Annotated in this window: 51 protein-coding genes (2 of these 51 cut by a window edge); 35 read left to right on the forward strand and 16 right to left on the reverse strand. The window is 72.7% G+C overall.

The genetic code is table 11. The features are described from left to right. The 5 genes from ABEB12_RS30340 to ABEB12_RS30360 all read left to right on the forward strand — a co-directional run. Window positions 1-399, forward strand: partial view of a cell division protein SepF gene (locus ABEB12_RS30340; protein ID WP_185065340.1) — the 3' portion only. The gene continues 351 nt to the left of window position 1, outside the view; 399 of the gene's 750 nt are visible here — the last part of the coding sequence; the start codon falls outside the window, past its left edge; its stop codon occupies window positions 397-399. A 237-nt stretch (window positions 400-636) separates the two neighbouring features. Beyond that, entirely contained in the window at window positions 637-1,503 is an 867-nt protein-coding gene (wag31, locus tag ABEB12_RS30345; RefSeq protein WP_185065341.1) for a DivIVA-like cell division protein Wag31, read from the forward strand. 507 nt (window positions 1,504-2,010) lie between these two features. Then, window positions 2,011-3,018 carry a hypothetical protein gene (locus ABEB12_RS30350; RefSeq protein WP_185065342.1) on the forward strand — a complete coding sequence of 336 codons (1,008 nt, stop codon included), beginning with the start codon at window positions 2,011-2,013 and terminating at the stop codon, window positions 3,016-3,018. A 266-nt stretch (window positions 3,019-3,284) separates the two neighbouring features. After that, the gene (gene ileS, locus ABEB12_RS30355; RefSeq protein WP_185065343.1) at window positions 3,285-6,443 is read left to right on the forward strand and encodes an isoleucine--tRNA ligase; all 3,159 of its coding nucleotides are present in this window, start codon (window positions 3,285-3,287) and stop codon (window positions 6,441-6,443) included. A gap of 110 nt (window positions 6,444-6,553) precedes the next feature. After that, window positions 6,554-6,832, forward strand: a complete 279-nt coding sequence (locus tag ABEB12_RS30360; RefSeq protein WP_185065344.1) for a DUF167 family protein — start codon at window positions 6,554-6,556, stop codon at window positions 6,830-6,832. Between the two features lie 3 nt (window positions 6,833-6,835). On the opposite strand, the gene ABEB12_RS30365 is transcribed toward ABEB12_RS30360, so the two are convergent. After that, window positions 6,836-7,264: a VOC family protein gene (locus ABEB12_RS30365; protein ID WP_185065345.1), complete on the reverse strand. Its 429-nt coding sequence runs from the start codon at window positions 7,262-7,264 to the stop codon at window positions 6,836-6,838. A gap of 71 nt (window positions 7,265-7,335) precedes the next feature. On the opposite strand from ABEB12_RS30365, the gene ABEB12_RS30370 reads away from it, so the two are divergent. From ABEB12_RS30370 to ABEB12_RS30380, 3 genes are all read left to right on the forward strand, one after another. Further along, on the forward strand, window positions 7,336-8,310 hold the full coding sequence (locus ABEB12_RS30370; protein ID WP_185065346.1) for a helix-turn-helix domain-containing protein: 975 nt from the start codon (window positions 7,336-7,338) through the stop codon (window positions 8,308-8,310). 114 nt (window positions 8,311-8,424) lie between these two features. Further along, window positions 8,425-9,750: an MFS transporter gene (locus ABEB12_RS30375; protein WP_185065347.1), complete on the forward strand. Its 1,326-nt coding sequence runs from the start codon at window positions 8,425-8,427 to the stop codon at window positions 9,748-9,750. Continuing rightward, window positions 9,734-10,978 (forward strand): helix-turn-helix domain-containing protein, encoded by a 1,245-nt coding sequence (locus tag ABEB12_RS30380; protein WP_185065348.1) that lies wholly within the window; start codon window positions 9,734-9,736, stop codon window positions 10,976-10,978. The genes ABEB12_RS30375 and ABEB12_RS30380 overlap by 17 nt, the downstream gene beginning before the upstream one ends. On the opposite strand, the gene ABEB12_RS30385 is transcribed toward ABEB12_RS30380, so the two are convergent. Genes ABEB12_RS30385 through ABEB12_RS30390 form a run of 3 tightly spaced genes read right to left on the reverse strand, consistent with a single transcriptional unit; the run spans window position 10,979 to window position 14,181 of the window. Then, complete coding sequence (locus ABEB12_RS30385; protein ID WP_345703272.1) at window positions 10,979-12,286, reverse strand: NAD(P)/FAD-dependent oxidoreductase; 1,308 nt, start codon at window positions 12,284-12,286, stop codon at window positions 10,979-10,981. A 33-nt stretch (window positions 12,287-12,319) separates the two neighbouring features. Then, window positions 12,320-12,976: a 2'-5' RNA ligase family protein gene (locus ABEB12_RS42270; RefSeq protein ID WP_425572287.1), complete on the reverse strand. Its 657-nt coding sequence runs from the start codon at window positions 12,974-12,976 to the stop codon at window positions 12,320-12,322. Next, entirely contained in the window at window positions 12,973-14,181 is a 1,209-nt protein-coding gene (locus ABEB12_RS30390) for a helix-turn-helix domain-containing protein (protein ID WP_185065350.1), read from the reverse strand. Before ABEB12_RS30390 ends, ABEB12_RS42270 begins: the two co-directional genes overlap by 4 nt. Before the next feature lie 288 nt (window positions 14,182-14,469). Here ABEB12_RS30390 and ABEB12_RS30395 point away from each other — a divergent pair, with 288 nt between their 5' ends. Then, window positions 14,470-14,730 carry a hypothetical protein gene (locus tag ABEB12_RS30395; protein ID WP_185065351.1) on the forward strand — a complete coding sequence of 87 codons (261 nt, stop codon included), beginning with the start codon at window positions 14,470-14,472 and terminating at the stop codon, window positions 14,728-14,730. Window positions 14,731-14,953: 223 nt separating this feature from the next. On the opposite strand, the gene ABEB12_RS30400 is transcribed toward ABEB12_RS30395, so the two are convergent. Next, window positions 14,954-15,820, reverse strand: coding sequence for an imine reductase family protein (locus ABEB12_RS30400; RefSeq protein WP_185065352.1), 867 nt, complete (start codon window positions 15,818-15,820; stop codon window positions 14,954-14,956). A 114-nt stretch (window positions 15,821-15,934) separates the two neighbouring features. On the opposite strand from ABEB12_RS30400, the gene ABEB12_RS30405 reads away from it, so the two are divergent. The 5 genes from ABEB12_RS30405 (at window position 15,935) to ABEB12_RS30425 (ending at window position 22,067) form a co-directional block, all read left to right on the forward strand. Then, window positions 15,935-19,081, forward strand: a complete 3,147-nt coding sequence (locus ABEB12_RS30405) for a BTAD domain-containing putative transcriptional regulator (RefSeq protein WP_185065353.1) — start codon at window positions 15,935-15,937, stop codon at window positions 19,079-19,081. Further along, window positions 19,078-19,836 (forward strand): methyltransferase domain-containing protein, encoded by a 759-nt coding sequence (locus tag ABEB12_RS30410; protein ID WP_185065354.1) that lies wholly within the window; start codon window positions 19,078-19,080, stop codon window positions 19,834-19,836. The genes ABEB12_RS30405 and ABEB12_RS30410 overlap by 4 nt, the downstream gene beginning before the upstream one ends. 62 nt (window positions 19,837-19,898) lie before the next feature. Further along, window positions 19,899-20,489, forward strand: coding sequence for a helix-turn-helix domain-containing protein (locus ABEB12_RS30415; protein WP_185066145.1), 591 nt, complete (start codon window positions 19,899-19,901; stop codon window positions 20,487-20,489). Between the two features lie 2 nt (window positions 20,490-20,491). Next, on the forward strand, window positions 20,492-21,241 hold the full coding sequence (locus ABEB12_RS30420; RefSeq protein ID WP_185065355.1) for an SRPBCC domain-containing protein: 750 nt from the start codon (window positions 20,492-20,494) through the stop codon (window positions 21,239-21,241). A gap of 64 nt (window positions 21,242-21,305) precedes the next feature. Beyond that, window positions 21,306-22,067, forward strand: coding sequence for a class I SAM-dependent methyltransferase (locus ABEB12_RS30425; protein WP_185065356.1), 762 nt, complete (start codon window positions 21,306-21,308; stop codon window positions 22,065-22,067). Here ABEB12_RS30425 and ABEB12_RS30430 read toward each other — a convergent pair. After that, window positions 22,064-22,564 carry an SRPBCC family protein gene (locus ABEB12_RS30430; protein ID WP_185065357.1) on the reverse strand — a complete coding sequence of 167 codons (501 nt, stop codon included), beginning with the start codon at window positions 22,562-22,564 and terminating at the stop codon, window positions 22,064-22,066. The genes ABEB12_RS30425 and ABEB12_RS30430 overlap by 4 nt on opposite strands. A gap of 53 nt (window positions 22,565-22,617) precedes the next feature. Between ABEB12_RS30430 and ABEB12_RS30435 the strand changes: the two genes are divergently transcribed. From ABEB12_RS30435 to ABEB12_RS30455, 5 genes are all read left to right on the forward strand, one after another. Then, window positions 22,618-23,190, forward strand: coding sequence for a TetR family transcriptional regulator (locus ABEB12_RS30435; RefSeq protein WP_185065358.1), 573 nt, complete (start codon window positions 22,618-22,620; stop codon window positions 23,188-23,190). Between the two features lie 99 nt (window positions 23,191-23,289). Then, window positions 23,290-24,759 (forward strand): potassium/proton antiporter, encoded by a 1,470-nt coding sequence (locus ABEB12_RS30440; protein WP_185066146.1) that lies wholly within the window; start codon window positions 23,290-23,292, stop codon window positions 24,757-24,759. A gap of 94 nt (window positions 24,760-24,853) precedes the next feature. Beyond that, the gene (gene lspA, locus ABEB12_RS30445; protein WP_185065359.1) at window positions 24,854-25,507 is read left to right on the forward strand and encodes a signal peptidase II; all 654 of its coding nucleotides are present in this window, start codon (window positions 24,854-24,856) and stop codon (window positions 25,505-25,507) included. Then, entirely contained in the window at window positions 25,500-26,435 is a 936-nt protein-coding gene (locus ABEB12_RS30450) for an RluA family pseudouridine synthase (RefSeq protein WP_185065360.1), read from the forward strand. The genes lspA and ABEB12_RS30450 overlap by 8 nt, the downstream gene beginning before the upstream one ends. Continuing rightward, entirely contained in the window at window positions 26,425-27,219 is a 795-nt protein-coding gene (locus ABEB12_RS30455) for a hypothetical protein (RefSeq protein ID WP_185065361.1), read from the forward strand. Before ABEB12_RS30450 ends, ABEB12_RS30455 begins: the two co-directional genes overlap by 11 nt. 101 nt (window positions 27,220-27,320) lie before the next feature. Here the strand turns inward: ABEB12_RS30455 and ABEB12_RS30460 are convergent, their stop codons facing one another. The 4 genes from ABEB12_RS30460 to ABEB12_RS30475 all read right to left on the reverse strand — a co-directional run bounded on the left by ABEB12_RS30460 (window position 27,321) and on the right by ABEB12_RS30475 (window position 30,232). Continuing rightward, a complete protein-coding gene (locus ABEB12_RS30460) occupies window positions 27,321-28,172 on the reverse strand; it encodes an alpha/beta hydrolase (protein ID WP_345703292.1) in 852 nt (283 codons plus the stop codon). A 124-nt stretch (window positions 28,173-28,296) separates the two neighbouring features. Further along, on the reverse strand, window positions 28,297-28,980 hold the full coding sequence (locus ABEB12_RS30465; protein ID WP_185066147.1) for a response regulator: 684 nt from the start codon (window positions 28,978-28,980) through the stop codon (window positions 28,297-28,299). Continuing rightward, window positions 28,977-29,864, reverse strand: coding sequence for a histidine kinase (locus ABEB12_RS30470; RefSeq protein ID WP_185065363.1), 888 nt, complete (start codon window positions 29,862-29,864; stop codon window positions 28,977-28,979). The genes ABEB12_RS30465 and ABEB12_RS30470 overlap by 4 nt, the downstream gene beginning before the upstream one ends. Further along, on the reverse strand, window positions 29,765-30,232 hold the full coding sequence (locus tag ABEB12_RS30475) for a hypothetical protein (protein WP_185065364.1): 468 nt from the start codon (window positions 30,230-30,232) through the stop codon (window positions 29,765-29,767). The genes ABEB12_RS30470 and ABEB12_RS30475 overlap by 100 nt, the downstream gene beginning before the upstream one ends. Window positions 30,233-30,586: 354 nt before the next feature. On the opposite strand from ABEB12_RS30475, the gene dnaE reads away from it, so the two are divergent. Then, a complete protein-coding gene (gene dnaE / locus ABEB12_RS30480) occupies window positions 30,587-34,150 on the forward strand; it encodes a DNA polymerase III subunit alpha (protein ID WP_185065365.1) in 3,564 nt (1,187 codons plus the stop codon). 405 nt (window positions 34,151-34,555) lie between these two features. On the opposite strand, the gene ABEB12_RS30485 is transcribed toward dnaE, so the two are convergent. Beyond that, window positions 34,556-35,017 (reverse strand): GNAT family N-acetyltransferase, encoded by a 462-nt coding sequence (locus ABEB12_RS30485; RefSeq protein ID WP_345703273.1) that lies wholly within the window; start codon window positions 35,015-35,017, stop codon window positions 34,556-34,558. Further along, the gene (locus ABEB12_RS30490; protein WP_185065366.1) at window positions 35,018-36,844 is read right to left on the reverse strand and encodes a tetratricopeptide repeat protein; all 1,827 of its coding nucleotides are present in this window, start codon (window positions 36,842-36,844) and stop codon (window positions 35,018-35,020) included. Between the two features lie 294 nt (window positions 36,845-37,138). On the opposite strand from ABEB12_RS30490, the gene ABEB12_RS30495 reads away from it, so the two are divergent. After that, complete coding sequence (locus ABEB12_RS30495; protein WP_345703274.1) at window positions 37,139-37,972, forward strand: amidohydrolase family protein; 834 nt, start codon at window positions 37,139-37,141, stop codon at window positions 37,970-37,972. A gap of 276 nt (window positions 37,973-38,248) precedes the next feature. Here the strand turns inward: ABEB12_RS30495 and ABEB12_RS30500 are convergent, their stop codons facing one another. Beyond that, the gene (locus ABEB12_RS30500) at window positions 38,249-39,121 is read right to left on the reverse strand and encodes a PaaX family transcriptional regulator C-terminal domain-containing protein (protein ID WP_185065368.1); all 873 of its coding nucleotides are present in this window, start codon (window positions 39,119-39,121) and stop codon (window positions 38,249-38,251) included. A 46-nt stretch (window positions 39,122-39,167) separates the two neighbouring features. Here ABEB12_RS30500 and ABEB12_RS30505 point away from each other — a divergent pair, with 46 nt between their 5' ends. The 6 genes from ABEB12_RS30505 (at window position 39,168) to bsaP (ending at window position 45,669) form a co-directional block, all read left to right on the forward strand. Then, a complete protein-coding gene (locus tag ABEB12_RS30505) occupies window positions 39,168-40,457 on the forward strand; it encodes an adenosylmethionine--8-amino-7-oxononanoate transaminase (RefSeq protein ID WP_185065369.1) in 1,290 nt (429 codons plus the stop codon). A gap of 399 nt (window positions 40,458-40,856) precedes the next feature. After that, window positions 40,857-42,503 (forward strand): SulP family inorganic anion transporter, encoded by a 1,647-nt coding sequence (locus tag ABEB12_RS30510; RefSeq protein ID WP_345703275.1) that lies wholly within the window; start codon window positions 40,857-40,859, stop codon window positions 42,501-42,503. 91 nt (window positions 42,504-42,594) lie between these two features. Continuing rightward, complete coding sequence (locus tag ABEB12_RS30515; RefSeq protein WP_185065370.1) at window positions 42,595-43,749, forward strand: aminotransferase class I/II-fold pyridoxal phosphate-dependent enzyme; 1,155 nt, start codon at window positions 42,595-42,597, stop codon at window positions 43,747-43,749. Beyond that, entirely contained in the window at window positions 43,746-44,435 is a 690-nt protein-coding gene (gene bioD, locus ABEB12_RS30520; protein WP_185065371.1) for a dethiobiotin synthase, read from the forward strand. Before ABEB12_RS30515 ends, bioD begins: the two co-directional genes overlap by 4 nt. A gap of 44 nt (window positions 44,436-44,479) precedes the next feature. Continuing rightward, window positions 44,480-45,475, forward strand: coding sequence for a biotin synthase BioB (bioB, locus tag ABEB12_RS30525; protein ID WP_185065372.1), 996 nt, complete (start codon window positions 44,480-44,482; stop codon window positions 45,473-45,475). Continuing rightward, the gene (bsaP, locus tag ABEB12_RS30530) at window positions 45,472-45,669 is read left to right on the forward strand and encodes a biotin synthase auxiliary protein BsaP (RefSeq protein ID WP_185065373.1); all 198 of its coding nucleotides are present in this window, start codon (window positions 45,472-45,474) and stop codon (window positions 45,667-45,669) included. Before bioB ends, bsaP begins: the two co-directional genes overlap by 4 nt. A 111-nt stretch (window positions 45,670-45,780) precedes the next feature. Here the strand turns inward: bsaP and ABEB12_RS30535 are convergent, their stop codons facing one another. Further along, window positions 45,781-46,776, reverse strand: coding sequence for an adenylate/guanylate cyclase domain-containing protein (locus ABEB12_RS30535; protein WP_185065374.1), 996 nt, complete (start codon window positions 46,774-46,776; stop codon window positions 45,781-45,783). Window positions 46,777-46,877: 101 nt separating this feature from the next. Between ABEB12_RS30535 and ABEB12_RS30540 the strand changes: the two genes are divergently transcribed. Continuing rightward, complete coding sequence (locus ABEB12_RS30540) at window positions 46,878-47,372, forward strand: SRPBCC family protein (protein WP_221498766.1); 495 nt, start codon at window positions 46,878-46,880, stop codon at window positions 47,370-47,372. 40 nt (window positions 47,373-47,412) lie between these two features. Here the strand turns inward: ABEB12_RS30540 and ABEB12_RS30545 are convergent, their stop codons facing one another. Together ABEB12_RS30545 and ABEB12_RS30550 are read right to left on the reverse strand one after the other, a co-directional pair. Beyond that, window positions 47,413-48,093 carry an LON peptidase substrate-binding domain-containing protein gene (locus ABEB12_RS30545; protein ID WP_185065375.1) on the reverse strand — a complete coding sequence of 227 codons (681 nt, stop codon included), beginning with the start codon at window positions 48,091-48,093 and terminating at the stop codon, window positions 47,413-47,415. 85 nt (window positions 48,094-48,178) lie between these two features. Then, complete coding sequence (locus ABEB12_RS30550) at window positions 48,179-48,880, reverse strand: NrtR DNA-binding winged helix domain-containing protein (protein WP_185065376.1); 702 nt, start codon at window positions 48,878-48,880, stop codon at window positions 48,179-48,181. Between the two features lie 76 nt (window positions 48,881-48,956). Between ABEB12_RS30550 and nadA the strand changes: the two genes are divergently transcribed. The 7 genes from nadA to ABEB12_RS30585 all read left to right on the forward strand — a co-directional run. Then, a complete protein-coding gene (nadA, locus tag ABEB12_RS30555) occupies window positions 48,957-49,949 on the forward strand; it encodes a quinolinate synthase NadA (protein ID WP_185065377.1) in 993 nt (330 codons plus the stop codon). Beyond that, a complete protein-coding gene (locus ABEB12_RS30560) occupies window positions 49,946-51,595 on the forward strand; it encodes an L-aspartate oxidase (protein ID WP_185065378.1) in 1,650 nt (549 codons plus the stop codon). Before nadA ends, ABEB12_RS30560 begins: the two co-directional genes overlap by 4 nt. Beyond that, entirely contained in the window at window positions 51,592-52,470 is an 879-nt protein-coding gene (gene nadC / locus ABEB12_RS30565; protein ID WP_185065379.1) for a carboxylating nicotinate-nucleotide diphosphorylase, read from the forward strand. The genes ABEB12_RS30560 and nadC overlap by 4 nt, the downstream gene beginning before the upstream one ends. A gap of 204 nt (window positions 52,471-52,674) precedes the next feature. Next, complete coding sequence (locus ABEB12_RS30570) at window positions 52,675-54,279, forward strand: ABC transporter substrate-binding protein (protein WP_185065380.1); 1,605 nt, start codon at window positions 52,675-52,677, stop codon at window positions 54,277-54,279. Continuing rightward, window positions 54,276-55,259: an ABC transporter permease subunit gene (locus ABEB12_RS30575; RefSeq protein WP_185065381.1), complete on the forward strand. Its 984-nt coding sequence runs from the start codon at window positions 54,276-54,278 to the stop codon at window positions 55,257-55,259. Before ABEB12_RS30570 ends, ABEB12_RS30575 begins: the two co-directional genes overlap by 4 nt. Then, window positions 55,252-56,178, forward strand: coding sequence for an ABC transporter permease subunit (locus tag ABEB12_RS30580; RefSeq protein ID WP_185065382.1), 927 nt, complete (start codon window positions 55,252-55,254; stop codon window positions 56,176-56,178). Before ABEB12_RS30575 ends, ABEB12_RS30580 begins: the two co-directional genes overlap by 8 nt. After that, window positions 56,175-56,849 carry the 5' portion of an oligopeptide/dipeptide ABC transporter ATP-binding protein gene (locus ABEB12_RS30585; protein ID WP_185065383.1) on the forward strand. Its footprint extends 279 nt past the window's final position, so the window shows 675 of its 954 coding nt (coding positions 1-675); its start codon is at window positions 56,175-56,177; its stop codon lies off the right edge, out of view. Before ABEB12_RS30580 ends, ABEB12_RS30585 begins: the two co-directional genes overlap by 4 nt.

Genomic DNA, 56,849 nt, shown 5'->3' on the forward strand with positions numbered 1-56,849 from the left:
GGCGCGTTGGCGATCGAGCCGATGGTCGCCAGCAAGCCGAACCTGGCCGAGGTGCCCCGGCGGGCGCCGTCCGTCGCGGACGCGGAGCCGCTGACCAGCGCCGGTGGCAAGCAGGTGCCGCTGTCGCGCATCACCACCGTGCACCCGCGCAGCTACGACGAGGCACGCACCATCGGCGAGCGGTACCGGGACGGCATTCCGGTGATCATCAACCTGACCGAGCTGGACGACGCGGCGGCGAAGCGGCTGGTGGATTTCGCCGCTGGCCTGGCGTTTGCCCTGCGCGGCTCCATCGACAAGATCACCAGCAGGGTCTTCCTGCTGTCCCCGGTCGGGGTCGAGGTATCCGCCGAAGATCGACGGCGACTTGCGGAACGCGGCTTTTTCGGCCAGGTTTAGCGGTGCCATGAATGTTATAACCGACCGCTTACCCCTCTCCACGCCGGTTACGCAACGTGAGATTTGCCGCGCGGATCTTGGAGACAGGGCTGGACGTGTCGATTATGGTTCTGGTGCTGGTCGCGCTCATACTGATGAAGTTGGTCTGGCACGACCTGATGGACGACCCGTTCGACCCGAGGTTGCTATGAGACGTGAAAAGGGCCTCGGTAGCCCAGGACTGCATGAGGTGATCCGATGCCGCTGACCCCCGCCGACGTGCATAACGTCGCGTTCAGCAAGCCCCCGATCGGCAAGCGGGGCTACAACGAGGACGAGGTGGACGCATTCCTCGACCTCGTCGAGACCGAGCTTGCCAAGCTCATCGAGGAAAACACCGAGCTGCGCGATCAGGTGAACGCCCTGGAGCAGCAGCTGAGCAACGCGCAGAGTGACCTATCCGAGGCCCGCGCCCAGGCCTCCCGTGCTCCCCAGCAACGCCACCCGGTGGACGAGCCCCGGCAGACCGTCACCATGGCGGCCGTGCCGGTGCACACGCCCCCCCCGCCGCCGGTCGGTACGCAGGCCATGCTCGACCCCACCGCGATGGGCGGGGACCACCACGTCCAGGCGGCGAAGGTGCTCGGCCTGGCCCAGGAAATGGCCGACCGGCTGACCGCCGAGGCCAAGACCGAGGCCGACGGCATGCTGAGCGACGCCCGGACCCGCTCCGAGCAGCTGCTCTCCGAGGCCCGGACCAAGTCCGACGGCCTGGTGAACGAGGCGCGGGTGCGCGCCGAGACGATGCTCAACGACGCCCGCACCAGGGCGGAGACGATGGAACGTCAGTCCCGTGAGAAGGCGGCTGCGCTGGTCGGGGAAGCCGAGCGCAAGCACTCCGAGATCATGGGCAGCATCCAGCGCGAGAAGTCCGTGCTCGACAAAAAGATCGACGAGCTGCGTACCTTTGAGCGCGAGTACCGGACCAGGCTCAAGACCTACCTGGAGTCTCAGCTGCGTGATCTCGCAGGTCGGGGCTCCGCCGCTCCTTCGGATGGCCGCACCAGCTCTACCCAGGGCTATGCGCCGACCGGGTATGGGTCTCGGGCTGACGCCGGTAGCTGACGTCTGAGTACCATCGATCTCGGTGGTCGGGTGCCCGACCATGGCACCGCCACTTCGGAGTGAACTGTGTTGCTGCTGGTCCTGATTCTGGTGCTCGCCGCTTTCGGGCTGCTCCTGGTCGCGTTGCTGACCGGGACGGCCGCCTGGGCGTGGATCTCCGTCGTGGTGAGTGTCGCCGCGGCCGGTGCGTTGATCTACGACTGGGCGCAACGGAAATCGGCGGTCAAGAGTGCTGGCCGTGAGCGTGCGGTCAGCGGGCCGATTCCTGGGCCGACCGGCATGGTTGAGCCACCCACTGCCGCCATTCCGGTGATGGGTGGCGCCATGGCGGAGCCGGCGACGGAGGTTTTCCCTGCCATGCGGCCGAACCTCCGTGGCCGACCGCCCGCCGTGGAGAGCCACGAGACCGTGGCGCTCTCTCCGGTGCCGATGCCGCCCGGCTCCGCCGGTCGACCGCCCAGCGCTGAGCCAGATGGGGGCCGTCGAGGCGGTGATTGGTCACCCAGTGTGACGCACGGTCAGCGGGATCACTCGGATTCCATCGATTCGCCGACCACTGCGCTATCGGGTGATGGCACGCCGAATTGGGGCGCCCCCCGACCGGATGACCAGGCGACCACCGCGCTTCGCCCGGTTGGTGACCAGTCGGCCTGGCAGCCCGAGCGCTCGGAGCAGCCGGAGCGGCCGGAGGCCGAGGCGAAATCCGAACGGCCGGAGGCCGAGGCGAAACCTGAGCGCCCCGAGGAGCCCGAGGCGGAGAAGGCGGCCGAGAAACCGGCCGAGCAGCCCGCCGCCGAGGCGTCGGAGGAAGACGACTCCGCGTTCGGCTCGGGTGCCGGCGTGGCCGCCGCCGGAGTCGCCGGGGCCGTTGCCGCCGGTGCCGCGGCGGCGGCGAAGAAACCCGGGGCCGACCAGCCGGAGGACCGGGCCGAGGACGCCGGGGACGACGAGCGGCCCGCCGCTGCTCGGGCGGACGCCGCGGCCGAGGCGCCGCCGGCCAAGGACGCTCCGCCGGCCAAGGAAGCTCCGGTGCCCAAGGAGGCGCCGGCGGCGGCCAGGTCCGAGGAGGCCGAGGACGCCACCTCGGCTCCGGAGCCGGCCAGCGACCCGACCGCGGAACCGGCCCAGGCGCGCGGCGCCGAGCCCCCGGCGGCCGAGCCGCCCGCCGTCCCGGTGCTGGACAGCGCCCCGGACGCGGACAACGCCCGCACCACGGCGATTCCGATCGGCAAGACCCGTCCGCCGGCCGGCGCGGCTCGCCAGCAGCCGCCCGCCGGGCCGCCGCCGGAGCCGGGCGAGGAGCGCCCCGACCCGTCCGCCGCCGCGATCGTCGCCGAGCTGAACGACGACGTCCTGGTGGTGGACGAGCAGCCGCGCTACCACCTGTCTGGCTGCCGGGCACTGGGCGGCAGGGAGACCATCGCGCTGCCGGCCAAGGAGGCCGTCGAGTACGGGTTCACGCCCTGCTCGGTCTGCTCGCCGGTCCGCACGCTGGCCGCCCGAGCCCGCACCTGAACGGCACCGCCGCCCGGAACCTGGTTGGCGGGCGGCGGTATCCTGTGACTACCAGGCGTTGATCCGGCCATCACCGGGGAGCTTCCGGAAGAACGGGCCCTCGGGGCCTCAGTAGAACCGGACGGGTTCGGCCCGTCACCGCCGAGGCACCAATGAGTGGTCGCCGGCATCGCCGGCGGCAAGCGGGGTGGTACCGCGGCCGGGGCAGGCGCCCTGGTTCGTCCCCGTGCGGAGGATGACCAACGCTGCACGAGGAGCACCGCGAGATGGCTTACCCCAGGGTCGACCTGACCGGCTCGGGAGTCCCGGCCCAGCCGTCCTTTCCCGAGCTCGAGCGCAAGGTCCTGTCCTACTGGGAGCGGGACAAGACCTTCCCGGCGTCCGTCGACGCCCGCCCGGCCGGGGAGAACGGCTCCAACGAGTTCGTCTTCTACGACGGACCGCCGTTCGCCAACGGCCTGCCGCACTACGGGCACCTGCTCACCGGTTACGTGAAGGACGTGGTGCCGCGCTACCAGACCATGCGCGGCAAGCACGTGGAGCGCCGCTTCGGCTGGGATACCCACGGCCTGCCCGCCGAGGTGGAGACCGAGCACCAGCTGGGCATCAAGCACAAGTCCGAGATCGAGGAGATGGGCGTCGCGGCGTTCAACGACGCCTGCCGCGCCTCGGTGCTGCGCTACACGCAGGAGTGGCGGGACTACGTCACCCGGCAGGCCCGCTGGGTGGACTTCGACAACGACTACAAGACGCTCGACCTGCCCTACATGGAGAGCGTCATGTGGGCGTTCAAGCGGCTGTGGGACAAGGGCCTGGTCTACTCCGGGTTCCGGGTGCTCTGGTACTGCTGGCGCTGCGAGACCCCGCTGGCCGCCACCGAGACCAAGATGGACGACGTCTACACCGACCGGCAGGACCCGGCGGTCACCGTCGGGTTGAAGCTCACCGCACCGGGCGGTGAGCTGGACGGGGCGCGGATCCTGGTGTGGACCACCACGCCGTGGACGCTGCCGTCCAACCTGGCCGTGGCGGTGCACCCGGACGTGGACTACGCGCTGGTGGAGACCGAGGCCGGAGACCGTTACCTGCTGGCCGAGGCCCGGGTGGCCGCGTACGCCCGCGAGCTGGGCGACGACCCGATCCTGGTCCGCCGGTTCAAGGGTTCCGAGCTGCTCGGACTGTCCTACACCCCGCCGTTCGACTTCTTCCTGGGTAGGGAGAACGCCCACCAGATCCTCGCCGCCGACTACGTGACCACCGAGGACGGCACCGGGGCGGTGCACATCGCGCCGGCCTTCGGTGAGGAGGACAAGGTGGTCACCGACGCCGCCGGCATCGAGGTCGTGGTGCCGGTGGACGCCAAGGGCGAGTTCACCGAGGAGGTGCCGCCCTACGCCGGGGAGCTGGTGTTCGACGCCAACCAGCAGATCATCCGGGACCTGCGCGCCGGGACCCAGCCGTACGTCCTGGGCACCCTGCTGCGCCACGAGACCTACGACCATCCGTACCCGCACTGCTGGCGCTGCGGGAACCCGCTGATCCAGCGCGCGGTGGACGCCTGGTTCGTCCGGGTCACCGAGTTCCGGGACCGGATGGTGGAGCTGAACAAGCAGATCACCTGGGTGCCCGAGCACGTGCGGGACGGCCAGTTCGGCAAGTGGCTGGAGGGCGCGCGGGACTGGAACATCTCCCGCAACCGGTTCTGGGGCAGCCCGATCCCGGTCTGGGTGTCCGACGACCCCCGGTACCCGAGGACGGACGTGTACGGCTCGCTGGACGAGCTGGAGCGCGACTTCGGCGTGCGGCCGACCGACCTGCACCGGCCGGCCATCGACGAGCTGACCAGGCCGAACCCGGACGACCCCACCGGCGGGTCCACCATGCGCCGGGTGCCCGAGGTGCTGGACTGCTGGTTCGAGTCCGGCTCGATGCCGTTTGCCCAGGTGCACTACCCGTTCGAGAACGCGGACTGGTTCGAGCACCACTACCCGGGCGACTTCATCGTCGAGTACAACGGGCAGACCCGAGGCTGGTTCTACACGCTGCACGTGCTGGCCACCGCGCTGTTCGACCGGCCGGCGTTCGACTCGTGCATCGCGCACGGCATCGTGCTCGGGGACGACGGGCTGAAGATGTCCAAGTCCAAGGGTAACTACCCGGACGTCAACGAGGTGTTCGACCGGGACGGCAGCGACGCCATGCGCTGGTTCCTGATGGCCTCGCCCGTGCTGCGCGGCGGCAACCTGATGGTCACCGAGCAGGGCATCCGGGAGGGGGTCCGGCAGGCCATCCTGCCGCTGTGGAACACCTGGTACTTCCTCGCGCTGTACGCCAACGCGGCCGGTGTCACCGGGCGGTGGCGCACCGACTCCACGCACGTGCTGGACCGGTACGTGCTGGCCAAGACCGCCGAGCTGGTGGACGCGGTGACCGGTGTGCAGGACCGGTACGCCATCGCGGACGCCTGCCAGGCGGTGCGCGACCACGCCGAGGTGCTCACCAACTGGTACGTCCGCCGCTCCCGCGAGCGGTTCTGGGCCGGTGACCAGGACGCCATCGACACCCTGCACACGGTGCTCGAGGTGACCTGCCGGGTGGCGGCGCCGCTGCTGCCGCTGACCACCGAGGAGATCTGGCGGGGGCTCACCGGCGAGCGTTCGGTGCACCTGACCGACTGGCCCGCGCCGGGTGAGCTGCCGCACGACGCCGAGCTGGTGGCCGGGATGGACCGGGTGCGCCAGGTGGCGTCGGCGGCGCTGTCCCTGCGCAAGGCGCGCAAGCTGCGGGTGCGCCTGCCGCTGGCCAGCCTGACGGTGGCGGCCACCGACGTGGCGGTGCTGGAGCCGTTCACCGACATCCTGGCCGACGAGGTGAACGTGAAGGACGTGGCGCTGTCCACCGACGTGGCCCGCTACGGCCGGTTCGAGCTCACCGTGAACGCCCGGGTCTGCGGTCCCCGGCTGGGGGGCGACACGCAGAAGGTGATCCGCGCGGTGAAGGCGGGGGAGTGGTCGCAGGAGGCCGACGGCACCGTGTTGGCCGGCGGCATCGAGCTGCTGCCCGGCGAGTTCAGCGAGCGCCTGGTGGCCGCCGACCCGGCCGAGACGGCGGCGCTGCCCGGCAACACCGGCCTGGTGGTGCTGGACACCCGGGTCACTCCGGAGCTGGCCGCCGAGGGCCTGGCCAAGGACGTGGTCCGGCTGGTGCAGCAGGCCCGCCGGGACGCCGGGCTGGACGTGTCCGACCGGATCACTCTGACCCTGGACGCCCCACCCGAGGTCGTGGAGGCGGTCCGCACACACCAGGCCTACCTGGCCGCCGAGGTCCTGGCCAACGAGGTCACCCACGCCCCGGTCACCACCCCCACCTTGGCCGGCACCGTCACCGACGGCGCCCAAGTCCTCATCCACCTAACCCGAGCCTGACCCCCACCCCACCCACCGGCGAGTCGGGGATCCAGGTACGGCGAGTCGGGGATTCGGGTACGGCGAGTCGGGGATCGGGGTACGGCGAGTCGGGGATCGGGGTACGGCGGGTGAAGATCGCGGTGCGGGTCCGTCCCGGCGCCAAGGCCGACAGGGTCGGCGGGCGCTGGGACGGACCGCGTGGCGGCGCGCTGCTGGTCAGCGTGCGGGCCCGCGCGGTGGACGGTCGGGCCAACGACGCCGTGGTCGGCTCGCTGGCCGGCGCCTTCGAGTTGCGCCGGTCCGACGTCGCCATCGTGTCCGGGCACCGGGGCCGGGACAAGGTCGTCGAGCTGGACGGAGACCCCGAGGCCCTGCGCACTCGTCTGGAGCTGTTGCTCGCGTCATGACCACTAGGGCAGCGGGGCGGTCAGCTCGAGGTGCACGCCGTCCGGGTCGCTGAACGACAGGATGGCGATGCCGAACGCGGCCAGTTCGATGATCTCGCCGTGTTCGACCCCGGCCGCGCCGAGCCGCTTCTGGGCGTCCCGCAGGTCGTCCACCGACGGCACGGTGAAGCTCAGGTGGTCCAGCCCGACCCGTTCGGAGTCGAACCGGTCGCCGGGGGCGGCCACCGGCCGCAGGCCGAACAGCATGCCGTTGGTCTGGAACACCACGCCGCCGTAGAGCTGTGCCGGGTCGCTCCGGACGGCCGGGTCGGCGGGATCGCCGGGGGACTCGGCGGCGATCTCGAAGCCCAGTACATCCCGGTAGAAGGCGCGTGACCGGGTCAGGTCGGTCACCGTCAGCCGCACGTGGTGCAGTCCCGTTGTCGCGATCATGCGGATGACCGTACGGAGGAAAGCGGCGCGCTCCCAGCGTCGCATCCGACACGTTTGGTACTGTTCCCGACATGGACGTCGGCGTGTTCGTGGTGGACGGGGTGGCTGACTTCGGGCTGGCCGCCGTCCGCGAGGTGCTGAACACGGCGAACTCGCTGCGCGCCGAGCTGGAGTGCCCGCCGCGCCCCTGGCACGTACGAACCGTGGCCATCGGGGACAGCGCGCTCACCGGGTCGGGCTGCATCGTGCCGGCCACCCCGGTGACCGAGCTCGAGGGTCATTTCGACCTGCTGCTGGTGCCGGCGGTGAACGTGGTGGCGGCGGACGCGCTGGTCGAGCTGGTCAGCTCGCCCAAGCACCGGGCGGCGCTCGAGCTGATCGCCGCCGAGGCGGGCAACGGCATGTACCTCGCCGCCGCGTGCACGGCGACCTTCTTCCTGGCCGAGTCGGGCGTGCTGGACGGCGGCACGGCGACCACCAGCTGGTGGCTGGGTCCGGCGTTCCGGCGCCGGTATCCGGGGGTCGAGCTGCGGATCGACCAGACGCTGTGCCGCAGCGGCCGGGTCACCACCGCCGGCGCCGTGCTGTCCCACCTGGACCTGGCGCTGTCCCTGGTCAATGCGCGCAGCCCGGCGCTGGCCGACCTGGTGGCCCGCTACATGCTGATCGGCAACCGCGTCTCGCAGCTGAACTTTCTGCTGCCCGAGGTGATCGCCCGGGGAGACCCGCTGGTGGTGGCCTTCGACCGGTGGGTACGCGACCACCTGGCCGACTCGTTCCGGATCTCGGCGGCGGCCCGCGACCTCGGCGTCACCGAGCGAACGCTGCAGCGGGCCACCGCCGCCGAGCTGGGCATGGCGCCGAGGGACTTCGTGAACGCGATCCGGCTGGAGCAGGCCGCCGGGTTGCTGCGCGACACCACGCTGACCGTGGACGCGGTGGCCGCCCGGGTGGGCTATCTGAACGGGGCAACTCTGCGCGGGTTGGTCCGCCGCCAGGGGATGGCGATCGCGGACCTCCGGTCCGCCCGGCCGGCCTGGCGCTGACCGTCCGCATCGTCCGTTGCGCCGTGGGGCCAGCACGTTCGTCATCGGGAGCTGTTTCGCGCCACCGCGGCGCCGCCACCATGGGGGTGGGTTGGCGACGGCGAGGGAGCCGGTATGCGGGCAACGGGGACGTCGAGTGGATCCGCCATCGACGAGGCGGGGTTCTCCCGCTTCCACCTGAAGGTGACCGCGTACAGCGCGGGCGGGATGTTCTGCGACGGCTACATGCTGGGCATCGTGGCGCCGGCGCTGGCCGCGTACGGGCGCCAGCACGAGGTGAGTGCGCTGTGGTCGGGCCTGATCGGGGCGTCCGCGCTGATCGGGCTGTTCCTGGGCAGCATCGCGTTCGGCTGGCTCACCGACCGGGTCGGCCGGCAGACCATGTACCTGGCCGACCTGCTGATCTTCGTGGTCGGCTCGCTGGCCCAGGCACTGGTCACCGACGTGGCCTGGCTGTTCGCCCTGCGGCTGCTGCTCGGCGTGGCGATCGGTGCCGACTATGCGATCTCCCCGACGCTGCTCGCCGAGTTCGCCCCGCGCCGGCACCGGGGCTGGATGATGTCCAGCCTGAACGTGGTGTGGACGGTGGGCTACGTCGCCTCCTTCGGCGTGGGTTACCTGCTCAGCGGGTTGGGGTCGGACGCGTGGCGGTGGATGCTGGCCAGCAGTGCGCTGCCCGCGCTGGTGGTTGCGCTGCTCCGGCTGGGCACCCCGGAGTCGCCGCGCTGGCTGGTCCGCCAGGGCCGGGCGGAGGAGGCGCTGCGGGTGCTGCGCACCCACGTGGACCCGCATGCCACCCCGGCCGACCTGGTGGCCGACGCGGAGGAGCGCGCGGACTACCGGTCGCTGTTCCGCGCGGGGCTGCGCCGGCGGGTGATCTTCGGCGGGCTGTTCTGGTTCTGCCAGGTGGTGCCGTACTTCGCCCTCTTCACGTTCCTGCCCGATGTGCTGGCGGCGCTGCGGATCGAGGGCGACCTGGCCCAGTCGGTGCTGGTCAACGTGTTCCTGCTGGCCGGTGCGGTGGTGGGGATGGTGCTGGTGAACCGGGTGAACCGGCGGCCGTTCGTGCTGTGGTCGTTCGGGCTGCTGGCCGCCGTGACCGCCGTGCTCGGGCTGTGGACCGGTGCGCCGCCGCTGGCGGTGGTCGCGCTGTTCGGTTCCTTCGCGTTCGTCGTCTCGGCGGCGCAGTCGCTGGCGCTGGTGTACCCGAGCGAGCTGTTCCCCACCGGGGTGCGGGCCTCCGGGGTCGGCGTGGTGACCGCGTTCAGCCGGATCGGCGCGGCGATCGGCACCTTCCTGTTGCCCCTGGCGGTGGCCGGTCTCGGGGTACATTCGACCACGTTGATCGCCGCCGGGGTACTGCTGCTCGGGCTGCTCGCCTCGGCGGCGTGGGCACCGGAGACCAGGATGCTGACCCTGGGGGATGCCGGCCGGGGGTGACGTGCACGGCGAGGAAGTGCAACCGATCGTGGACGCCCTGGCCGCCCGGCTGGGGCGCTCGGTCGCGGTGGACGACCCGGCGATCCGGCTGATCGCGGCCAGCCGGCACTTCGGTGACGAGGACGCCGTCCGGGTCCGCTCGGTGCTGGACCGGCGGGTGCCGGCCACCATCGTGCGCTGGATCAACCGCCAGGGCGTGGCCGGTTGGACCGTGCCGGGCCGGCTGCCGGAGAACCCCGAGCTGGGCATGCGGCCCCGGATCTGCGCCCCGGTCCGCTGCAACGGCATGCACCTGGGCTATCTGTGGCTGCTCGACCCGGACGGCGGGACCAGCGAGGAGGAGCTGCGCGCGGCCGGCGAGGCGGCCGACGCGGTGGGGATCGCGCTGTACCGGCGGATGTTGCTGGACGAGCGGGAGCGCTCCCACGAGGAGTCAGCCCTGCGGCTGCTGCTCTCCCCGGAGCCGGAGGACCGCCGGAGCGCCGCCGACGAGATCCGGGACACCCGGCTGCTCGCGGACACCCGCCACGCCGCGCTGCTGGTGGTCGAGCTGGACGGCGATCCCTCGGACGTACCGGAGGAAGTACCGGAGGACGTGCCGGAGGCCGTGTCGGCGGCGCTGGAGGCGGCGGTCGCCGAGCTGCGCCGGTCCCGCCCGCCCCGGTCGACCCTGGTTCTGGCCCGGCGGCACCGTGCGGTGGTGGCGCTGTTCGGCGGCCGGCCGATCGGGGAGGCGGAGTTGCTTTCGCCCGCTCGGCGGCTCCGGGAACGGTTCGGTGAGCTGACCGGCGGGCGGGACTGCGTGATCGGGGTGAGCGCCAGCCACCAGGGTGGGGACGCGGTCCTCGCCGGCCACCGGGAGGCCGGCGTGGCGGTGCGCGCGGCCCGCCACCTGCCCATGTTCGGTCGGGTGGCGAGCTGGTCGTCGCTGGGGCCGTTCGCGCTGCTGCTGCGGCTCGATGCCGAGGAGCTGGCCCGGGAGCTGCCGCTGCCCGGGGTGCGCGAGCTGCTCACCGACCACTCCGCGCTGGCCGCCACGGTGGAGGAGTTCCTGGACCGGGCGGGCGACGTGGCCGCCACCTCGGCCGCGCTGCACATCCACCGCACCACGCTCTACCACCGTTTGCGCCGGGTGGAGGCGATCACCGGCCTGCGGCTGGACAGCGGCCTGGACCGGCTGACCCTGCACCTGGCGCTGAAGCTGGCCGGGTTCACCGGGATGGCGTGATCAGCCCATCACGGTGCCCGAGCTGCCCTGGTTCACCGCGCGCTTGCGCGAGTACGCGGACAGGTCGATCTCCAGTCCGGTGTGCGGGCCGACGAACCGGGCCGCCTTCTCGTCGTGTGCCGGAGTGTCGATGATCGCGGCCAGGAACTGGCCGACCACCGGGGCGTTCTTGAACTGGTTGCCGCTGGTCCCGACGGCCACGTAGAAGCCGGGCAGGTCGGTGCGGTCGTAGACCGGGGTCCAGTCGTCGGCCACGTCGTAGACGCCGACCACGCCGCGCGGCCGGTTCGGCACGCCCAGGTCGGGGAACCGCCGGGCCGCCCGGGTCACCTGCGCCTCGAACAGCTCGGCGGTGGGGTGGGGGTGGGCCTGGCCGGGGTCGTCCAGCCACTGCATCGGGTCGCACTCCGGCTCGGTGCCGCCGACCAGTAGACCGCCGTCCGTGTCGGGCCGCAGGTAGGTGCCGAGGTCCAGGTCGGCGAGGCACGGCCCGAGCCCGCCGGGTGGTGCGGGCACGTGGTGCACCTCCTGGCGCATCGGCCGCAGCCCGATGGTGAACTCGGCGCCCACCCCGGCCAGCGCGTTGACCCGCCCCGACCACGGCCCGGCCGCGTTCACCACGACCGGCGCGGCCAGCCGGGTGCCGTCGGCCAGGCGTACCCCTTCGGCTCGTTCGGGTGTCCGGTCCACCCCGGTCACCGCCGTGCCGAGCAGGAACCGGGCGCCGTGGCGTCCGGCGGCGTCGGCCAGGTTGCGCGCGGCCAGCGCCGGGTCGGTCACGTACCCCGCGTCCGGCGTGTACACCGCGCCGAGCCGGCCCGCCGGCTCGGCCCAGAACCGGGCGTCGGTCAGCCGGGCCGGTGGCCAGAACCGCCCGGGGTCGAGGCCGGGTACCCGCTCGGCCAGCGTGTCCGCGTCCCACTCCTGGTACGGCACGCCCGCGCGGTCGAACAGCGGGCGGAACAGCTCGCGGGGCGCCCGCGAGACGTCCAGCATCACCATCCCGGTGCGCTCGAACCGGGCCAGCGGCTCGTGGGCGGGCGCGCCCAGGTAGTCCGCCCAGGACCGCCAGTGGTGCACCGCCTCCCAGGACGAGGCCACGCCGGCCCAGGTGGAGAAGTTGAACCGGATCACCGCACTGGACGCGCTGGTGGAGCCGTGCCCCACGCCGCCCCGGTCGACCACGGTCACCCGGCGTCCGGTGCGGGCCAGCTCCAGCGCGATCGCCGCGCCCATGACCCCCGCGCCGATGACCACCGCGTCCGCGTTCATGCCACCCAGCATCGCCCACCGGGCCGGGGCCGGCATCCGACATCCGATGCCCACCCCGGCCGATCAGCGCTACGCCGGTTTCGGCCGGCATGACGGCCGCGGACTCCCGAGGGTTGCGGTACCTACAGGTTCCCAGTCCCAGAGTCTCTCCGCGCCCCACTGGACGACGAGCGTCAAGGCATCAACGACGACGTGGTACTCGCCGACAGTCTTACCGAGAGCCGCGATTATCGGGTCGGCCGATTGTGACGCCGTGCTGTACGAGACAGTCATATGGGGCGTCCATTCGTGAGATCCGTCGATTAGGCCGGGGCGTCCGGTGACGGTGAGAGTGACTTTTTGAGCTGCATTGAGAATAGGTTTTAATGCACCTGCTGGATGGACCGCCAACATTACCGCTTCGGGGTGGTACAGGATCTTTCCGAGTTTTACCGGTATAGGCTCGACGTGTGAGAGAATTTGTTGAGCGCCTTCTAGCATTTGAATCATCTGTTGCCGCGAGACTTCTTCGGTGGACCCCACAGTGAGAGTGGTCATGTGCAACCACTCATGTGGTGTCATGTGGAACCCTGGAAAACCGGAAAGGATTCGTTGTGCATTAAGTGCGGCTTTCTGTGCCCCTGGATATGTGCGCATGAGTACGTGCCAATAGATGGTGCCTGCACGCGCCCCTGGTTCGGTGCGATTTAGCCACCTGTCGCGCATATGAGAAGGCAGAGGGCTCATGCTGGGTCCTCGGCCAGTGCAGCCAGGTTGAACTCTCGGATCTCTCGGCGAAGTTCAATTGCTGACCTACCGTCGACCACTTTGGAGTGCCGGAGTTGCCGGTCTAGATTTTCCATATAGGCGGTAACCGTGGCGACCCGACGTTCCGATGGCAACGAAAAGACAGGGGTTACCTCGCTTACCGCTTCATCCAGTGATCCTCTCAGCACGTGTGCGATGCCTGCGCCGACGCGGATCTGTGCCCAGTTCGCTGACACCATGGGTTGGCCACCCGCCCAACCTTCGTCAGCAATGGCGGCAGCGTGGAGTGCCGTGTCGGGATCGCCGGTATGGGTGGCAACCGAGAGCGTGAACACCGCCTGTCGTGCAACGGGGAACGACCACGCGGATCGTCCGCTGTCCGGCGCGGCCGAGCTGGCGGCCTCCTCTGCGCGTCGCAGCGCTTCCCTGGCCCTTGGGGCGTCGCCCAGGAGTGCTGCCGCGTTGGCCTCCTGGCTCGCCAGCTGAGTTCGTACTGGCGTTGAGGGGCTGCACCGGAAACCTTGCTGGGCCATGTCCGCTGATTCGACGAAACGATCGGCCCAACGAAGAGTCTTTGCCAGTGCGGTAAATGCCATAGCCGGATTCACCCCGGCTTCCTGGGCGAGGCCCAACGCCGCAACGCCGAATTTTTCGGCGGTGTCGTTTTGCCTGAGATCGCCAAGGAGGAGGCAGGCGTGGGCCAAGAGGGCTGACTGGATTCGGAATATTTCGCGACGTTGACCGAGACGCTGCTTCCCCTCGGCTAAGCTTCGCACTCGGCTATGGAGTCGAAGCACTTCGCTCAAAAGCTGAGAAGCGGGAGCCTGGGTATGCGCCTCGGCGGCGGAGTGAGTGGCCCGATCTAGTTGCCGGATCACTTCGTCGCGCGTACCGGATTCCTTCAGCTCAAGGAAGATCTGGTCGATTTCATCCAGCGAAGCTCCCGTCGAGTCGCTCCTCATCGGCAACCTGAGAACCAGACCGAGGTCAGTTTCGCTCACACCGTATAAATCGACGTATCGTTGACGGTAAAGCAGAATGGGCTGGTTGATTCCACGTTCGTGCTTACGCACCATGTCGGCGGAAACACCTATGTGCTCCGCCACTTGTTCCTGGGTGAGTCCCGCACGTTTGCGAAACGCCGCAAGGCGTGGCTCAAGCTTGGGACGTCGTGGACGCGCCATCTCCCTCCTCCGGGTGAAGGCTCCCTAGGCAGAAACACCTGGTCAAAGCCTACCAACGGTACCTGGCCTGGTTATCGACTTGGGTCAGCTGCACGGATTCCGTGATGGGTTTCGCGATGGGTGAGTTGCTGGGTTTCGTGCCCTGGTAGGCGGCTTCTCGCGATGCGATTCTGATTCGGCGCACCGGCCGGGGCGCATCACCCCGCGAGGCATCTCGGAAGGAGTCGCAGGTGTGGGCGCTGACTACCAGCGGTCGGTGGGTGAGGTATGGGGAGTGAGGTGTTCGGGGTGCACGCCATCCGCTCCGAAGAGATTGCCGCGACGGCCTTGCTGTGCTCGACGTTGCGGAAGGCCGAGCAGTACGCGGAGGATCTCAGCACCGATCCTGGCGTACTCGGCGCGGCCATAACGAAGTACGTGCTCGACCAGCAGGGGCACCGGACGGCGGTCGCGTTGTTCGTGAGCGGTAGGCGGCAGGCTGTCCCGTGGATCTCGGACGACCGGGCGGTCCTGGCGAACGGCTGGCCGCCGAATCGGGCAGTGAAGTGAACGCGGCGCACGATCCCCACCGTCGGTCACACCCCGTAACGTCGATGGGGACACAGTCAAAGTTGGGCCGGGAAGTGTTCCTCGACGTCGACATCAGTCTGGTCAGTCGCATGATCGAACCAGATTGACGTCGACGTCGAGGCAGGCCGGCCAGGTCGCGCCGTCCACGCCGTCGGTCAACCCAAACCAGCGGCAACCACGCAAATCGGCGGCGTAACACGTCCTATGCCGGTTTCTTCATGAAGTCGATCAGTGCGGTCCAGCCCTCCTTGCCCCGGCCGGCGGCCGCCGCCCGGTCGTAGTGCGACTTGACCGCCTCGGGCAGCGCCGAGTCGATGCCCGCCGCGCGGCTGGCCTGCAGGATGTGCAGCGCGGTGGCGCCCATCATCTGGTTGGTGGCCTGGTCGCCGGGGTAGTCGCCGGCGTCGATCTCCGCCGAGGAGACGTCCAGGTACGAGGAGACCGTGTCGAAGTTGTCCTTCGCCCAGGGCAGGAACTCCCGCGCGGTCACCCCGGCCGAGGCGAGCAGCGCGGTGGCGTGCAGGTAGGCGGACAGCGTGGTGAGGAAGATGTCCAGCTGGGCGAGGTAGAACAGCTGCGCACGGCCGACGTCGGCGCCGACGTAGTCGGTGCGGCCGATGCGCCGCAGCGCCGCCTCGTGCCGGCGGAAGTCCTCCTCCGGCCCGCTGTAGAACACGTACGCCCCGTCGACGCCGACCATGTTCTCCGGCACCATCACCCCGCCGGAGACGAACCGGCCGCCCCGCTCGGCCACCCAGGCGGCCGCCTCCCGGGTCACCTCCGGGGTGTCCGAGCTCAGGTTGACCAGGGTCTTCCCGGTCAGCCGGACCCCGTCGGTGTCCAGGATCTGGTACATCGCGGCGTAGTCCGTGAGGCTGAGGATGATCAGTTCGCTGGCCGCGACCGCCTCCGCCGGGGTGGCCGCGCGGGTGGCGCCGTCGGCCACCACGCCGTCCGCCCGGCTGGCGGTGCGGTTCCACACGGTGACCTGGTGGCCGCCGCGCAGCAGTGCCCGGACCATGGCCTGGCCCATCGGGCCCAGGCCGATCAGGGTGACCGGTTCGTTCATCTCGGTTCGCTCCTCCGGTTTCGGTTCGGTGGCATCAGGCTGCCGACCCGCGCGCACGGCCCGCGCACGCTTCGCGCACGGAGAACTGTCGGGCCGGGCGGTTAACGTGGTGAGGTGCGATTTGCCCTGCTCGGACCGCTCGAGGTGACCACGTCGGACGGGCGTGGGGTGGCCGTGGGGGAGCCGAAGGTGCGCGCGCTGCTGGCGGCGCTGTTGGTGCCCGCCGGCCGGCCCGTCCCGGTCCACCGGCTGGTGGCCGACGTGTGGCCGGACGAGCAGCCCGGCAACCCGACCAACACGCTCCAGACCAAGGTGTCCCAGCTGCGCCGGGTGCTGGAGGCGGCCGAGCCGGGGGCGCGGGGGCTGGTCACCCTGGGCCCGGGCGGGTACGCGCTGGCCGTCGGCGCGGACGACGTGGACACCGGGCGGTTCCGCGCGCTGCTGGCCCGGGCCGGAGCGGAGCCGGAGCCGGCCGCCCGGGTCGGGCTGCTGACCGACGCGCTGGCGCTGTGGCGCGGCCCGGCGCTGGCGGAGTTCGCGGACGCGCCGTTCGCCGTGGACGCGGCCCGCCGGCTGGACGCGGAACGGCTGGCCGCCGAGGAGGACCGGGCCGAAGCCCGGCTGGCTCTCGGCCAGCACCACCAGCTGGTCGCCGAGCTGGACCAGCTGGCCGCCCGCCACCCGACGCGGGAACGGCTGGGCGCGGCCAGGGCCACCGCGCTGTACCGGGCCGGCCGCCAGGCCGAGGCCCTGGACGTGCTGGACCGCCTGCGCGCCGATCTCGCCGAGGCGCACGGCCTGGACCCCGGTCCCGAGCTGGCCGCGCTGCGCCAGGCCATCCTGGTGCGCGACCCGGCACTGGCCGCGCCGGGCGCCGGTCCGGTCCGGTTGCCGGCGCCCCTCACCGAGCCGATCGGCCGGGCCGGGGAGATCGAGCAGGTGCGGGGCCTGTTGGCCGAACACCGGGTGGTCACGCTCACCGGTCCCGGCGGGGTGGGCAAGACCACCCTCGCGGTGGCCGCCGCGCGCGGGCTGGCCGACCGGTTCCCGGACGGCATCTGGCTGGTCGAGCTGGCCGAGCTGGGTGCGGGCGAGACGGTCGAGGCGCTGGGCATGGCGGTGGCGGCCACCCTGGGGCTACGCGACACCGCGTGTGGGGGGTCGCTGGACCGGGTCGCCGGCTGCCTCGCCGACCAGCGCGCGCTGCTGGTGCTGGACAACTGTGAGCACGTCATAGACGCGGCCGCCGAGCTGGCGGCGTTGGTCGGTGCGCTGGGTGAACCGAGGGTGCTGGTGACCAGCCGGGAGCCGCTGCGGCTCACCGGCGAGCGGGTGTTCCCGGTGCCCGCGCTGGCGCCCGGGGACGCGGCGGAGCTGTTCGCCGCGCGTGCGTCGGCGGCGGATCCGGGGTGGGTCGCCGGCGCGGCGCAGGCGCGCACGGTCACGGCCATCTGCGCGCGGCTGGACGGGGTGCCTCTGGCCATCGAGCTGGCCGCCGCCCGGGTTCGTGCGCTCGGGTTGCCCGAGCTGCTGAACCGGCTGGACGACCGGTTCGGGCTGCTCACCGACGGCGCCCGCGACCGGCCCGACCGGCAGCGGACGCTGCGCGCGGTGATCGACTGGAGTTGGCGGCTGCTCACCCCGGCCCAGCGGGCCGTGCTGCGCCGGCTGGCGGTGCACCAGGGCGGGTGCACGCTGGAGGCCGCCGAGCGGGTGTGCGCGGGTGGCGAGGTGTCGGCCGGCGAGGTACTGGGCCTCCTGGTCCAACTGGTGGACCGTTCACTGGTCGTGGCGGCGATGGACCCGGCGACCGGCGCGCACCGGTACCGCCTGCTCGAGTCGGTGGCCGCCTACGGCCTGGAGCGGCTGGTCGAGGCCGGCGAGCAGGAAAAAGCGCGCGGGCGTCATCTGGAGCACTACCTGAACCTGGCCCGACGAGGCGACCGTGAGCTGCGCGGGCCGGCGCAGCGGGAGTGGCTGGCCCGGCTGGACGCGGAGCGGGCCAACCTGCGCCGGGCGCTCGACACCGCCGGGAGAGGCGATCTGGCATTCCAGCTGGTCGATGCCCTGGTCTGGTACTGGTTCCTGCGCGGGCGGCTGGGGGAGGCCGAGCGGGCCCTGCACACGGTGCTGGAGGCGCCGGGCGGCTCGGCCGGCGCGCGGGCCCGGGCCCGTACCTGGCGGGCCGGGTTCGCCGTGCTCGGCGACCCGGCCGCGCGGTCCGAGGGGGCGCCGTGGCGGGAGATCGAGGACCCGGCCGAACGGGCGGCGGCGCGCCGGTTCCTGCTCAGCGCGCGCAACACGCTGGGCGAGGTGGCCGCCGGGGACACGGCGCTGGACGAGCTGCTGGCCGAGTTCGAGCGGCTGGGGGACCGGTGGGGCGTGGCGGCGGTGCTGGCCGACCGCTCGCACCGGGCGATCACCCGGGGCGCCCTGGCCGGGGCGAGGCGGGACGCCGAGCGGGCCGACCGGGAGTTCGCCGAGCTGGGCGACCGCTGGGGCCAGTTGCAGGCGCGTTCCGTGCTGGGTTCGCTGGCCGAGGTGGCCGGCGACTACCCGGAGGCCGGCCGCGTGCACGCCGACTGCCTGCGGCTGGCCGAGCAGCTCGGGCTGTGGCCGGACGTCGCCTACCAGCTGTGCTGGCTGGGCCGCATCGCGCTGCTGCGCGGGGAGCCGGAGCGGGCGGAGAAGCTGCACCGGGAGGCGATCGAGGTGGCCGGCCGGCACGGGTTCGTGCCCGGCCGGATGTACGCGGAGACCGGGCTGGCGCTGATCGCCCGCCGGCGCGGGCGGTTCGCGGAGGCACGGCGGCACCTGGAGCGGGTGCGGGAGTGGCACAGCCGGGTGGAGTTCGAACCGGGCAACGCGCTGATCCTGGCCGAGCTGGGCTTCCTGGCCGAGCAGGGGGGCGACGGGGAGGGCGCCCGCCGGCTGCACCTGGCCGGCCTGGACAGCGCGCGCCGAGGGGGCGACCCGAGGGCGGTGGCGCTGGCGCTGGAGGGCCTGGCCGGGGTGGCCGCGCTGGAGCCCGGCCAGCCCGGCGGGGCGGAGCGCGCGGCCACGCTGCTCGGCGCCGCCGAGGCGGCCCGGGAGGGAGCCGGCGCGCCGCTGCCGGTGGCCGAGCGCGGTGACGTGGACCGGATCACCGGCCGGGCCCGCGAGACGCTCGGGCCGGCCCGCTTTGCCGCCGGCCACCGGGCCGGCCGGACGCTGGGCCTGGCCGAGGCGCAGGCGTTGATCGGCGTTACCGTCGGCGGATGAGCAGCACGGCCGCCGACCGGTGGCGAGAGATGCAGGAGGCGCGGGGGATCCCGCCGGAGATCCTGGCGCTGGTGCCGGAGAGCCCCTGGAAGCACGACCCGAAGCACTTCACCGCGCCGGCCGAGCCGCACGACACCCCGTCCCGGGACGCGGCGCTGGCGCTGCTGGACGGCGGTCGCGGTGAGGTGCTGGACGTCGGCTGCGGTGGCGGCAGCGCCTCGCTGGCGGTCGCGGACCGGGCGAAGCTGCTGGTGGGGGTGGACCACAACCCGGGCATGCTGGAGGTGTTCGCCGCCGACTGCGCCGCCCGGGGTCTGGAGCACCGCACCGTGCTGGGCGGGTGGCCCGAAGCCGCCGCCGAGGCGGGCCCCGCCGACGCGGTGCTGTGCCATCACGTCGGGTACAACACGGTGGACTTCCCGCCGTTCCTGCGCGCGCTGACCGGGGCGGCCCGCCGGGGCGTGGTCGTGGAGCTGACCGGCCAGCACCCGATGGCCTGGCTGGACCCCCTGTGGGTGCGCTTCCACGGCCTGCGCCGGCCGGCGCCGGCCACCGCCGACGACGCGGTCGCCGTGCTCGAGGAGCTGGGCATCAGCCCGAGGGTGACCCGCTGGGAGCGGCCGGCCCGGCTGCCCGAGGACCCGGTGTGGGTGGCGCGCCGGCTGTGCCTGCCGGCCGATCGGGTGGACGAGGTGGCGGCGGCGCTGGCCGAGATCCCGCCCCGGCCCCGCGTCACGGTGACGATCACCTGGTAGCGCCTCCGCCGACAACTCTGGATTTCTTGACAAGAAAAATTGTCGGTGGCACGCTGGCCGCCGTGCTCGAAGTGGCGGTGATCGAGGACCCGGCGGCGGCCGGGGTGTCGCTGGACCCGGTGCGGACCAGGCTGCTCGCGGAACTGTCGGTGCCCGCGTCGGCCAGCATGCTGGCCGCCAGGCTCGGCCTGCCCCGGCAGAAGCTGAACTACCACCTGCGAGCGCTGGAGCGGCACGGGCTGGTCGAGCTGGTCGAGGAGCGCCGCAAGGGCAACGTGACCGAGCGGGTCCTGCGCGCCACCGCGGCGTCGTACGTGATCTCGCCGGCCGCGCTCGGCCGGGTGCAGCCGGACCCCGGGCGCTCGCCGGACCAGCTGTCCGCCCGGTGGCTGCTCGCCCTGGCCGCCCGGATGGTCCGGGAGCTGGGGGAGCTGATCGCCGGGGCGGCGCGCGCGGGCAAGCGGCTGCCCACGTTCGCGGTGGACGGCGAGGTGCGGTTCGCCTCGGCCGCCGACCGGGCGGCGTTCGCCGAGGAGCTGGCCGGCGCGGTGACGTCGCTGATCGGCAAGTACCACGCGGAGCACGGTCGAGACCATCGAGTGCTGCTGGCCGTCCATCCGGCCGCCGGCACCAAACTCACCAGGGAGAGCTGAACGTGGGCAGAGAGTACGAGATCCGCAAGGAGATCGAGGTCGAAGCGAGCCCGGAGGAGGTCTGGCAGGCGATCGCCACCGGCCCGGGTATCACCGCGTGGTTCATGCCGCACGAGGTGGAGCCGGGGGAGGGCGGCACGGTCCGGCTCACCGTGGAGGGGTACGAGACCTCGGCGGACATCACCGCGTGGGAGCCGCACAAGCGGCTGGCCTACCGGGGGGAGACCGCCGAGGACGGCACGGTGCACGCGATGGAGTACCTGATCGAGGGCCGGGACGGCGCGGGCACCGTGCTCCGGTTCGTGCACAGCGGCTTCCTCGGCGACGACTGGAGCGAGGACTTCGAGGCGGGCCTGGCCCATGGCTGGGACATGTACCTGCACACCCTGCGGGAGTACGTGACCCACTTCGCCGGGCGACCGGTCGTCTTCGTGAACGCGAACGGGCCGGCCGCGTCGGCGGAGCCGGGCCGGTGGCCGACCCTCCTGGCCGGGCTCGGGCTGGCCGGCCCGGTCGAGGTCGGGCAGGCGGTACGGCTGACCCCGGCCGGTCTTCCGGTGCTGGACGGCGTGGTCGACTACCGGGAGGACGAGTTCCTCGGGGTGCGCACCGGGGACGGGCTCTACCGGTTCCACGGCATGGCCCGGATGGGCATGCCGGTGGCGATCGGCCACCACATCTTCCGGGACGACCTGGACCGCGCCACGCTGGACCGGGACTGGACCGCGTGGTTGGCCGATCTGTACACGTGATCGTTATGTAGTGCTCCTACCGTAGAGCCTCTACGCGTCGCCGGACGGTGTGGAGGTAGCGGTCATGGGTGTCACCGGCCGGAAGTTTCCGCACTGGGAGCTGGTGGCCATGCTGTTGCGGCTCAAGCGCATGCGGCACGGCCGGATGGGCGACGGGCGCGAGGAGGAGCTGGTCGAACACGTGCTGGCGGTGGCGGCACCCGGTGACCCGGATGCCGCCATCGCGGCGGTCGACCAGTTCGCCGCCCGGCCCAACCGGTTCCTGATCAACATCGGCGCGGAGAAGGGCGCCATCCTGGAGCGGGCGGTGGGCCGGGCGCGGCCCACCCGGCTGCTCGAGCTGGGCACCTACTGCGGGTACAGCGCGATGCGCATCGCCCGGTCCATGCCGGCCGGGGCGCACCTGTGGTCGGTGGAGCCCAACCCGGCGAACGCCGACGTGGCCCGCCGGATCTGGGAACACGCCGGCCTGTCCGGGCAGGTGACCGCGGTGGTCGGCGCGCTCGGGGACGGTGGCGGCACCCTGCGCAAGCTGCGGGAACGCCACGCGTTCGGCCCGGGCGGGCTGGACTTCGTGCTGATCGACCACGCCAAGAACGAGTACCTGCCGGACCTGCGGCGAATCCTCGCGCAGGGCTGGCTGCACCCCGGTTCGGTGGTGGTCGCGGACAACGTGCGGATCCCCGGGGCGCCGGGCTACCGGGCGTTCATGCGGGCCAACCAGGGGCGCTGGTGGCGGACGGTGGAGCACGCCGCGCACGTGGAGTACCAGCGGCTGCTGCCCGACCTGGTGCTGGAGTCCGAGTACCTCGGAGGGCCCGCCTAGGCGGCGATGCCCGGTACCGCTATCACCCGCCGGCAGAACCGTACCCAGGGGGACCAGCGCGCCGGGCGCGCCGGAGGGTCGCCGACCGCCCGGCCGGCGTTGTCCAGCAGTTCCTCCAGCACGCAGTCGTGCAGCCAGCGGATCGCCAGCGGCCAGGCCAGGTTGCCGAGGCCGAGGGGCCGGCCGCTGATCACGTGCCGGAGTGCCGCGGTGCCCGGCCGCGACCCGGGCAGCACTTCCAACCAGTGGCTGCCGTCCAGCGGGGTCGGCCGGTTGAACCGGCACACCAGCCGCCGGCCCGGCTGGTACTCCACCACCGAGTAGCGGATCGGGCCATGACCGCCGTCCGCGCCGACCGCGAGCGGCCGGTCGAACCGCATCGGCGGCCAGCGGCTCGGCCAGAGCGGGTCGTCCGGCCCGGCCATCCGGTCCAGCAGTTCGCCCAGCTGGGCCTCGGTGGCGCGGAACTCGCGCCGGTGCACGTTCTCGATCTGCATGGCACGCCTCCATACGTAACCGTACGGTATGACCGTACGCTACCGTACGGCAAATGCCGAGCACACCTGGTTCCCGTCGGCTGTCCCGGGACGACTGGACCGCCGAGGCGCTGCGCGCGCTGGCCGCCGGCGGGCTCTCGGCGGTGGCCATCGAACCGATCGCGGCCCGCCTCGGCGCGACCAAGGGCAGCGGCTACTGGCACTTCAAGAGCCGCGACGACCTGATCTCGGCGACCGTCGCGCGGTGGGAGCGGGAGAACACCGAGGCGGTGATCGCACGGGTGGACGACGCCGCCGACCGGTTGGGCGAGCTGCTGCGGGTGGCGCTCGGTCCGGGCGGCCAGTTCGCCGCTGAGCTGGCCCTGCTCGCCTCGGCCGACCACCCGGAGGTCGGGCCGGTGCTGAGGCGGGTCACCCGGCGCCGGCTGAGCTACCTGACCTCGCTGTTCGTCGAGCTGGGCCATCCGGAGCCGGAGGCCGACCGGCGTGCCCTGCAGGCCTACACCACCTACCTCGGGCACGCCCAGCTCACCCGCACCGACCCGGACTCCCTGCCCGGCGACGGTCCGGCCCGGGCGGCCTACCTGGACTCCGTGCTGGCCGTGCTGACCGCCACTTCGGAGTAGGCGGTACCGACCTGGTGTCGGGCTGAGATTCGCACCGCGGTGAAATAGCACTACGGCCGATGATCCGAGGGGGTGCGATTGAGCAACTCCCTGGAGCTCATGCTCGGCATCGGTGCCGCGGTGGTGTTGCTCGGCGTCGTGGCCGTGCGCGCCTCCGTCCGGGTCGGCCTGCCCTCGCTGCTGCTGTACCTCGGCATCGGGGTGCTGCTGGGCGAGTCGGTCCTGGGCGTGCAGTTCGAGAACGCGGCGCTCACCGAGTCGCTGGGGTTGGCCGCGCTGGTGCTGATCCTGGCCGAGGGCGGCCTGACCACCCGGTGGGCCCAGGTGCGGCCGGCGCTGGGCATCGGCGTCGCGCTGTCCACCGTGGCGGTCGCGGTGAGCATCGGGGTCACCGGCTTCGCACTGCACCTGCTGCTCGGGTTGGAGTGGCGCACCGCGTTCCTGTGGGGCGCGGTGCTCTCCTCCACCGATGCGGCGGCGGTGTTCAGCGTGCTGCGCGGGGTGGGCGTGCGGCGGCGGCTCTCCGGGGCGCTGGAGCTGGAGTCCGGGCTGAACGACGCCCCGGTGGTGATCGCGGTCCTGATGCTCGCCTCGCCGGACCCGCTGACCTGGTGGAGCCCGGCACTGGTGGTGTACGAGCTGGCCGCCGGCGGGCTGATCGGGCTGGCCTTCGGCTTCGGCGGCGCGTGGGCACTGCGCCGGGCCGCCCTGCCGGCCACCGGCCTCTATCCGCTGGCCACGTTGGCGGTGTGCGTGCTGGGTTACGCCGCCGGACAGTCGGTCCATGCCTCCGGGTTGCTCGCCACCTACGCCGCCGCACTGGTGCTGGGCAACGTCAACCTGCCGCACCGGGCGGCGGTGCGGTCGTTCGCGGAGGGCACCGGGTGGCTGGCCCAGATCGGGTTGTTCGTGCTGTTGGGTCTCTACGCCTCGCCCGCCGCGCTGGGCCGTGCCCTGTTGCCCGCGCTGATCGCGGCCGCCGTGCTGCTGCTGCTCGCCCGCCCGCTGTCCGTGCTGGCGTCCGCGCTGCCGTTCCGGGTGCCCTGGCGGGAGCAGGCGTTCCTTTCCTGGTCCGGGCTGCGCGGCGCGGTGCCCATCGTGCTCGCGCTCATCGCGTTCACCCATGCCCCGGCCAGCGTGGACGCGGGACTGCTGGTGGACGTGGTGTTCGTGCTGGTCGTGCTGCTCACCCTGCTGCAGGGCACCACGCTGCCCTGGGTGGCCCGGCTGCTCGGCGTGGCCCGGTCCACCGAGCCGACCGAGGTGGAGGTGGACGCGGCCCCGCTGGACGAGCTGTCGGCCGACCTGCTGCAGGTGCGCATCCCGCTCGGGTCCAAGCTGCACGGCGTCTACCTGCGCGAGCTGCGGCTGCCGACGGGTGCCTCGGTGAGCCTGGTCGTCCGGGACGGCCAGGGGTTCACCCCGGTCCCGGACACCCGGCTGAAGGAGCGGGACCAGCTGCTGGTGGTGAGCACGACGTCGGCCCGGGAACGCACCGAGCAGCGCATTCGCGCGGTGGACCGGGCCGGCCGGCTGGCCCGGTGGCGCGGCGAGTCCGGCCGGTCCTAGACAATGGGGAGCATCCGGCGGGCGAGGGGTTCGATCAGGGAGCGGGGTCCAGGTGGATGAATCGCAAGGCGGACGACGAGTTCATAGCGAAGCTATGGGCGAGGAGGACAACGCCGCGAGGCATCTGCCTGGGCGCCGCGAGCCGGACCCCTCGCCCGCCGGACGCTCTAGCCTGACCCTGCCGTCCGTGTGGGACACCGGCTACGACGAGACCGATCCGGAGGAATCTCCGGCGCGGCCCCGGCGGGTGCTCCTGCTGGCGGCCATCGCGCTGAGCGTGCTGGCCGTCGACCTGGTCACGAAGATCATCGCGGTGCGCGAGCTGGAGTGGCGCGAGCCGATGCCGATCCTGGACGGCCTGGTCTACCTGCAGCTGGTGCGCAACCCCGGCGCGGCGTTCGGCATGGCCACCGGGATGACCTGGCTGCTCACCCTGATCGCGGTCGGCGTGGTGGTGGCGATCATCCGGGCGGCGGGGCGGCTGCGCTCGCGGGGCTGGGCGGTGGCGCTCGGCCTGGTGCTCGGCGGTGCGCTGGGCAACCTGGGGGACCGGATGTTCCGGTACCCGGGGGTGCTGCGCGGCTGGGTGGTGGACTTCGTCTCGCTGTTCGCGCCGGACGGGCGGGTCTGGCCGGTGTTCAACGCGGCCGACTCGGCGATCTGCCTGGGTGGCGTGCTGCTGGTGCTGCTGGCGTTGTTCGGCCGGGAGCTGGACGGAACCCGGCACGGGCGGGCCGAGGATGAGTGACACGCGGACCGTGCCGGTGCCCGAGGGGCTGGACGGTATGCGGGTGGACGCCGGCCTCTCCCGGATGCTCGGGCTCTCCCGGGGCGTGGTGGCCGACCTGGCCGAGGACGGCCAGGTGCTGTCCGGTGGAAGGCCGCTCGGCAAGTCCGACCGGCTGGTCGCGGGCAGCTGGCTGGAGGTCACGCTGCCCGCGCCGAAGGCGGCGCCACCGCCCGCGCCGGCCGAGCCGGTGGCCGGGCTCAAACGGCTGTACGAGGACGACGACATCGTCGTGGTGGACAAGCCGCTGGGCGTGGCCGCGCATCCCAGCCACGGCTGGACCGGCCCGACGGTGACCGGCGGTGTGGCCGCCCTCGGCGTGAGCCTGGCCAGCTCCGGCCCCGCCGAACGACAGGGTGTGGTGCACCGGCTGGACGCGGGCACCACCGGCGTGATGGTGCTGGCCAAGTCCGAGCCCGCGTACCGCGCGCTGAAGGCCGCGTTCAAGGAGCGCACCGTGACCAAGCGCTACCACGCCGTGGTGCAGGGGCACCCGGACCCGTCGCGCGGCACCATCGACGCGCCCATCGACCGGCACCCCCGCAGCGACTGGCGGTTCGCGGTGGTGGCCGGCGGCAAGCCCAGCGTGACCCACTACGACCTGCTCGAGGCGTTCCCGGCGGCCAGCCTGTTGGACATCACCCTGGAGACGGGCCGCACCCATCAGATCCGGGTGCACATGTCGGCGCTGCGCCACCCCTGCGTCGGAGACACCACCTACGGCGCCGACCCCGCGCTGGCCGCCCGGCTGGGCCTGACCCGGCAGTGGCTGCATGCCCGCCAGCTCGGGTTCGCGCACCCGGCGGACGGGCGCGGGGTGGAGTTCACCAGCGAGTATCCGGCGGACCTGCAGCACGCGCTGGACCAGTTGCGGGCGGATGCCGGCTGACCGGCCCCGTTGGTCGCGGCCGCCCCGGCCGCCCCAGCCGGCCCGGTCGCCCCGGTTGGCGCGAGTGGCGCGGGTGGCCCGGTGGGTGGCGTTGGTCGCGGTCACCGGGCTGCTCGGCCTGGCCCTGCTGGGGTTCCTGCGGGACGGCCCGCTGCGCGGCCTGATCGGCCCGGACCGGCCGGCACGCTCCACCGACGCGGTCCGGTTGGGGCCCGAACCGGGCCAGTCCGTAAGCGCTTACCTGGCCGGGTTGCCGGCGCGGCTGCCCCCGCCCGGTGGCCCGGAGGTGCCGGCCCTGGTCCAGTTCGCCGAGTCCCTGGACGCGCCGTCGGTGTCCCGGCTGGTCGCCGGTGCGCGGCTGGCCAGCGCGGTGTTCCGGGTGCCCCTGCCCCGGGTGCAGACCGCGCTGCGCTTCCAGCCGCTGTCCCCGGTGGACCTGCCCGACCCGGCCGCCGCCGAGGCGCGCCGACTGGCGCTGGGCCAGGCGGCGGCGGCTCGGGAGGCCGAGTCGGCCGCGCGCCGGCTGACCGGCCGGTCGGCCGAGGTGGCCCGCTACGAGGCCGGCGCGCTGGACGCCTCGGCGCCCTGCCGCTGCGTGCTGGCCGTGCTGGTGGTGGGGGACCGGACCGCCCTGGAGACCGTGGCCGCCCGCCCCGGCGTGCGTGCCGTGGACGCCGCCCCCGCCGACACCCCCGTCACCGCCGTAGCCCTCGCGCCGCTCCTCCCCGAACAAACCAACACAGCCGCCCCCGTCCCCGACGACGGTCCGGTCCCCGGGGGCTGACGGCGGTCCCGGATCGGTCGCGTTTCATGGTCACCATGGCATGAGGGAAGGCGCGGCCGTCACCGTACGTAGCCACCGCTGAACGCAACCGACCGGGGCGGTCAGGGGGCGGCCAGGAGGGAGGGGCGGTTGGCCGGGCCGATGGGGCGCGGAGCGGTGCCGAAGCGGCCGGCGGCGATGGCGGCCAACGCGCGCAGCGTGACGCTGTCCGGGGCGAAGTAGCCGTCGTGCCCGCGTACGCCGGCCGTGGGCAGCGGGCGCGCGCCGAACTCGCGCTCGGCCGGGTCGGGGCCGTGGCCCCAGTCGCCGATCCGGATGTGCGGCACCCAGCGGATCCAGTCGTCCTCGGCGGTGCCGGCCCACACCCGGGCCCGGGTGTGCAGGTCGGCGACGTGGTCGGCGCGCACCCCCGGGCTGGCCAGGAGCGCGAGATCGTCCACCGGCAGCCCGGCCGCGGCCAGTCCGCACACCGTGGTGCCGTAGCTGTGGCAGATCACGCCGATGGTGGCGCCGGGCACCGCCCGCGCGCGCAACCGGCCGACGAAGGCGCGCAGCGCGGCCGCGCCCTGGCGTGCCCGGTCGCCGCCGACCGCGTCCAGGTTCAGCCGGGACGGCGGCCGGTAGCCCAGCCAGGCGATGACCGCGGTGTCCGGGGCCAGCCCCCGCACCGCCTGCGCCATGCCGAACGGTCGCCGCTCGGGCCGCCCGGGTTCGTCGAAGGTGCCGAGGTTGATGCCCACCCCCGGCACGATGACGGCGATGTGCCGGGCGCGCGAAGGGTCGCCGAGCGCGACCACCGCACGGCCGGAACCCGTCGGGTCCAGCTCCATCACCCGCTGGCTGGCCCACCGGGGCGGGGCCGGTGACGCCGCCGGACCCGGGCGGGCCGGCGCCGCCTGGGCGACCGGCATGAACAGCAGCCCGAGCAGGGCGGTGGCGAACAGCGCGACCATCTTCACGATCGCGGACGCTATGGAGACTACCCGAGCAAGATCATCATTCCCGGGTAGCCAGTTCCGGCGGTTACCTGGGTACTGCAAAGCTCATGTCGGGGTAGCTCCAACGGGTTACGGGGAATCAACTGCCCGGGGAGACTAGTCCACACTCGTAAGCGACAATCACGGCCTGTGCCCTGTCCCGCAGGCCGAGCTTGGTCAACATGCGGCTGACGTGCGTTTTCACCGTTTGTTCCGCCAGAACGAACTCGGCGGCGATCTCCGCGTTCGACATGCCCCGGGCAATGAGGCCGAGCACCTCGGTCTCCCGGGGGGTCAGCTCGCGCAGCGCGTCCGGCCGGCTCCAGCCGGGCCGCTCGGCCGGTTGGGCGCGCACGAAGTCGGCGATCAGCCGCTTGGTCACCGAGGGCGCGAGCAGCGCGTCCCCGGCGGCGACCACGCGCACCGCGTCCAGCAGCTCGCTGGCCGGGGCGTGCTTGAGCAGGAACCCGCTGGCCCCGGCGCGCAGGGCCGCGTAGACGTACTCGTCCAGGTCGAAGGTGGTCAGCATCAGCACCCGGGGCGCGCCCGACGCGTCGTCCAGGATCTGCCTGGTGGCGGCCAGCCCGTCCAGCTCGGGCATGCGCACGTCCATCAGCACCACGTCCGGGCCGTTCCCCGCCGAGCGCAGCGCGCGCACCCGGGCCACCGCCTCCCGCCCGTTCGCCGCCGCGCCCACCACCTGGATGTCCGGCTGCGCGTCCAGCAGCGCGCCGAACCCCTCGCGCACCATGTTCTGGTCGTCGGCCAGCAGTACCCGGATCACGCCCGCCACGGCAGCACCGCCCGCACCGTGAACCCGCCGTCCGGGTCCGGCCCGGCGGCCAGCTCGCCACCGTGCAGCGCGGCCCGCTCGCGCATGCCGGCCAGGCCGTGCCCACCGCCCGGGGCCGGCCGGGTGCGCTCCGCGCCGGGGCCGGACCGGACCACCAGCTCCAGCCCGCCGGCGGTGTGCCGCAGGCTCACCGCGGTCGGCGCGCCGGGGGCGTGCTTGCGCGCGTTGGTGAGCGCCTCCTGGGCGATCCGGTAGGTGGACAGCCCGACCGCCCGGGGAACCCGGTCCAGCCCGTCGTCCAGGGTGGCGGTCACCGCCAGCCCGGCCGCCCTGGCCCGTTCCACCAGTTCGGTCACCTGCTCCAGCGAGGGCTGCGGGGCGAGATCGGCGGCGTCGCCGGACTCGGTGGTCCGCAGCACGCCGAGCAGGCCCTGCATGTCGGCCATGGCTGCCCGGGCGGCCGCGCCGATCTCCGCGATCTCGGCCTGGCCGGCCTCGTTCAGCCCGGTCAGCCGGTACGGCGCCGTCTCGCAGCGCACGGCGATCATCGACATGTGGTGGGCGACCACGTCATGCATCTCCCTGGCGATCCGCGCCCGCTCGGCCATGGCGCCCCGTTCGGCCTGGGCCTGCGCCACCTTGGCCTGCTCGCGGGCCAGCGCCCGCCGGGAGTTCAGCCGTGCGCCGATGCTCGCCCCGACCAGCAGCGGCACCAGCATGCCGCCCACGGAGAGACCGAGGTGGCCCAGGTCCACCGGCCACGGGGTGAGCAGGCTCAGCGCGACCAGCACCAGCAGCCCCACGCCGCCGACCGCGACCGCGTCCGCCCCGGAGCGGCCCGGTCGCCCGATGCCGGCCAGCAGCAGGGCCGGCACCCACAGGCACCACTCCACGCCTCCAGCGGCGGCACCGGGGGCGCCGGGGGCGGGACCAGGAACGGGAGGACCAACAGCCACAGGGTGACCAGCCGCCACCCGTCCAGCGGGCGCCGTCCGGCCAGGGCGAGGCCGGCGATCAGCGGCAGCATCAGCAGGAAGGCCACCCCGCCGACCATCCGGCGACTGTCGTTGAGCTCGGCGCCGGCCGCGCTGATGCACACGATCACCGCGTACAGGCCGGTCAGCCAGGGCAGCCGGCGGCGCAGCCGGGGCGGCCCGAACTGCTCCGGGCCGGGCCAGAGCACCCCGCCCAGCGCCAGCGCGCCGGACCGGAGCAGCCGTTTCGCCCGGTCGGAGTCGATCACCGTTCGATGCTATGCGCAGCCGTCCGGCCGCCGCATGCACCCGCGGGCCCGATCCGGGTGATACCCCGGTATCGGACTAGAACTATTGTTCGATGAACGGCTACGATGAGGTGGTCGTGCCGCATACCATCGATCTGTGCTTGACGGTTTCACCTCGGCCGCGACACGCCGGGCCGGGGATGAGCTGTGGGTTTCCGGCGACCCCCGCCCGGTGCCGCGAGCTCCGCGCCGACGGGATTAGATTGGGCGTCTTCAACGCGTCAGAGGCCACGACCGGCGGGGTGCGGCGCGCGGGTTTCCGGTCGATCCGGCCGGCCCGGCGAGCGGTGATCCTACGGGGAGGGAGCGGTGTCCATGCCCCGTGCGGGAGTCGGCGGTTCTGTCGGCACAGACAGTTTCGTGCACCTGCACACGCACACCGAGTTCTCCATGCTCGACGGTGCCGCGCGGCTGGACGACCTGTTCAAAGAGGCCGCGCGGATGGAGATGCCCGCGCTGGCGATGACCGACCACGGCAACGTGTACGGGGCGTACGAGTTCTGGCGCAAGGCCAAGGCGCACGGGGTCAAGCCGATCATCGGCATGGAGGGCTACCTCTCGCCGGGCTCCCGGCACGAGCGCAAGCGGGCCACCCTGGGTGGGCAGGTGGTGAGCGACGACAACCCCGGCGAGATGTACACCCACATGACCCTGCTGGCCGAGAACACCCAGGGCATGCACAACCTCTTCCGGCTCTCCAGCCTGGCGTCGCTCGAGGGGTACTACTACAAGCCCCGCATGGACCGGGAGCTGCTGGAGACCTACGGCAAGGGGATCATCGCCACCACCGGCTGCCCGTCCGGCGAGGTGGCCCGGCTGCTCCAGCAGGACCGGTTCGCCGACGCCTGCCAGGCCGCCTCCGACTACCGGGACATCTTCGGGCGGGACAACTTCTTCTGCGAGCTGATGGACCACGGCATCGAGATCGAGAAGCGGGTCCAGGAGGACCTCTTCCGGTTGAAGAAGCTGCTGGACCTGCCCGGCCTGGCCACCAACGACCTGCACTACACCTACGCCGAGGACGCCAAGGCGCACGAGGTGCTGCTGTGCGTGCAGACCGGCAAGACGCTGGCCGACCCGAACCGGTTCAAGTTCGACGCCACCGACTTCTACCTGAAGTCGCCGAGGGAGATGCGCGAGCAGTGGGACCCGCAGTTCCCGGAGGCCTGTGACAACACCCTGCTGATCGCCGAGCGGGTGGACGTCGGGTTCACCGAGGGACAGGACCTGATGCCCCGGGCTCCCGTCCCCGAGGGGGAGACCGAGGAGTCCTGGCTGATCAAGGAGGTCGAGCGCGGGCTGCACCAGCGGTTCCCCAACGGGATCACCGAGCAGTACCGCAAGCAGGCCGACTACGAGGTCTCGATCATCATCCAGATGGGGTTCCCCGGGTACTTCCTGGTGACCGCCGACCTCATCCAGCACGCCAAGTCGGTCGGCATCCGGTGCGGCCCCGGCCGGGGCAGCGCGGCCGGCTCGCTGGTCGCCTACGTGCTGGGCATCACCGACCTGGACCCCATCCAGCACAAGCTGATCTTCGAGCGGTTCCTCAACCCCGAGCGCATCTCGATGCCCGACATCGACATGGACTTCGACGAACGTCGGCGCGGCGAGATGATCCGCTACACCACGGAGAAGTACGGCGAGGACCGGATCGCGCAGATCATCACCTACTCCACGATCAAGGCCAAGGCCGCGATCAAGGACTCGGCGCGGGTGCTGTTCGGCCAGCCCGGCTACTCGGTGGCGGACCGCATCTCCAAGGCCATGCCGCCCGCGGTGATGGGCAAGGACATCCCGCTGTCCGGCATCTTCGACCCGAGCCACAAGCGCTACTCCGAGGCCATGGAGGTGCGCGCGCTCTACGAGTCGGACGCACAGGTCAAGGAGATCATCGACACCGCGCGGGGCCTGGAGGGGCTGAAGCGGCAGTGGGGTGTGCACGCCGCCGGCGTGATCATGTCCAGCAAGCCGCTGCTGGACGTCATCCCGATCCAGCGCCGGGAGGCCGACGGCGCCATCATCACGCAGTTCGACATGGGCGCCTGCGAGACGCTCGGGCTGCTCAAGATGGACTTCCTGGGCCTGCGCAACCTGACCATCATCGACGACGCGCTGGAGAACATCGAGCTCAACGGCAAGCCCAAGCTGGTCATCGAGGACGTCGCGCTGGACGACCCGACGACCTACGAACTGCTGGCCCGGGGGGACACGCTGGGCGTGTTCCAGCTGGACGGCGGGCCGATGCGGGACCTGCTGCGCCGGATGGCGCCCACCGAGTTCGACGACATCTCCGCCGTCGGCGCGCTCTACCGGCCCGGCCCGATGGGCGCCAACGCGCACAACGACTACGCCGACCGCAAGAACAAGCGGCAAGAGGTCACGCCGATCCACCCCGAGCTGGCCGAGCCGCTGAAGGACATCCTGGGCGAGACCTACGGCCTGATCGTCTACCAGGAACAGGTCATGGCGATCGCGCAGAAGCTGGCCGGGTACACGCTCGGCAAAGCGGACCTGCTGCGCCGCGCGATGGGCAAGAAGAAGAAGGAGATCCTCGACAAGGAGTACGAGGGTTTCGCCCAGGGCATGAAGGACCACGGGTACTCGGCCGCCGCGGTGAAGACGCTGTGGGACATCCTGCTGCCCTTCTCCGACTACGCGTTCAACCGCGCGCACTCGGCCGCCTACGGCGTGGTGTCCTACTGGACCGCCTACCTGAAGGCCAACTACCCGGCCGAGTACATGGCCGCCGTGCTCACCAGTGTCCGGGACGACAAGGACAAGGCCGCCGTCTACCTGGCGGAATGCCGCAAGATGGGCATCACCGTGCTGCCCCCGGACGTGAACGAGTCGGTGCGCAACTTCGCCCCGGTCGGCGCCGACATCCGGTTCGGCCTCGGCGCCATCCGCAACGTCGGCTTCAACGTGGTCGACGCGATCGTCGCGGCGCGCAAGGAGAAGGGGGACTTCTCCGACTTCTCCGACTTCCTGCGCAAGGTCGACGCGGTGGTCTGCAACAAGAAGGTCATCGAATCGCTGATCAAGGCCGGCGCGTTCGACTCGCTCGGCCACCCGCGAAAGGGCCTGCTGCTGGTACACGCGGACGCCATCGACTCGGTGATGAGCACCAAGAAGGCCGCGTCGATGGGGCAGTTCGACCTGTTCGGCTCGATGGAGGGCGGGGCGGACAGCCAGGACATCGGCGGCGTGTTCGACATCCCGGTGCCCGACGAGCACTGGGACAGCAAGCACCAGCTGGCCGTCGAGCGGGAGATGCTCGGGCTGTACGTGTCCGGGCACCCGCTCAACGGGGTGGAGCAGCTGCTGTCGTCCAAGACCGACACGGCGATCCCGGGCATCCTGGAAGGCACCATCGCGGACGGCGCGCAGGTGACCGTCGGCGGCATCCTGGCCTCGGTGAACCGGCGGATCAACAAGAACGGCGAGCCGTGGGCGTCGGCCCAGATCGAGGACCTGGCCGGCAGCATCGAGGTGCTGTTCTTCCCCCGCGCCTACGCGGTGGTCGGGATGGACGTGGCCGAGGACGCGATCGTGCTGGTCAAGGCCAGGGTGAACCGCCGCGACGACAAGGTCTCGCTGATCGCCAACGACCTCGCGGTGCCCGACCTCTCCGCCGCCGACGGCGCCGCGGCGGCGCCCGTGCAGGTGAGCCTGCGCGCGGACCACTGCACGCCGCAGCGGGTGTCCAAGCTGAAGGACGTGCTGGGCAGCCACCCGGGCAGCCACGAGGTGCACCTGAAGCTGCTGAACGGCACCAGGGCCACCGTGCTGCGCCTGGACGACAAGCTCCGGGTGAGCCCCACCCCGGCCCTCATGGGCGACCTGAAGGCACTGCTCGGCCCCGGCTGCCTGGGTTAGCGATCGCGCAGGCCGACTATCAGAATCTTGGACGGCGCGGCGTGGAGCCCTGTCGCGGCCGCGGCGCCGCCCGGCGCGTTCCCGTTCATCACCATTCGTTCCCCGACCGGAAACCCTGGACCTGGCGGCCGACTCATGATCAGCATGACCTGGTGGTCGTGCCGGCCGGCCTACGGCGGCCCTGATGTCATGGTGACCATGTAATCGGTGATCATCAGGCAACCAGGGTGGTCTTGGGCGGCCGAATGCGACCCTGGTTGCCTGATGATCAAGCAGCTTCCGGTCACTGGCGCCCGAATCGCACATGAGGCGCCACCGCGGCCACGGCAGAGTGCCCCACGCCACGCCGTCCAAGCGACCTTCCACCCCGGTCAATCCGGCGGGTCAGCACTTCGAAACACGTCCTTAAAGCGTCAGGGTCATGAATACGCTGTTGGGGTCCTCGCGGTAGCCGGCGAAGGGGCCGCAGTAGGTGAAGCCGTACTTGCTGTACAGCGCGCGGGCCGGGGCGAAGAACTCGAAGGAGCCGGTCTCCAGGCTCAGCTTGGCGTAGTTCCGCGCGCGGGCTTCGGCGAGCAGGTGGGTCAGCAGGGTGGACGCCACGCCGCGCCCCCGGTGCGACCCGGCGGTGCGCATCGACTTGATCTCGCCGTGGCGGGGGTCCAGTTCCTTGAGTGCTCCGCAGCCGACCAGGGCGTCCCCGTCGAGCACGGTCCAGAAGGTCACGTCGGGGCGACGCAGGCCGGTCAGGTCCAGGGCGTGCGTGCTCTCCGGCGGGGACACCGAGAGCATGTCCCGCAGGTGCTCGCGGAGGAACTCGGCGATCTCCGGGCCGGACAGGTCGTCCGGGACAACCTGTAGACCCACTCAGTCGGTCTGCTGGCTGGCCCGGTGCCGCCCGGCGGCGCGGGCCGGGGCCATGTGCCGGACCCGGTTCAGCGCGATGCCGGTGTCGTGCGTGGCCTGGTTGTCCGGTCCGAGCACCCGGGCGTACTCGGTGTAGGCGCGGTCGTAGAGCAGCACCGCGTCGTCCAGCCGGCCGGCGTACTCGTGCGCGTAGGCCAGCGTGTAGCGCGAGGAGAGGGTGTCCGGGTGGTCCAGGCCGAGCACCCGGATGCGGGTGTTCAGCACCTGCTCGGCCAGCGGGATCCCGTCGGCGCTCCGCCGGGCGGCCACGTAGGCGATGACCACGTTGTCCGAGGCGGCCAGGGTGTCCGGGTGGTCCGGGCCGAGCAGCGCCTCGCACTCCGCGCGCAGGCTCTCCGCGAGCTCCACGGCGCGACCGCCGTCGCCGACCGCCGACAGCTGCCGGGTGGCCCACTGGCGCAGCTCCAGCACCCGCTCGCCGGCCTCCGGCGGCAGCGTGGCGGACACCGACCCGGCGGCGGTGGAGAGCGCGGCGATGTGCGCGACCAGGTGGTCGCCCTCGCCCCGGCGCATCCAGGCCTGCTCCTCGCCGAAGATGGCCCGGCCGAGCATTCCGGCGGCCTCGCCGATCACCTGGGGCAGCGCGTCCTCGGCGCGCAGGCGGTCCAGCACCGCGCGGCGGGTGAGCTCGTGCACCAGCACGCCGTCGCCGTCCATCCGGGTGCACAGCAGCGCCCAGCGGCCGAGCTTGGCGAACGTCTCCTCGACCGATCCGGGGTGGGCGGCGTAGTACATCAGCTCACGGCTCACCCCGCCGGGGGAGAGCACCGCGAGCGCGCCGAGCAGCCGCCGGGTGAGCTGGTCGGTCTCGAAGCCGGCGCCGGCCAGCCCGACCAGGATCGCCTCGACGGCGCCGAGCGGGTAGTTCTCCTCGTGCCGCGAGCCGTCCCGGCCGTCGCCGAGCAGCTCGCCCACGGCCAGCGAGTCCAGGTGGCGCAGGTAGGCGTCCTCGTCCCCGGCGAGGCCGTCGTGCTCACGCACGGTAGCCGTGGCGAGCTCCACGGCCAGGGGCAGCCGTCCCAGCCGCTCGGCGGCGTGCTCGGACAGCCCGGAGGCGGCGGTGACCTCGGCCAGCTCCGGCAGGTCCAGCGGGATCTCCGGGCCCAGGGTGTCCGCGTCGGGCGCGCCGCTGGTCACCAGGACCCGCCAGCCCGGCGCGGTGGGCAGGTAGGGGCGGACCGCCTCGACGTTCACCACGCCGTCGAAAATGATCACCGAGGGCTGGGTTCCGGTGGGCGGGTGGGCCAGCAGCCGCTCGATGGCGCGCGCGCTGCCCTCCTCGGGCACCCGCAGGCTCAGCGCATCGGCGAACTCCAGCAGGCCGGCCTGCATCTCCTCGGGGCTGCTGGCGTTGATCCAGGCGACCAGCGGCCAACCCTCGGCGATGCGCGCCCGGGCATAGCCGGCGGCCAACTGGGTCTTGCCGACGCCGGAGGGCCCGGTGATCACGGCAACCGGGCTGCTCTTGCCCTTGTAGCCGCGGAAGATCTCGTCCAGGTGGGCCTCTTCGTCGGGCCGGGGAAGCGCGATCGAGGACTCCGAGGGTACCCGCCGCCAGGTCAGCCAGCTCACCTCGGCCGGCTCGTCCAGCAGCTGCCCCCGGAACGACCACCAGGACAGCGGGAGGCCCACCACGGCCGCCACGACGGCCGCGACCTGCAGCGCGGTCGGCGAGGACATCTCGAACAGGCTCATGCCGAGGAACCAGGTGAGACCGAAGGTCAGACCGACCATCCCGGTGGCGATCAACCATCGAACCGACATCATTTTGCGGTCCATCCCCTCGCCGGCGGCGTACTCGAGGGGGTCAGAATACGGTCTGCCTCGATCGAGGTAAGGGCGGCCGTGTGCTCAGCGGCCCGTGTCGGGCGATGTGCGGTGGGTAACTCTCACCGCGGGTAGCAGGGCGCGACGCGGCCCGGTGAACGTGCGGCCAGCGTGACTGTCGTGACTACGCTGCGTGTGCGAACCCGCCCCTTATGGCGCTTTGCCGGCCCGCCCGCGAAAGATCGGGTGATGTTCTGTCCGGCACCCCGAGGGGCGGTGACGGATGATCCTGCTGTGATCGTCGACGCGCATGTGCACGCCGCCCGGCTGCCCGGGCTGAAGCTGGGCTGGGACACCTGGATGGGATCGGCCGGCGACTCCGCCGCGGTCGCCGCGCTGTACGGCCCGGACGGGTCGCCGCGGCCGGCGCGGTTCGACGCGCTGTTCGAGGAGGCCGGAGTGGACCGGGCGCTGCTGTTCTGCGAGTACAGCCCGAGGGTGACCGGGATACAGGCGATCGAGGACATGGCCCCGCTGGTGGCGCACAACCCGGAGCGGTTCCGCGTGGTGGCCAACGTGAACCCGCACCTGCACTACCCGGTGGACGCCGAGCTGCGCCGGCAGCTGGACCTGGGCGCGGTGGCGCTCAAGGTGCACCCCGTGCACGGCAACTTCGCGCCGAACGACCGCGAGCTGTACCCCGCCTACGCCGAGTGCCAGGCCCGGGGGATCCCGGTGATCACCCACACCGGGCCGAGCTCGTTCCCCGGGGCCAGCGGCCGGCGCGGTGACCCGGTGCTGATGGACGACGTGCTGCGCGACTTCCCCGGGCTCACCGTGGTGCTCGCGCACGGCGGCCGGGGCTGGAGCTACGAGACCGCCGGGTTCATGGCGCTGGCCCGCGACAACCTCTGGCTGGACATCGCCGGCCTCCCGCCGAAACGCCTTCCGCACTACTTCGACCGCTTCGACCTGAACCGTATCGGCAAGAAGTGGATCTTCGGAACCGACTGGCCCTCGGCGCCGTCAGTGGCCGGCAACCTGGACGGCGTCCGCTCACTCGGCCTGGCCCCCGACGTCCTCGACCTCGCTCTGGGTGAGAACGCCCGCCAGGTCTTCCGCCTCTGAGTACCTGCCTCCACCTCCGCTGATTCAGTGGGTTCAGCACGCTGGTTCAGTGGGTTCAGCACGCTGGTTCAGTCACTTCGGCATCCGTGGGTCTGACGGTCGCCGGGACGGTCGTGCCACAACCCCGCGATCGGCCGGGCGCGTCTTGGCAACCCCCGGCTGAAGTGACTGAATCGGGGTGCTAAACCCACTGAACCAGTGTGCTGAACCCACTGAACCAGCGTGCTGAACCCACTGAATCAGCGTGCTGACCCCACTGAATCGGGGGCGGGGTTCTCAGTCGGCGGTGCGGAGGAGGTGTTCCCAGTGGCGGCGGGCGTCGGCGTCCCAGCGGCGGTGCCGGTCGTGGAAGAGCTCCGTGGCCTTGACCCCGATCCAGCCGCTGGGCAGCAGCTCGGCGGGCAGCTGCGGGTCCAGGAAGGGGAACCGGCGCCAGGCGTGCACCAGGTTGATCTGTTCCCTGGCCACGTCGGCGGGGGTGGTCGGCTCGGCGCGCTGGAACGTGGCGATGAAGTCCTGGTACGCCAGCTCGACCCGGTCCAGGTTCCACGCCTGGGCCACCATCTCGCGCTGCTCGCCGATCGGCCCGAACGGCCCGATGAACGACGAGGCCACCTCGGCCAGCCCCAGCTCGCGGATCACCTCGGCCGCTTCGGCCTGTTTTTCCGCGTCCGGGGAAAGCCAGACCGCAGGGGCGGGCGAGCCGAAGCCGGCCCAGGCCAGCCGGGTGCGCAGCCGGTGCCGCAGCTGGCGCCGCGACTCCGGAACGCTGGCCAGCAGCACCAGCCAGCGCCCGTCCCAGGCCACCTCGGAGGTGCCGAAGGTGTAGATCCGGTGTGCGCCGGCGGAGAGCAGCCGGTGACCGGACTCGGTCAGCTCCCAGCGCACCCGCCGGCCCTCCCGGCTGGAGTCGATCAGCCCTTCGGCGGCGGTGCGGGAGAGGGCCTGGCGGGCGGACTTCTGTTCCACGCCCAGCTCGCCGAGCAGGTCCAGGAGCGCCCGGGTCCACACCGGCTCGCCGCGCGGCAGCACGAACTCGCCGAGCACGGTGAGCAGCAGGGACCGCGCCGTGGCGGACAGCTCGCGGCGCCTTGACAACGTGCCCGCGTCGGGCGGCGCGTCGAACGTAACAGTGTCGTGGCTGGTCATGGCCACACCAGCCTAAACGCCCTGCGCCGGGATAGTGTCACCGGACGTGACCCCCGAGGAACTTCTGGCCGCCGACCGCGAGCGCGTGTGGCACCCGTACGAAGCCATGCCGGCCGCCGGCCGGGCGCTGCCGGTGGCCGGCGCGAGCGGGGTGCGGCTGCGGTTGGCCGGGCCGGCGCTGGGCCTGCCGGCGGGCGCGGAGCTGATCGACGGCATGTCCTCGTGGTGGGCGGCGATCCACGGTTACCGGCACCCGGTGCTGGATGCGGCGGTGACCGAGCAGCTGGGGCGGATGAGTCACGTGATGTTCGGCGGGCTCACCCACGAGCCGGCGGTCGCGCTGGCCGGCCGGCTGGTGGAGATCACCCCGGAGCCGTTGCGGCACGTGTTCCTCACCGACTCGGGCTCGGTGGCGGTCGAGGTGGGCATCAAGATGTGCCTGCAGTACTGGCGTTCCCGGGGGCGGCCGGCGAAGCACCGGTTGATGACGTGGCGCGGGGGCTATCACGGGGACACGTTCATGACCATGAGCGTGTGTGACCCGGACGGCGGGATGCACACGCTGTGGACCGACGTGCTGCCCCGGCAGGTCTTCGCCGGGGCGCCGCCCGCCGACTTCCGCACCGAGTACGTGGCCGAGCTGGCGTCGCTGGTGGAGGAGCACGCCGGCGAGCTGGCCGCGGTGATCGTGGAGCCGGTGGTCCAGGGCGCCGGCGGGATGCGTTTCCACGACCCGCGCTACCTGCACGTGCTGCGCGAGCTGTGTCTGGCCAACGACGTGTTGCTGATCTTCGACGAGATCGCCACCGGGTTCGGCCGCACCGGTGAGCTGTTCGCCGCCGACCACGCCGGGGTCAGCCCCGACGTGATGTGCCTGGGCAAGGCCCTGACCGGTGGTTACCTGTCCATGGCCGGCACGCTGTGCACCACCGAGGTGGCGCGGGGCATCACCGAGGGGGAGGCCGGTGTGCTCATGCATGGGCCGACCTTCATGGGGAACCCGTTGGCCTCGGCGGTGTCGCTGGCCTCCATCGGGGAGCTGTTGCGCCGGGACTGGCGGGCCGAGGTGGCCGGCATCGGGGAGGGGCTGCGCGCGGGACTGGCCCCGGCGCGGGAGCTGCCCGGGGTGCGGGACGTGCGGGTGCTCGGGGCGATCGGCGTGATCCAGATGGAGCGGCCGGTCGACCAGGCGGCGGCCACGGCGGCGGCCGCCGCGCGCGGGGTGTGGCTGCGGCCGTTCCGGGATCTGGTCTACGCGATGCCGCCGTTCGTCACCGGCGCCGACGACGTGGCGGCGATCGCCGCCGCGATGTGCGCCGCCGCGGCCGCGGGCTGAGCCGGCGCCCGGTCACCCCATCGATAGGGTGGTTGTGGGGGTAGCCACACAAGATCACTCGATGGGTATAGCGAGTCACGTGTGGCGGAACGAGGCTCCTGCGCAAATTGAGTCTGATGCGCAACTTGAGTTACCTCGTAAGAATCATCTTATCGCCCAATAGTTGCAAGACCGTGTACGACCGGTGAGATCGGGTCCACGAAAGCGGCGACGCGCCGTGGATAGTCCGGGAACTGATGAACCCTCAAGATCCGTTGGCGTGGTGCCGGTGCGGGCGACGGTGACCGCGGTCCGGCGACCCCCCCTGACGCCTTGGCGTCACCCAGACTCAGGAGGAGCCGCGTGGCCGTCTCGCCGCCAAGTGTCCGAAGATCTTCCCTACCGCGCCCCGACTGGTCGGTGCTGCGAGCCGACGTCGCGGCCTCACTCGTGGTGTTCCTGGTCGCCGTGCCGCTGTCGCTGGGCATCGCGGTGGCCTCCGGGGCGCCGATCCTGTCCGGGCTCATCGCGGCCATCGTCGGCGGTGTGGTCGCAGGCTTGCTCGGGGGGTCCCCGCTGCAGGTCAGCGGCCCGGCGGCCGGGCTGACCGTAGTGGTCGCCGAACTGATCAACCGGTTCGGCTTCGGCGTGACCACGGCCATCGTGGCCGCCGCCGGACTGGTGCAGATCGGTTTCGGGCTGTCCAAGCTGGCCCGGTTCGCCCAGGCCATCCCGCCCGCCGTGGTGCACGGCATGCTGGCCGGCATCGGCGGCACCATCGCGCTGGCCCAGCTGCACGTGGTCCTGGGCGGCAACCCGCAGAGCAGCGTGCTGGAGAACCTGCGCGAGCTGCCCGGCCAGTTGGTCAACGCGCACGGCCCGGCCGTGGCGGTCGGCCTGTTCACCATCGCGGTGGTGATCTTCTGGCCGAAGTGGGCCGGACCGCTGAAGGTGGTGCCCGGCCCGCTGGTCGCGGTGGCCTCGGCCACCGGGCTGAGCCTGGCGCTGTCCGCGCTGCTGCCCTCGGTGCCCCGGGTGGAGCTGCCCGGCGACCTGCTCTCCGCCGTCGCCCTGCCGGTGCTGCCGGACGGCCAGTGGGCGGGTGTGGTCGGCGGCGTGCTCACCGTGGCCCTGATCGCCAGCGTGGAGAGCCTGCTCTCGGCGGTCGCGGTGGACCGCATGCACGACGGCAGGCGCACCGACACCGACCGCGAGCTGATCGGCCAGGGCGCGGCGAACACGCTTTCGGGCATGCTCGGCGGCCTGCCGGTGACCGGGGTGATCGTGCGCAGCTCGACCAACGTGAAGGCCGGGGCCAGGACGCGCGCCTCGGCGGTGCTGCACGCGGTGTGGATCGCGGTGTTCGCGCTGGCCCTGGTGTGGGTGGTGGAGGCCATCCCGCTGGCCGCGCTGGCGGGGCTGCTGGTGGTGGTCGGCGTGCAGCTGGTCAAGCTGACCGACATCCGGGTCGCCCGGCAGCACGGTGAGCTGCCGCTCTACCTGGTCACCATGGGCGGCGTGATGGCGCTGAACCTGCTGGAGGGGGTGGCCATCGGGCTGGCGCTGGCCGGGTTGATGGTGCTGCACCGCGCGGTGCGGGCCCGGGTGCAGCACCACGCCCCGGACCCGGGCAGCGAGGACCCGGAGCACCGGGTCACCGTGGAGGGCGCGGCCACTTTCCTGGCCGTGCCGACCCTCTCCCAGGTGCTGGCCGGCATCCCCGCCGGCGAGCACACCAGGGTGGACCTGTCCGTGCACTACGTGGACCACGCCGCGCGCGACCACCTGAACACCTGGGTGGCGCGGCACCGGGCCACCGGCGCGAACGTCGTGGTCACCGACGGCCGCGCGGTTTCGTCGGCGAACGGGAACGGCCGGGGTCGGCGTAGGCAGGTCGGCCCGCTCGGCCGGGCCGGCGACCACGGTCCGGTGGGCCGGGGCGGCGACCACGGTCCGGTGGGTAGGGCAGGGGACCACGGTCCGGCGGGCCGCCCCGGCGACGGCGGCCCACCCACCGACCGGATCACGCACCACCGCGTCACCGCCACCGGCGCCCACCACCGCTAGGACGGCCGCCAGAACCACCGCGTGTGTGCGAGCGGCCTGAAGGCGGGGCCGGCGGCGGGCGGTGGGTCGGCACGGCGGTTATGGTCGGCCGATGGAACATCCGCTGGACTGGTTGACCGAGCACGCCGCGAGGCGGCGGGCCGCTGGGCTGCGCCGGGTGTTGCGGTACCGGCCGGCCGACGAGCCGGTGCTGGATCTGGCCGGCAACGACTACCTGGGGTTGAGCACCGATCCGAGGGTGGTCGAGGGCGGGGTGGCTGCGCTGCGCGCCTGGGGCGCGGGCTCCACCGGGTCGCGGCTGGTCACCGGCTCCACCCAGTTGCACGGCGAGCTGGAGGCCGCGCTGGCCGAGTTCTGCGGGTTCGGGTCCGCGCTGGTGTTCGCCTCCGGCTACGCGGCCAACCTGGGTGTGGTCACCGCGCTGTCCGACGCGGACACGCTGATCGTGTCGGACGCGGCCAACCACGCCTCGCTGGTGGACGGCTGCCGGCTGGCCCGGGCCAGGGTGGCCGTGGTGCCGCGCAACGACGTGGCCGCCGTGGACGCCGAGCTGGCCGGGCGGACGGAACGCCGCGCGCTGGTCGTCACCGAGAGCGTGTGCAGCGTGGACGGCGCGCACGCGCCGCTGGTCGAGCTGCACCGGGTCGCCCGCGGCCGCGGCGCGCTGCTGGTGGTGGACGAGGCGCACGCGCTGGGCGTGCGAGGACCGGGCGGGCGCGGGCTGCTCGCCGAGGTCGGCCTGGCCGGCGCGCACGACGTGGTGGCCACGGTGACGCTGTCCAAGTCGCTGGGCGCGCAGGGCGGCGCGGTGCTCGGGTCGGTGGCGGTGACCGAGCACCTGGTGGACACCGCGCGCAGCTTCATCTTCGACACCGGGCTGGCCCCGGCCTCGGCCGGCGCCGCGCTGGCCGCGCTGGGCGTGCTGGTTGCCGAACCCGAGCGGCCCGCGTCGGTGCTCGCGGCCTCGGCCACCATCGCGGCCGCGGCCGGGGTGCCCGATCCGGGTTCGGCGGTGGTCCCGGTGGTGCTCGGCGATCCCCGGGTCGCCGTGGCGGCCGCCGCGCACTGTCTCGACGGGGGCGTGCGGGTGGGCTGCTTCCGCCCGCCCACCGTGCCGGCCGGCACCAGCCGGCTGCGGCTGACCGCGCGAGCCACGCTGACGGAGGCGGAGCTGGGCACCGTCGCCCGGGTGCTGACCGAAGCGCTGGCGTCGGTGGGCGCGAAGCGACCGGTGGGTGTGCGATGACCGTGCTGGTGGTCAGCGGCACCGGGACCGGGGTGGGCAAGACCGTGGTCACCGCGGGCCTCGCCGCGCTGGCGGTGGCCGGTGGCCGGCGGGTCGCGGTGCTCAAACCGGCGCAGACCGGGGTCGGTCCGGGCGAGCCGGGAGACCTGGACGACGTGCGCCGGTTGGTCGGCCAGACCGACCGGCTGACGCTGCGCGAGCTGGTCCGGTACCCGGACCCGCTGGCCCCGCTGACCGCCGCCGCCCGGTGCGGCCGGCCGCCGCTGGACCCGGCGGAGGCCGCCGACGCCGCCGCCAAGCTGGCCGTGGACCACGACCTGGTGCTGGTGGAGGGGGCGGGCGGGCTGCTGGTGCGGTTCACCGAGGCCGGCACTCTGGCCGACGTGGCGGCCGCGCTGGACGCGCCGGTGCTGGTGGTCACCGCCGCCGGGCTGGGCACGCTGAACCACACCGAGCTGACCGTCGAGGCGCTGCGCACCCGTGGGCTGCGCTGCGCCGGCCTGGTGATCGGCAGCTGGCCGACCTCGCCGGACCTGGCCGCCGAGTGCAACCTGGACGACCTGCCCGAGGTGACCGGCGCGGCGCTGCTCGGCCGGATGCCGGCGGACGCCGGCCGGTTGGAGCCGGATGAGTTTCTCGCCACTGCGCGCGGTCTGCTCCGCGCGGACGCGGGCGTCCCGTCCTAGGCTTCCAGCTCAGCCAGCCGTCCCAACCTTCACAGGAGAGCCCGATGACCGACCTGCTGGACCAGCTGCGCGAGTCGGTGCTGGGCCGAGGCGAGCCGGCGACCCAGGAGCAGGTCCTGGAGCTGCTGCGGCTGCCCGACGATCGCCTCGAGGACCTGCTCGAGCTGGCCCATGAGGTGCGCATGCGCTGGTGCGGGCCGGAGGTCGAGGTCGAGGGGATCATCTCGCTGAAGACCGGCGGCTGCCCCGAGGACTGCCACTTCTGCTCCCAGTCGGGCCTGTTCGCCTCGCCGGTGCGCTCCGCCTGGCTGGACATTCCGATGCTGGTGGAGGCGGCCAAGCAGACCGCCAAGACCGGCGCCACCGAGTTCTGCATCGTGGCCGCCGTGCGCGGCCCGGACGAGCGGCTGATGACCCAGGTCGCCGCCGGCATCCAGGCGATCAAGGACGAGGTGGACATCAACATCGCCTGCTCGCTGGGCATGCTCACCCAGGAGCAGGTGGACGCGCTGTCCGCGATGGGCGTGCACCGGTACAACCACAACCTGGAGACCGCGCGCTCCTACTTCCCCCAGGTGGTCACCACGCACACCTGGGAGGAGCGGGCCGAGACGCTGCGCATGGTCGGCGAGGCCGGCATGGAGGTCTGCTGCGGCGGGATCCTGGGCATGGGGGAGACGCTGGAGCAGCGCGCCGAGTTCGCCGGGCAGCTGGCCGAGATCCAGCCGGACGAGGTTCCGATGAACTTCCTGAACCCGCGCCCGGGCACCCCGTTCGGCGAGCTGGAGCCGCTGACCGGGGCCGACGCGCTGCGCGCGGTGGCCGCCTTCCGGCTGGCGCTGCCCCGCACCGTGCTCCGGTTTGCCGGCGGCCGGGAGATCACCCTGGGCGACCTGGGCGCCCGGCAGGGCCTGCTCGGCGGGATCAACGCGGTCATCGTCGGCAACTACCTGACCACGCTCGGCCGCCCGGCGGAGGCCGACCTCGATCTGCTCGGCGAGCTGTCCATGCCGGTCAAGGCGCTGAACCAGACCCTGTGAACGGGCCGTTCTGCGACCAGTGCGGGGCGCCGGCCGGCCAGGGCGAGCACGGCCGCTGCGCCGCGCGCCGCGAGCTGGAGCCGCCCCGGTTCTGCCCCGATTGCGCCCGCCGCATGGTCGTCCAGGTAACCCCGACCACCTGGACCGCCCGCTGCAGCCGCCACGGCGAACGCCACAACCCCCACCCCCGCTGATTCAGTCACTTCAGCACGGTGATTCAGTGACTTCAGCACGGTGATTCAGTGACTTCAGCACGGTGGTTCAGTGACTTCAGCCCGGTGATTCAGTCACTTCGGCAGGGCGGCTCAGCCGCGCCGGAGCAGCCACGGCTGCAGGTGGGTAAACCCGCGCACGGACACCCGGCGCAGCCGGCGCACCCGGTAGTCCGGCCGGCCGTCCAGCGCCGAGGCGAGCTCCCGGTCCACCAGCACGGTGCCCGGGCGGGCCAGCGAGGTGAGCCGGGCGGCGAGGTTGACCACGGTGCCGTACGCGTCGCCCAGCCGGCGCAGCACCGGGCCGTAGGCCAGCCCGATGCGTAGGTCGGGCCGCCCGTCGAGGGCACTGATCCGGTCGGCCAGGCCGAGCCCGATCTCGGCGACGGCCGGCGCGTCGTCCGCCGAGAACATGATCTCGTCGCCGACCATCTTGATCACCCGGCCGCCCCGGTCGGTGACCACCGCCGACGCGCTGGACTCGAAAGCCTCCAGGAACTCGGCGAGGTCGGGCTCGGCGAGGCCCCGGCTCAGGCTGGTGAACCCCACGATGTCGGCGAATCCGACGGCCAGCGGGACCTCTTCGGCCCGGTCCGCCCCGATGCTGAGCACCCGCTCGCTGGCGGTGAGCAGGTGCCGGCGCCAGACATACTGCTGCAGCCGCTCGACGCGGGGGAGCAGTTCGGCCGCCGCCGCGAGTCCGGCCTCGTTGATGGCGTCCCCGTCGGTCGGATCGGGGGCCCGTGCGATCACCATCTCCCGCATCAGCCCAACCTGCCACTCGGTCAGCCGGGCCATCGCCTGTCCCATGGACCGGACCAGGGCCAGCTCGGTCTGGTGGTCGGCCAGGCCGGCGTCGTGCAGCTCGGTCACCGTGCGCAGCGCCTCGATGTCGGCGTCGGTGAAGACCTGCTCGTCGGGGCCGGGCAGTGCATAGCCGAGCGACTGCCAGAGCCGGGTGGCGCGGTCCTCGCTCACCCCGGCCAGGCTCGCGGCCTCGGATCGGGTGTATCTGGGTTCGGCGCCCAACAGCAGCCGCGCCGCTCCCGGCGGCCCGCCCTTCGCCTCGGTCGCCGCCTGGTCCTCCAAGGTGCCACCTCTCCCGGAACGTCCCGTTGATCGCCTCAGTCTGGCCGTCGCCGGATGGATCCAGCTTGGCGGGCCTTTTGTAACACTGTTACCATTGAACCATGATGCGATCGATCAGCCCGGCGGAGCGAACCGTCGCGGAGACCGTGCACGTGCGTGCCACCCCCGAACGGGCCTACCGCGCGATCGCCGACTTCGGCCGGATGGCCGACTGGAGCCCGGAGTTCATCGGCGCCTGGACCGGTCGCCGGGGACTGGTGGCGGGCGCGCGATTCGTCGGGTTCAACCGGCGCGGCCCACTGCTGTGGTTCACCGCCGGGCGGATCACCGTGGCCGACCCGGGGCGGGAGTTCGCCTTCCGGGTGACCGCCTTCGGCGTGCCCACCGCGGTGTGGGGTTACCGGATCGAGCCGGCGCCGGACGGCGCCGAGGTGACCGAGTACTGGGAGTACCTGGGCCGGGGTGGCCGCGCCTCGCGGTTCATCGAGCTGCTGGGCCTGGTGTTCTCCGCGACGCCGCCGTCGGCGCGCCCGGAGCGCAACCGGCAGGGCATGCGCGCCACCCTGGCCAGGCTGAAGGCGTATCTGGAGAGCTAGATCGCCCGGTACGGCCTGGTGCTGGGCTGCTTCTTCGGCGCTAGTTCTCGCTGTGGTCGACCGCGTAGCTGGACAGCGGGGCGGGGACGGCGCGCAGCTCGGCGAGCAGGGTGGCCTCCCGGCAGAGCAGCGCGCGGACCATACGCAGCCGGACGAACGGCGAGGTCTGCTCGAGCAGCAGCTGGCGGTCCCGGATGGGCAGCAGGCAGTCCGCCGCGAGCAGGTGCGGCAGCTCCTCCGGCGCGATGGAGCTGTCCGGCGCGTTCCACTCGCCGGAGCGCCACGCGGTCTGGCAGTACTTGCGGTGGGCCGCCCGGGCGGCATTGGCCAGTCGGTGCAGCCGGCTGGCCTGGTCCTCCGCCTCCTCGGTATCGGGCAGCCAGGCGACGGTGCCGACCAGGTAGGGGCGGGAGGCGCTGTCCAGCTCGAGCAGGCGGAACCGGCGGGCGCCCTTGGTGACGATGTCGAACCGGCCGTCCGGCAGCTTCCGCACGTCGCGCAGCTGTGCGGTGCAGCCGACCCGGTGCAGCCCATGGATGCCGTCCTGGTCCGGCGCCCAGCCCTCGCGCACCGCGATCACGCCGAACTCCTTGCTCGGGAGCGTGCCGGTGACCAGGTCGATGGTGAGCTGGCGGTAGCGCGGCTCGAACACGTGCAACGGTAGTGACGCTCCCGGCATGAGCACCGTCCCTAGCGGGAACAGCGGGAGCGTCTGGGCCACCCGGTAACGTTACGACGTCCGGTCCGGCGTCGCTGGTTGAAACCGGTGTTGCCGGTGTGGGTGAAACGCGGCCGGCCCGGTCGGGTCAATCCCCGACGTTGGGTGGCCGGAGCACCGCCGACGCGTCGGTCACCCGCAGCCGCCGTTCGGCGAACCGGAAAAGCGCGGCCGGCCGGCCGCCGGTCGGCCCGGGCGGCGCCACCTCGCCGGTGGGCACCAGTACGCCGCGCCGGGCGAGCACCCGTTGCAGATTGGTGGCCGAGACCGGGTGGCCGAGTGCGCTCACGTACAGCTCGCGGAGCTCCGAGATGGTGAACTCCTGGGGTGCCAGCGCGAAGCCCAGGTTGGTGTACGACAGCTTGGCCCTCAGCCGGTCCCGCGCGTCGCGCACGATCTCCGCGTGGTCGAAGGCGGTTGGTGGCAGCTCGGCCACCGGGTGCCACCGGGTGTCCTCGGGCACAGTGGGATCCGCGTCACACGGCACCAGTCCCAGGAACGTGGTCGCCACCAGCCGGATGCCGGGCACCCTCCTCGGCTCGCTGAACACCCCGAGCTGCTCGATGTGCGCGACTTCCCGCACGTCAACCTTGTCCTCGAGCTGACGGAGCATCGAGGTCTGCACGTCCTCGTCGTGCCCCAGGAGCCCGCCGGGAAGCGCCCAGCGACCCCGATCCGGCTGTTGCGCACGTTGCCAGAGCAACACCTGAAGCGTCTCGGAGCGGATCTGCAGGACGGCGGCCAGAACTTCGTGGTCCGTTTCTGTTCTCTCGCTGGTAACATCGGGCATGTTTTCGACTATAAGGCGAAAACCCCGCGAAGGGAACGGCGGGGTCAACCGGCCGCCCGGCCGGTGAGGAGGAACCGTGACGATCACCGAAGTAGGCGCGCCGGGGTTGCGCGTGGACTGGGCCGACCAGGTCCGGCGATTAGCACGCGAGCGGGACGCGGTGGTGCTGGCGCACAACTACCAGCTGCCCGAGATCCAGGACGTGGCCCACCACACCGGGGACTCGCTGGCGCTGTCCCGGATCGCGGCCGCCGCCGAGCAGAGCACCATCGTGTTCTGCGGCGTGCACTTCATGGCGGAGACGGCGAAGATCCTCGCCCCGGAGAAGACCGTGCTCATCCCGGACGCCGCCGCCGGCTGCTCGCTGGCCGACTCGATCAACGCGGCCGAGCTGCGCGAGTGGAAGGCCCAGCACCCGGGCGCGGTCGTGGTCTCCTACGTGAACACCACCGCCGAGGTGAAAGCCGAGACCGACGTGTGCTGCACGTCGTCCAACGCGGTCGAGGTGGTCGCCTCCATCCCGGCCGATCGGGAGGTGCTGTTCCTGCCGGACCAGTTCCTGGGCGCGCACGTGCGGCGGATCACCGGTCGGGAGAACCTGCACGTCTGGGCGGGGGAGTGCCACGTGCACGCGGGCATCAACGGTGCCGAGCTGACCGCGCGGGCCGCCGAGGACCCCAGCGCCGAGCTGTTCGTGCACCCGGAGTGCGGCTGCGCCACGTCGGCCCTGTACCTGGCCGGTGCCGGTGCGGTGGAGCCGGAACGGGTGAAGATCCTGTCCACCGGCGGCATGCTGGACGCGGCCCGGGAGACCAAGGCGCGCTCGGTGCTGGTGGCCACCGAGGTGGGCATGCTGCACCAGCTGCGCCGGGCGGCCCCCGAGGTGGACTTCCGCGCGGTGAACGACCGCGCCTCCTGCCACTACATGAAGATGATCACTCCGGAGAAGCTGCTGCGCGCGCTGGCCGAGGGCCGGGACGAGGTGCACGTCGACCCGGACACCGCCGAGCGGGCGCGGGCCTCGGTGCGGCGGATGATCGAGATCGGCCGCCCGGGCGGTGGGGAGTGAACCCGTGGCAGGCCGATGCCGACCTGGTGGTCATCGGCAGCGGGGTGGCCGGGCTGACCGCCGCGCTGGAGGCCAGTGAGCTGGGCCTTCGCGTGCTGGTGGTGACCAAGGACGCGCGGGACGCCGGGTCCACCCGGTGGGCGCAGGGCGGCATCGCGGTGGTGCTCGAGGACGGCCACGAGCCGGGTGACTCGGTGCGCAAGCACGTGGCCGACACGCTGGCCGCCGCCGGCGGGCTGGCCGACCCGGAGTCGGTGGCCACCATCCTGGCCGACGGTCCGGCCGCGGTCGCCCAGCTGCGCCGCCGGGGCGCGGTGTTCGACCCGGCTCCGGGCGGTCTGGCGCTCACCCGGGAGGGCGGGCACACCGCGTTCCGGGTGGTGCACGCGGGCGGCGACGCGACCGGCGCCGAGGTGCAGCGGGCGCTGCTCGCGGCGGCCGGCGAGGTGCCGATCCTGGCCGAACACCTGGCCGTTCAGGTGCTGCTCGGCGGGGGCGAGCAACCCGTGAGTGGCGAGTATGGCTATAGCCACACTCGCCACTCACAAGCCGTGGGTGTCCGCGTCCTTGACGAACGCGGACACCCCGGCATCGTGCACGCCCCCGCGGTCCTGCTGGCCACCGGCGGCTACGGCCAGCTGTTCGCCAGCACCACCAATCCGGACACCGCGACCGGTGACGGCCTGGCGCTGGCCCTGCGGGCCGGCGCGGTGGCCGCCGACCTGGAGTTCGTGCAGTTCCACCCGACCGTGCTCTACACCGGGCCGGGCGCGCGCGGCCGGCGCCCGCTGGTCACCGAGGCGGTGCGCGGGCACGGCGCGGTGCTGGTGGACGGGGCCGGGCGGAGGGTGATGACCGGTGTGCACCCGCTGGCCGACCTGGCCCCCCGGGACGTGGTTTCGGCGGCCATCGCCCGGCGGCTGGCCGCGTCGGGCGCGCCGTGTGTGTACCTGGACGCCACCGGCATCGCCGACTTCCCGACCCGGTTCCCCACGGTGCACGCGGCCTGCGCGGCGATCGGGGTTGACCCGGTCCGCGACCCGATCCCGGTCAGCCCGGCGGCGCACTACTCGTGCGGCGGGGTGCTCACCGACCCGGCCGGCCGGACCACCGTGCCCGGGCTATACGCGGCCGGCGAGGTGGCCCGCAGCGGCCTGCACGGCGCGAACCGGCTGGCGTCGAACTCTCTGCTGGAAGGCCTGGTCATGGGCCGCCGCGCGGCGAGTGTGGTGGCCGCTGAGCTGGCCGGCCCCCGCCCGCTGCCCCCGGTCCACCGGGCCGGACCGGGCTCGGGGTGGCCGGTGTTCCCGGTCGCCGACCGCGACCTGGTGCAGCGCACCATGAGCTGGGGCGCCGCCATCGGCCGGGACGGCGCCGGCCTGGCCGCCGCCTCGGACGCCATCGAGAGCGCGCTGCTCCCGCGCCCGGTCATCGACCGGGCCGGCGTGGAGGACGCGGCGCTGACCCTGATCGCGCAGGCCGTGCTGGTCGCGGCCGGCACCCGAACCGAGAGCCGAGGTTGTCACGTGCGCACCGACTTCCCAGAGACCGACGACACCTACCAGCGGCGCAGCCTGCTGGTACGGCTGGTGGACGGCGAGCTGACCGTCCGCCCGGCCGAGCTGACCCAGGTGGGTGCCGCGTGACCGCCGCCGGAACGCTCGCCCCGCCGGACGCCGAGGACCTGGCCCGGGTGGTGGCCACCGCGCTGGCCGAGGACCTGCGCTACGGGCCGGACGCCACGACCGAGGCCTGCGTGCCCGCCGAAGCGGTGGCGGTCGCCGCGTTCACCCCCCGAGAGCCTGGCGTACTGGCCGGCCTGCCGGCCGTGCTGGCCGTGCTGGACACCGTGCTGGGGGCCGGCGCGTACCAGGTGCTCGACCAGCTGGCCGACGGCGCCCGGCTGACCCCGGGGGAGCCCGCGCTGCGGGTCCGGGGGCCGGTGCGCGGGCTGCTCACCGCCGAGCGGACCGCGCTGAACCTGCTCTGCCACCTGTCCGGGGTGGCCACGGCTACGGCCGCCTTCGTGGCCGCCGTGGAGGGCACCGGGACCCAGATCCTGGACACCCGCAAGACGCTGCCCGGGCTGCGCCTGCTGCAGAAGTACGCGGTGCGCTGCGGCGGCGGGACCAACCACCGGCTGGGCCTCGGCGACGCCGTCCTGATCAAGGACAACCACGTGGTCGCGGCGGGATCGGTGACCGCCGCGCTGGCCGCCGCCCGGGCCAGGGCGCCCGAGCTGAGCTGTGAGGTCGAGGTGGACTCGCTGGCCCAGCTGGACGAGGCGCTGGCCGCCGGCGCGGAGTTGGTGCTGCTGGACAACTTCACCCCGGAGCAGGCGGCCGCCGCCGTGCGACGGCGCGCGGTGCTCGGCGCGCGCACCCGGTTCGAGGTGTCGGGCCGGATGACCCCCGACGTGGCCAGGGCCTACGCCGAAGCCGGCGTGGAGTACCTCTCCGCCGGCGCCCTGACCCACTCCGTCGCCGCCCTGGACCTGGGCCTAGACCTAACCGCCGAATAACCCCACCCCGTATCGCGGGCCTTACCAGGCCATGTCGCGGCTTATGACAGCCTATGTCGCGCGGAAACCAGCGATACGGCGTGGCGCAACCAGCGATATGGCCTGGTGAGATCCGCGATATGGCGGGGTGAGGGGGGTCTCAGCGAGGTTGTTGGTTGGTGGTAGCTATTGCCAATTATGGGCGATAGTGCTTAGCGTCGGCGCATGGTGCGACGATCGTGGGACCCGGTCCGCGCGCTGATCACCGGGGCGGTGGTGGTGTGTGCGGTCGCGGCCTGCGCGGGGCCGACCGAGAACGCGGGCCGGGGCGACACCCGTGACGGCTCCACGATCGTGCTCGCCGACTCCTACGAGGACGAGGCGCTGAACCCGCTGCTCGGCTACGCCCAGGAGGGCGCGTCGAAGATCTTCGACGGGTTGGTGAGCTACGACGCGCAGCGTCGGATGCTGCCCGCGCTGGCCGAGCGGCTGCCCACGCCGGCCCCGGACCTGCGCTCCTGGACGGTCACGCTGCGCGAGGGCGTGCGCTTCCACGACGGCTCCACGCTCGGCGCCGAGGACGTGGTGGCCACCTACCGCGCGCTGATCGATCCGGCGCGCGGCTCGACGGTCCGGTCCGACTCGCGGGACCTGGCCGGCGTCACGCAGCTGGACCCGCGAACCGTCCGGTTCGAGCTGAAGCACCCGTCGGCGACCCTGCCCTCCCGGCTGACCATGGGCATCCTGCCCAGCGAGGCTCTGGCCGGCGGCGGGCCGCTGCTGGACTCGCCGGTCAACAGCCGGCCGGTGGGCACCGGCCCGTACAAGCTGGCCGAGTGGCGCAGGGGCACCTCGATGACCCTGGTGGCCAACGCCGACTACTGGGGCGGCCCGCCGACCATTTCCAAGATCGTCGTCGTGTTCGCGGTGGACGACAACATCCGCGCCCAGCGGATGCGGTCCGGCGAGTTCGACGGCACCGTGCTGCCGCCCGCGCTGGCCGACACGTTCGTCGGGGGTGACTACCGGGTGCTGCACCACCGCACGGCCGACTACCGCACGATCACCATGCCGTCCGGCAACCCGGTGACCGCCGACCCGGCCATCCGGCTGGCGCTGAACTACGCGGTGGACCGTCCGGGCATGATCGACGCGTTGCTGGCCGGGCACGGGGTGCCCGCGTACTCGCCTATCCCGCCGGTGCTCGGCGAGTACGTGGAGCCGGCGGCCGGCTTCCGGTTCGACCGGGCCGAGGCGGCCCGGATCCTGGACGCGGCCGGCTGGCTGCCCGGCCCGGACGGCATCCGGGTGCGGGACGGGCAGCGCGCCCAGTTCACCCTGATGTACTCGGCCACCGACTCGGTGCGCAAGGACCTGGCGCAGGCGTTCACCTCGGACGCCCGCGCGGCGGGCATCGCGGTGGCGCTGGCCGGGCTGGGTTGGGAGGCCATCGAGCCCCGGATGGGCGCGGACGCGGTGGTGCTCGGCGGGGGCAACCCGTTCGACCCGGAGATCGTGTCCTACCCGCTGCTGCACTCGTCCTACTCCGGCGACGGGTTCAACAACCCCGGCTCGTACCGCAACCCCGAGGTGGACGCCGCGCTGGACGCGGCCCGCGCCGCGCCGGACACCGCGACCAGGGTGGCCGAGTTGCGCCGCATGCAGCGCGAGTACACCGCCGCGCCCGGGTTCGTGTTCCTGGCCTTCCTGGACCACTCGTACGTGACCAGGGACGACTGGACCGGCTACCAGGAGGTCGTGGAGCCGCACACCCACGGCACCACCTGGGGGCCGTGGTGGAACGTGGAGCGCTGGGTGCCCAAGAAGTGAGCGCCCGGGTACGGGCGGCCGGGCGCCTGGCGATCCGCCGGACGGCCTTCGCGGTGCCGGTGCTGGTGGTGGTCGCGGTCGGGGTGTTCCTGCTCGGCGCCGCCTCCCCGTTCAAGCCGATCTACCAGTACTACGGCGCCGGGGTGTTCACCGCCAGCGCCGAGGAGCTGGCCCAGACCAGCGCCGCCCTGGGCCTGGACGACTCGGTGTTCACCCAGCTGGGCCGGTGGTTCGCCGGGCTGGTGCGGGGCGACCTGGGCAGCAGTCGGTCGTTCCGCCAGCCGGTCGCCGACGTGATCGCCGAGCGCCTGCCGTGGACCCTGCTGCTGGTCGGCGTGGGCCTCGGGCTGGCCGTGCTGCTGGCCGTCGCGCTCGGCGTGGTCGCGGCGTGGCGCCACGGCGGCTGGCTGGACCGGGTGGTCACCGCCGTCGGGCACTCGCTGGAGGGGCTGCCGCCCTTCGTGCTCGGCCTCGGTGGCATCGCGCTGTTCTCCCTGGGCCTGTCCTGGCTGCCGGTGGCCGGGCTCACGGACGCGGGCGCGCCGCCGACGTTCGGGCAGGTCACCAGGCACCTGGTGCTGCCCGCCGGGGTGCTGGCGGTGTCCCAGATGCCCTGGCTGGTGCTGCACCTGCGGGCCTCGCTGCTCACCGCGCTCACCGAGGACCACGTGATCGGCGCGCGGGCCCGGGGGCTGCCGGAGTGGCGGGTGGTGCTGCGGCACGCCCTGCCCACCGCGCTGCTGCCGTTCCTCGCGCTGCTCGGCGCGCGGATCCCGGAGCTGGTCACCGGGGCGGTGCTGGTGGAAGAGGTGTTCTCCTGGCCGGGCATCGCCAAGGCCGTGGTCACCGGGGCGCTGGCGGTCGACTTCCCGCTGCTCGCGGCGGCCGCCGTGCTGGCTACCGGCGCCGTGCTGGTGGGTTCGCTGCTGGCCGACGTCGCGGTGGTGCTCACCGACCCGAGGGTGGTAGCCGATGGTTGACCTGCTCCGCGACCGGGCGGCCGACCGCCCGGCACCGGCCTGGCGGCCGGCCGCCAGGGAACGCGCCGGCTCACCGCGGGGCCGCTGGGCGCCCGGCCGGGCCCGGCTGCGGCCGCTGGTCGGCGTCGGCGGCCTGGCCGTGCTGGTGGCGGCCGCGCTGCTGGTGCCCTGGCTGACCGGGTTCGACCAGGCCCGCATGGACTACGCCGCGTTGCGCCGGCCGCCGTCGGTGGACCACCCGTTCGGCACCGACGCGATGGGCCGGGACCTGCTGGTCCGCTCGCTGCTCGGGCTGCGGGTGTCGCTGCTGGTCGCGGCGGTGTGCGCGGTGGTCTCCACGGTGGTCGGGGTGCTGTTCGGCGCGCTCTCCGGGGTGCTCGGCGGCTGGCCCGACCGGGTGCTGATGCGGGTGGTGGACTCGGTGAACGCCATGCCGCACCTGTTGCTGGGCATCGTCATCGTGGCGCTGTACCGGGGCTCGGTGCTCGCGGTGATCGCGTCCATCGCGCTCACCCATTGGACCAGCGTGGCCCGGATCGTCCGGGTGGAGGTGCTGTCCCTGCGCGACCGTCCCTACATCGACGCGGCGATCTCCGGCGGGGCGTCGCGGGCGTGGGTGCTGCGCCGGCACCTCGCGCCGGCGGTGATCCCGCAGGCGGCGCTCTCCTCGGTGCTCCTGCTGCCGCACGCGGTGTGGCACGAGACCGCGCTCAGCTTCCTCGGCCTCGGCCTGCCGCCGCACCTGGCCAGCATCGGCAACATCCTGGGCGAGGCCCGCCGGGAGGTGCTGCTGGGCTCCTGGTGGGTGGTGGTGCTGCCGTCGTTGCTGCTGGTCGCCACGGTGCTCGCGGTGGCGGCGATCGCCGCCTGGTGGCGGGACCGGGGCGTGCCCCGCCGGCGTTCGGAGCTGGCGCTGTGAGCCTGCGGGTGGACCGGCTGTCGGTGCGGTTCTGGTTGGGGCCCCGGGGCTCGATCGATTCGGGCGAGGTGGTCTCGGCGGTTTCCGACGTGTCGTTCACCCTGCGTCCCGGGCGGCTGCTGGCCCTGGTCGGCGAGTCCGGCTGTGGCAAGTCGGTGCTGACCAGCACGCTGGTCGGGCTGCTCCCGGCCAACGCGGACGTGCGCGGCGAGGTGTGGTGGTCGGCCGGGGCCGAGCGGGTGGAGCTGCTGGGTGCCCCGGAACCGGTGCTGCGCGACCGGATCCGGGGCCGGGCGATCGGGTTGGTGCCGCAGTCCGCCGCCACCCACCTGACGCCAGTCCGCACGCTGGGCGGGCAACTGCGCGAGGCGGCCCGGGTGCTGCGCCCTTCGAGCGACCCGGGGGCGGCGGCGCTGGCGGCGATCGCTCAGGTGGGCCTGGACGAGGCGGCGCTGGAGAAGTACCCGCACGAGCTGTCCGGCGGGATGGCGCAGCGGGCCGGGGTGGCGATGGCGCTGGTCGGCGGCCCGGAGGTGATCCTGGCCGACGAGCCGACCGCCGGGTTGGACCGGGAGCTGGTGGAGCAGACCATGGACCTGCTGGCCGGGCTGGCCCGGGCCGGGCACGCGGTGCTGGTGGTCACCCACGACCTGCGCGCGGTTCGCCGGGTG

Source organism: Actinospineispora eucalypti (assembly GCF_039543365.1).
In the GTDB taxonomy this organism is placed as follows: Bacteria; Actinomycetota; Actinomycetes; order Mycobacteriales; family Pseudonocardiaceae; genus Pseudonocardia; species Pseudonocardia eucalypti.

What these genes read in the sequence shown, in the direction of transcription:
- wag31 (WP_185065341.1), top strand. Translation starts at nt 637, where the DNA reads ATGCCGCTGACCCCCGCCGACGTGCATAACGTCGCGTTCAGCAAGCCC.
- ileS (WP_185065343.1), top strand. Translation starts at nt 3,285, where the DNA reads ATGGCTTACCCCAGGGTCGACCTGACCGGCTCGGGAGTCCCGGCCCAG.
- ABEB12_RS30365 (WP_185065345.1), bottom strand. Translation starts at nt 7,264, where the DNA reads ATGATCGCGACAACGGGACTGCACCACGTGCGGCTGACGGTGACCGAC.
- ABEB12_RS30370 (WP_185065346.1), top strand. Translation starts at nt 7,336, where the DNA reads ATGGACGTCGGCGTGTTCGTGGTGGACGGGGTGGCTGACTTCGGGCTG.
- ABEB12_RS30375 (WP_185065347.1), top strand. Translation starts at nt 8,425, where the DNA reads ATGCGGGCAACGGGGACGTCGAGTGGATCCGCCATCGACGAGGCGGGG.
- ABEB12_RS30380 (WP_185065348.1), top strand. Translation starts at nt 9,734, where the DNA reads ATGCCGGCCGGGGGTGACGTGCACGGCGAGGAAGTGCAACCGATCGTG.
- ABEB12_RS30385 (WP_345703272.1), bottom strand. Translation starts at nt 12,286, where the DNA reads ATGCCGGCCCCGGCCCGGTGGGCGATGCTGGGTGGCATGAACGCGGAC.
- ABEB12_RS42270 (WP_425572287.1), bottom strand. Translation starts at nt 12,976, where the DNA reads ATGAGCCCTCTGCCTTCTCATATGCGCGACAGGTGGCTAAATCGCACC.
- ABEB12_RS30390 (WP_185065350.1), bottom strand. Translation starts at nt 14,181, where the DNA reads ATGGCGCGTCCACGACGTCCCAAGCTTGAGCCACGCCTTGCGGCGTTT.
- ABEB12_RS30400 (WP_185065352.1), bottom strand. Translation starts at nt 15,820, where the DNA reads ATGAACGAACCGGTCACCCTGATCGGCCTGGGCCCGATGGGCCAGGCC.
- ABEB12_RS30410 (WP_185065354.1), top strand. Translation starts at nt 19,078, where the DNA reads ATGAGCAGCACGGCCGCCGACCGGTGGCGAGAGATGCAGGAGGCGCGG.
- ABEB12_RS30425 (WP_185065356.1), top strand. Translation starts at nt 21,306, where the DNA reads ATGGGTGTCACCGGCCGGAAGTTTCCGCACTGGGAGCTGGTGGCCATG.
- ABEB12_RS30430 (WP_185065357.1), bottom strand. Translation starts at nt 22,564, where the DNA reads ATGCAGATCGAGAACGTGCACCGGCGCGAGTTCCGCGCCACCGAGGCC.
- ABEB12_RS30435 (WP_185065358.1), top strand. Translation starts at nt 22,618, where the DNA reads ATGCCGAGCACACCTGGTTCCCGTCGGCTGTCCCGGGACGACTGGACC.
- ABEB12_RS30440 (WP_185066146.1), top strand. Translation starts at nt 23,290, where the DNA reads ATGCTCGGCATCGGTGCCGCGGTGGTGTTGCTCGGCGTCGTGGCCGTG.
- lspA (WP_185065359.1), top strand. Translation starts at nt 24,854, where the DNA reads ATGGGCGAGGAGGACAACGCCGCGAGGCATCTGCCTGGGCGCCGCGAG.
- ABEB12_RS30450 (WP_185065360.1), top strand. Translation starts at nt 25,500, where the DNA reads ATGAGTGACACGCGGACCGTGCCGGTGCCCGAGGGGCTGGACGGTATG.
- ABEB12_RS30455 (WP_185065361.1), top strand. Translation starts at nt 26,425, where the DNA reads ATGCCGGCTGACCGGCCCCGTTGGTCGCGGCCGCCCCGGCCGCCCCAG.
- ABEB12_RS30460 (WP_345703292.1), bottom strand. Translation starts at nt 28,172, where the DNA reads ATGGTCGCGCTGTTCGCCACCGCCCTGCTCGGGCTGCTGTTCATGCCG.
- dnaE (WP_185065365.1), top strand. Translation starts at nt 30,587, where the DNA reads ATGCCCCGTGCGGGAGTCGGCGGTTCTGTCGGCACAGACAGTTTCGTG.
- ABEB12_RS30490 (WP_185065366.1), bottom strand. Translation starts at nt 36,844, where the DNA reads ATGATGTCGGTTCGATGGTTGATCGCCACCGGGATGGTCGGTCTGACC.
- ABEB12_RS30500 (WP_185065368.1), bottom strand. Translation starts at nt 39,121, where the DNA reads ATGACCAGCCACGACACTGTTACGTTCGACGCGCCGCCCGACGCGGGC.
- ABEB12_RS30515 (WP_185065370.1), top strand. Translation starts at nt 42,595, where the DNA reads ATGGAACATCCGCTGGACTGGTTGACCGAGCACGCCGCGAGGCGGCGG.
- bioD (WP_185065371.1), top strand. Translation starts at nt 43,746, where the DNA reads ATGACCGTGCTGGTGGTCAGCGGCACCGGGACCGGGGTGGGCAAGACC.
- bioB (WP_185065372.1), top strand. Translation starts at nt 44,480, where the DNA reads ATGACCGACCTGCTGGACCAGCTGCGCGAGTCGGTGCTGGGCCGAGGC.
- ABEB12_RS30540 (WP_221498766.1), top strand. Translation starts at nt 46,878, where the DNA reads ATGATGCGATCGATCAGCCCGGCGGAGCGAACCGTCGCGGAGACCGTG.
- ABEB12_RS30550 (WP_185065376.1), bottom strand. Translation starts at nt 48,880, where the DNA reads ATGCCCGATGTTACCAGCGAGAGAACAGAAACGGACCACGAAGTTCTG.
- ABEB12_RS30570 (WP_185065380.1), top strand. Translation starts at nt 52,675, where the DNA reads ATGGTGCGACGATCGTGGGACCCGGTCCGCGCGCTGATCACCGGGGCG.
- ABEB12_RS30580 (WP_185065382.1), top strand. Translation starts at nt 55,252, where the DNA reads ATGGTTGACCTGCTCCGCGACCGGGCGGCCGACCGCCCGGCACCGGCC.